The following is a 55,130-nucleotide window of genomic DNA, read 5'->3' on the forward strand; positions in this document are numbered from 1 at the left end:
CTGCTCTGGGCCAGGGACTACCCGGCGAGCCCGCCGTCGGTGGACGCGCTGCGCGGCCGGGTGCTGCCGGTGATCTCCGGCGACGGCACGACCCGCACCCAGTACAAGCGCGACGTCGGCCACAACCCGGCCATCGCGATCAACGGCCGCGGCCAGGTCGTCGAGGTGCACGACTCGGGCGCCGGCGACCTCTGGTACTGGACCGGCACGTACGGTGCCGACGGCCGCGTCACCTGGTTACGCCACGGCCGATACGACACGGGCGTCACCCCCGCCGTCGCGCTGAACGACAACGGCGACCTGGTCGAGGTGCACCAGTCCCAGAACGCGACCACGCTGTGGTACCGCGTCGGCCGTCTCGGCGCCGACGGCGAGATCACCTGGTCCTCCAGCCGCAAGTACGACGACGGCGTCCTGCCCACGATCAGGTTCACCGACGCGGCCGGCACCCGGCTCCGCGAGATCCATCGCAGCCAGGGCAACAGCCAGAACTGGAACTGGAACGGCGCCCTCGACACCGGCGCGATGACGGTCGCCTGGAGCGGCAACGCCAAGACCTCCGACGCCCGCTACGACAAGACGACCTCCTCCAGCGGTGCCTCGAGCGTACGCGTGTGGACCGGCGCCGACGGCCCGACCCCGGCCCAGACCCTGCGGATCGACACCGACAGGCACACCGGCGACCGCATCCGCTTCCAGCAGACCGCCTTCGTCGAGTTCCAGCAGGGCAACAGCGCGGAGCTGCGGCAGGGCGCGCTGTTCTACGCGGCGCCCGCGGGCGAGTCGGCGTTCATCACCGAGGCGCGGCGGGAGGGACGGCTCGTACGCGGCTGGGGCTTCGACTCGGCGGGCGACGCCACCGATCCGCTGGCCAGCTATCCGGCGACCGACCACCCGTACAACGCCTGGTACGTGAACCTCCTCACGCAGGCCGGCGCCGTGGAATGACGGCTACCGAACCGGCACCTGCAGATCGCGGAAGCTCGCGATCTTCACCTTGAGCGTGGTGGCCTCCTCGGGCACGGCGAACAGGCTCCAGAACTCCCGCTGCCGGCCCGGGCCGAACTTCTCGGTGCCCAGTCGCACACCGGACAGGCCCGAGCAGGCGCAGTAGGAGTCGAGGCCGCCGTCGTCGTCCGGGACCTGGAGGCGGGCGGGCAGATACCGGCGGCGGGCCGGCACGTCGGTCAGCGTGACGTTGTGGGCGGCCTGGTACTTGAACGACATCCAGTCCCGCGACTGGTGGAGCTCGTTGAACCAGGCTTCGCCGTCGCCCTCGTTCGTGATCCGGTAGGTCAGCAGCCCGAGGCCGCCCGGCAGCCGCCGCAGGCCGGTGACCTCCATGGCGATCGGCTGGCCGTCCGCCTTCCCGGTGCCGGTCAGGCCGGTCGCCCCGGGGGCGGCCGTCGCGGACGGCGCGACGGAGGTCGCGGCCGGCTGGGGCTTGGCGAACGACACCGTGACGCGGCGGTTGCGCCGCTTGCCCTCGTCGGTGTCATTGCTGTAGAGGGGGCGGCGGGAGCCGTAGCCCCTGGCCTGGAAACCGATGTCCCGCTTGGTGACCAGGGCGGACAACGCCCGGCGTACGGCCTGGGCGCGGCGGGCCGACAAGGGATTGTTGATGGCGTCGGTGCCGGAGGAGTCCGCGTGCCCCTCCACCTTCACGGTGGAGCCGGTCGAGGCGTCGATGAGCTTTGCGGTGCGCGCCAGGACCGCTTTCGCCCTGGGCGTGAGCGTGGCCTCGTCGACCGCGAACAGCACGTCGGAGGAGAGGCTGACGTGCAGGTCCGTGCCGTCGTCGGCGGTCTCCTCCGACTTGTCGAGCGACTCGGACGGCGTCACGACGGGGCGGATGACGGTCGTGACGGGCTCGGCGTCCGGATCGGGGATCATCATGCCGGCCGGCGCGACCGGGGGCTCGTCGCTGATCGGGACGTCGGCCATCGGCGGGCCCACAGGGGTGACCACGGTGGTGGCCGAGGGGTTGCCGGAGGGGGCGGGCATGACCGCGTACAGGGTGATCGACCGGCCCGGGTCGATGAAGTAGGGGAGGCCGTCACGGTCCTGGTCGCTGCACAGGCAGGGGAAGTCGGCCGGCTGGTAGGGCAGGATCCAGGCGCGTGCCTGGGTGTCCAGCACGCCGATGCCGGACGCCCAGCGGATCCGGCCGAGCGGGCGGGTGCCGTCGCCCATCTCGCCGGTCCACGGCAGCTTCTCGTCGGTGCCCGTGTTGGTCAGCCTGACCTGGGCGATCAGATGCTTGGCCGCGACCCGGTTCAGTGCGACGAGGTCGACCTTGAGGTGCTCGGTCATCGTGCTGCTGGTCGTCGCCAGGGCCGGGCGGGTGTCCTGCTCCGGGGCGCTCGTACCGCTGTCGGTGGGCTCCGGGGTGCCGGTGGTCGGCGCGGGCGCGCTCGGGGAGGACGCCGTCGGCGGCGCGGAACCGGGTGGCGCGGAGCCGGGCGGCGCGGCCTCTGGGACGAGTCCGCAGGCAGAGACCGCGATCAGGGTGATCAGGGGGACGGCGATCCGCGCGTTCATCCGGGAGATGATGCCGCATTCGTCCCCGATCGCCTAATCCGTTCGGGATGCGACCGCTGGGGCGGGCGGTGTCATGGGGTGGATGGGTGAACGGAGGCGGGGCGGCGGCTCATTGCTCGACCCCGTTCACGAACACCTTCCGCAGCCGCAGGCCGTCGGTGAACGCGACCTTGTCCGGCCCGGCCACGTTCGTGAACACGCACCTGTCCAGGCGCACGTCGGACAGGTGGTCGGTGTCCAGGCCGACCAGGTTGAGCACGGCGTCGGCGCCGTCGATCCGGGTCCGCTCCATCCGGATGCCGCGCACCGACACCGGCTCCGTGCCGCCCTCGCTGCTGTTGTAGGCCATGTTGACGAAGATCACCTCGCGGTCCACGTTCCGGCCGGTGAAGTCGCGTACGTGGACGCCCTCCACGTACGCGCCGCGCTTCTTGCTGGCCTTGATGTAGACGGGGTATTTCACCGGGTGGTTCCCGGGGAAGTCCGGTGAGTTGATCACACACCGCTCGGCGAAGACGTTGCGGACACCGCCCGACATCTCGCTGCCGACCGTGATGCCGCCCCAGCGGCCGGAGAACAGGCAGTCCTGGACGACGATGTTCTCGCTGGGCACGCCCACCCTGCGGCCGTCGGCGTCACGTCCCGACTTGACCGCCACGCAGTCGTCGTTGGTGTTGAAGCGGCAGTCGTGGATGTGCACGTACGACGACGCCTCGGGGTCGCAGCCGTCGGTGTTGTAGAGCGTGCTGACGACGGTGACGCCGCGTACGGTGACGTTCGTGGACAGGACCGGGTTCACGGTCCACATGGGTGGTTCGAGGATCGTGACGTCGCTGACCAGGATGTTCTGACATTTCACGAACTGGATCATGGCGGGGCGCAAGAAGTGACCGGCCCCGAACACGCGCTGCCCGACCGGTACGCCGTCGTCGCCCATCTTGCGCAGGGCCCGCTGGTCGCCGCCCTGGGGGCCGCCGCCGGCGTACCAGCTCTCCCACGGGCCCTGCCTGGCCTGGCCGTCGAGCGTGCCCTTGCCGGTGATCGCGACGTTCCGCCGGCCGTGGGCGTAGATGAAGGGGCTGTAGTTGTAGCACTCCGTGCCCTCCCACCGGGTGAACACGACCGGCAGGTACGCGTTCGGATCCGTGCTGAAGGCGATCACGCCGCCCTCGGACACGTGCAACTCGACATCGCTGAGCAGGTGGACGGCGCCGGTGAGGAAGCGGCCCGGCGGGACCACGACCCGGCCACCGCCGCGGCGATGACATTCGGCGATCGCCGCCCTGAACGCGGCGGTGCAGTCGGTCACGCCGTCCCCGACGGCGCCGAACGACGTGACATCCCACCTTCGGCGAGGGAAGCGAGGCGGCCGGATCTTCCGCAGAATGTGCGGGACCTGGTGCCATGGATCGGATGACTCGGTTCGGGCCTGCGCCGGTGCGGTTCCGGGGACGAGCGTGGTCGCCGCCAGCGCGCCGCCGGCCTTCAACACGAATCGCCGAGAGGGCATGGTCACCACCGGGGGGTGCGGAGACATCGGATCTTTTGAGCGTAAGCGCCGGCCGGATGGAATTCAAATCTTGACGAAGTTAATTGTGAGGTGATGGGTCGGCTCCCGCGCGACGCGGGTGCGGTAGCGTCCGGCGTCATGGTCGAGGATGCCTGGAACCGATTACGCGCGGCCGCCCCGCGCAGCGCCACGGCGCTGATCGCCGACGGCGCCCTGGGCGCGCTCTTCCTGACCCTGTTCCTGGTCGAACGGCTCGTGGTGGCGCCTCTGCCGGCCGCGAGCCTGCCGCTCTCCGTGGCCAGCGGGACGGGCATCGCGGTGGGCCTGGCGCTGCGCCGCCGTACGCCGCTGCTGGCGTTCGTGCTCAACGGGGCCGCCCTCATCGCGGGCGTCGTCGGCGTGACCCCCAGCGTGCTGGCGCCGTACGCGAACCAGATCGGCGTGTACTCCGTCGGGCTGCACGCGACGCGGCTGCGGGCCCGCTGGGGGCTGGTCTTCATGATCATCGCCATCGCCGGCTACTTCGCGGCCGTCCGGCCCACGCCCCGGCCGGCGTCCATCGGCGGGGTGGTGTTCGTATGGCTGCTGGCCTGGCTCGTCGGGTACGGCACGGCGCGGCGGCGCGAGGAGCAGCTCGTCGCGCGGCGGCTCATGCGGCGCCAGGCCGTCACCGAGGAGCGGGCCCGCATCGCCCGCGAACTGCACGACCTGGTCGGGCACACGGTCAACGTCATGCTGGTGCAGGCGGGGGCAGGGCGGAGGGTGATCGACCGCGACCCCGCCAAGGCGCGCGAGCTCCTGTCCGGCATCGAGCAGACCGGCCGCGCCGCGCTCGGCGAGCTGGACCGGGTGCTCGGGGTGCTGCGCCGCGACAGCCCGGAGGACGACGGCGAGGCCGACCGGCCCGGGCTCGCGGGCCTGCCCGAACTGGCCCGGCGTATGACGGAGGCCGGCATCGGGGTCAGGGTCCGGGTGGCCCCAGGGTTGTCGGAGCTGCCTCGTAGCCTGGACCTGTCGGCGTACCGGATCGTGCAGGAGGCCCTGACGAACGCGCTCAAACACGGCGACGCGACCTCCGCGACCGTCACGGTCCGCCGCGACGGCGGCTCGCTCGGCATCGACGTACGCGACGACGGCCGCGGCTCGCCTTCCGGCTACCAGCCGGGGCGCGGCCTGCTCGGCATCGGTGAACGGGTCGCCCTCTTCGGCGGCTCCCTGGAGCACGGACCGTCCGGCACGGGCGGCTTCCACCTGCACGCCGTCCTCCCCTTACCCGCCGGCGCCACCCCCACGCCCGACGACCACGCCCCGCCACCCGGCGAGGCCGCCTCCATATCGGAGTGGCGGGACTCGCCAGCCGGGAGCACGGCCCCCGCGCCGGAGGTTTCGCTGCCTGCGGGTCCTGCCTCGCCGTCGGAGGGTGGTGGTTCGTCGCCTGCGGGTCCCGTTTCTCCGTCCGAGGATGGTGGTTCGCTGCCCGCGCGTTCCGCCTTGCCGTCGGAGGGTGGTGGTTCGTTATCGGGGGGTGACAGGTCCGTGCCGGAGGGGTGCGGTTCGGTGCCTGGGGGTGGCGTCTCCAGGCCCGATGGGGGTGGCCTGCTGCCCGGTGATGGTGTTCCCGGGCGGCCGGAAGAGCCGTCGGCATGAGTGTCCGGGTGCTGCTCGCCGACGACGACGCGCTGCTGCGGGCCGGGGTCGCGGTCGTGCTCGGCACCGCCGACGGGATCGAGGTGGTCGGCGAGGCGGGCGACGGCCTGCAGGCGGTCGCCCTGTGCCGGTCCCTCGCGCCGGACGTGGTCGTGATGGACGTACGGATGCCCGGCCTGGACGGCATCGAGGCCACCCGGCGCATCGTCGCCGCCGGACTGCCGGCCCGCGTGCTCGTGCTCACCACGTTCCAGTACGACGAGTACGTGTGGGGCGCCCTCCGGGCCGGCGCCAGCGGCTTCCTGCTCAAACGCGCCTCGCCCGAGCGGCTGATCGACGCCGTGCGCACCCTGGCCGCGGGTGACGCGCTGCTGGACCCCGCGGTCACCCGCGACCTCATCGGCCGGTTCGTGGCCGGACTGCCCGACACGCCCGCCCAGCCGGCGGCCCATCGCTCGCGGCTGGCCCAGCTCACCGAACGCGAACGGCAGGTGCTGCGCCTCATCGCCGAGGGCTACTCCAACGAGGAGATCGGTGACCTGCTCGCGATCGCCGAGTCGACCGCCAAGACCCACGTGAAGCGCATCCTCGCCAAGATCGGCGCTCGTGACCGTGCGCAGGCCGTCGTCATCGCCTACCAGAGCGGCCACATGGACGAAGGCCGCCCCTGAGCCGCGCGCGAGGAGCCCCCGGCCCGCTCGGGGTCGCGTACCCCCTCGGAGGTACGGTCGCCGACCCCGGCGGGGGGACGCGGCGCGGAAGGCCGATCCGTAGCGTCAGCGGCCATGAAGAGACCCGTCAGCGCCTCCACCGCGTCGCCGGCCCGCCGCGCGGGCTGGGCGGCGATCACCGTCCTGGCCGCCGCGATCACCTTGCTGGTCGCCCCCTACCTCACGCTCGATCCGGACGTCTTCCTGGAGGAGCAGAAAGCGGTGTACCTCGCCAACCAGGGCTCCCTCTTTCTCCACGTGGCCGGCGGGGTGGTGGCGCTGGTGCTGGGGCCGGTGCAGTTCGTGAGCCGGCTGCGGCGGCGGCTTCCCGTCGTGCACCGCGTCACCGGCCGTGTGTACCTGACGGGCGCGGTGGCGGCCGGCATCGGCGGGCTGCTGCTGGCGCCGACCTCGTACACAGGTGTGGTGGCGGCCCTGGGGTTCGGCGCGCTGGCGGTGCTCATGCTGCTGACCTCCGTGGCCGCCTTCGTGACCATCCGGCGTCGCCAGGTGAACCGGCACCGGACCTGGATCACCAGGTCGTACGCCCTCATCTTCACCGCGGTCACGTTCCGGATGTGGCTCGTCTTCGTGCCCATGGCCGGGGTGTCGTTCGAGGACGCGTACATGTCGGGGGCGTGGGTGAGCTGGGTGGTCAACCTGCTGGTGGCCGAGTTGGTCATCAGGAGCCGGCCCGCCGTCGCGGGCGGCGGGGCGGCGGCCGCGTCCGCGTGAGCCGAGGGCCTGTCGTTTGACGATCTCCGGCGGGGGAAAGCAGGAATCGCGTCTGCGGCTTCACACCCCGACCCCCCGCAGGCGGGTGATCATGAGAGTCGAGTTCGAGTTGCGGTGGCCCATCAGCGCCGACCTCGCCCTGATCCGGGAGCTGATCCGCTCCCACGGCGAGCGCGGCGGGCTCACCGGCGAGAGGCTGGAGGGCCTCGTGATCGCGGTCAACGAAGCGGTCACCAACGTGCTCGACCATGGCGGCAAGGCCGGCATGGTCACCGCCCTGGACACCGGCGACGGCGTCATCGTCGACGTGCTCGACGTCGCCGGTCTGCTGACCCACGAACACCTGCGGGCCGCCCGCGTCGATCCGACCGCCTCGCACGGGTTCGGCCTGTGGGTGATCCAGCATGTGTGCGACGACGTGGTCCTCCAACGGAGCGCCCAGGGCTCCCTGCTGCGGATGCGCGTCGACCGGCCCCTGGCCGCGGCCTGCCGGTCGGCCGTCGTCGTCGGCAAGGTGATCAGGAGAGGGGAGCGGCCGGCGCACCCCTCTCGGACGAAGCCCGGGCTGTCGGTCCCACTGACGGAGGTCTAGGGTGCGTGCATGGGCGCCTTGTGGCAACCCGCTCTCCCCGCCGTCCCGGCCAGACCATCGTCCGCGATGCTCGGGCTGACCCATCAGCACCTCCCGCGGATGAGTGTGATCGCGATCGCGGGCGAGGCCGACCGCACCTCCTGTGAGCAGCTCGCCGACTACCTCGGCCGCGTCCGCCGGCCAGGCGATCACGTGGTCGTCGACATGAGCCGGCTGTCGTTCCTCGACAGCTCGGGCCTGCACGTGCTGCTGCTCTGCGCCCGTACGTGCGCCGACGACGACGCCCGCGTGCACCTCGCCGCGGCCCACGGCGCGCCGGCCCGGTTGCTCGAGATCACCGAGGTGAGCGCGCATCTGCCCGTCCACGACACGGTGGAGCAGGCCATCACGGCGATCCTGAACGGCATCCCGAGAACGTGATCCGGGGCCCCGGGTCCTCGTCACGCCCCGGGCCGGATCCCGGATCAGGGCCAAGTCACCGGTGCGGGCCCGCCGCAGGTGGCAGGGCGATTTCGGGGCTGCCCCACCCGGTACGGGCATGCGGCGGGCGTAAAGCGCGCCTGCGAGGGCAGGGGAGAGGGCGACCGAGTAAAGCGAGCCGTGCCGGGCGCGCCGGTGGCGTAGCCGGCCAGATCACCCGCGACCGACGCGGTGGCCTGGCCGGTGCCTGGTGGGAAGGTTGATCGCCCGACATCTGCACCCCCTCTGCCTGACGTGCCGCTGCTGAGCGCTCGCGCGGTACCGGGCACTCCTGTTTTCGCGATCTTCCAGCGGCGTGTGCGTTTCGGCACGCGTCCATGCCCTCGCCCGCCCGAGGCAGCGGCTCCGCTCTGCGACGACTTTGTGGAGTGCGATGAGTGAGCGAACCCGTGGGACCGCTGACGTGCTGCCCATGGTGCACCCGTTCGGGCTGCGCGTGCGCGGCGACATCGACCGCGCCGGCCGGCCCGTGCTGGCCCGCGCGCTGTCCTGGGCGGTACGTCTCGGCGCGGCGGACATCCACCTGGACCTGTCGGAGCTGACCTTCATCGATGCCGCGGGGCTGCGGCTCATCGTGACCACGGCCGCCGGCCTGCCCCCGCCACGCAGGCTGATCGTGCAGCACCCCCCGCCCGTCGTGCCCGGCCTGCTGGCCCTGCTGGGCTGGCGGCTCGGCCCCGACCAGCGAATGTATCCATCGGCGAACTGCAACGACGCGCACGGCCCCGACCCGGCATCCCCGCCATCACCCTGAGCGCGCGCTCATGGTCGCTCACCTGCCGGCGGAGCCGAGGAAGGCCAGGCCGGCGGGGGCCAGGCCGTAGGAGACGAGGAGCCTGACCGCAGCCGGCGCGGGCGGAGGTCCGGATCCGCCCGCGCCGGATGGGCGCGCTTCCAGATACGTCAGTACGCGCGGCGCGGTTCACTCGCCGCCTGCGCCGCCCTTGCGCCGCCCGGCCACCAGGACGGCCGCCCCCGCGGTCACCAGCACACCCAGGGCCACCCAGAGCCAGCCGGGCAGGCCGGAACCCTCCTCGCTCCCCGCGACGGGCGCCGCCGCCGTGGAGGTGACGGGCGGCGGCTCGGGGGCGGACCGCGGTGCGGTCTCGGCCGGCGCCGAGGCGACCGGCGCGGTCTCGGTGGAGGTCGGAGTGGGCGTGGAGGCGGGGGTGGCCGGGGGAGCGGTGACGGTGAAGGTGAGTTCGCCCTGGATCGGGTGGCCGTCGGAGGAGACCACCCGCCAGGCCATGCGATGACGGCCCGGGTCCAGCGGCTCGGTGATGCGTGCGGTGACCTTGGTCCCGTCGGCCTTCGGCTTGCCGAGCGAGACGGACTTCCCGTCCGGCCCGTCGAGCACGATGGTGGGAAGCGTCATACGGGCGGTGAACTCGAGCTCGATCGTCTCCACCTGCTTCACCTTGGCCTTGTCGGCCGGCGAGCTGGATTTGAGACGATCGTGGGCCAGCGCGGCGGGGGCGCTCGCGACGAGCAGGAGGGCGGCGCCGGCGGCCGCGAGGACGGCGCGGCGGATGTGCGGGTTCACTGAAGACTCCGAAGTCGGTGATGACCCGGCGAGCCGCCGGGGGAGACGCTGTGGCACCGGGCGAGCCGGGCGCCGGAACGAGGACGTTGGATCAGCCGCGGATCCCGGTCGCCTGGGCGCGATCACCGCTCCTCCTTGAGCCTTTCGAAGACGAGCTGGGTGCGCGGTACGGCGCGCACGCCGTACACCTGGGAGATCAGGTCGGGGGTGAGGACCTGGTCGGGTGGGCCGCCGGCGACGATGCGGCCGGCGTTCATGAGGTAGAGGCGGTCGCAGAAGGTGGCGGCCTGGTTGAGGTCGTGCAGGACGGCCACGGTGGTGATGCCCTGTTTGGTGCCCAGGTCGCGGACGAGGTGCAGGAGTTGGAGCTGGTGGCGGATGTCGAGGTGGGAGGTGGGCTCGTCGAGCAGGAGCAGGCGGGTCTGCTGGGCGAGGGCGCGGGCGAGCAGGGCGCGTTGTTTCTCGCCGCCGGACAGGGTGGCGAAGATCCGGTCGGCGGCGCCGGTCAGGCCGACGCGCTCGAGTGCCCGCGCGCACAGGTCCTCGTCCACCGAGGCGTCGGGCCGGTACGGGGTGCGGCCCATGGCGACGATCTCGGCCACGGTGAAGTCCAGGTCGGGCGGGGTGTCCTGGGCGAGGACGGCGGTGCGCCGGGCGGCCTGGCGGGCGGGCAGGCGGTGCACGTCGTCGCCGTCCACGGTGATGAGCCCGGCCGAGGGGCGTAGCGCCCGGTAGATCGTCCGGAGCAGGGTGGACTTGCCGCACCCGTTGGGCCCGACCAGGCCGACGAATTCGCCGTCGCCGGCCAGCAGGCCGGCCTCGCGCACGATCGGGTGGCCGTCGAGCGTGACGGAGACGCCGTGCAGGTCGAGCTTCACGTGACGCTCACCGCCCGGTCGACGGAGCGGCGGCGCAGCAGCCACAGGAAGAACGGCACGCCGAACAGCGCGGTGACGATGCTGAGCGCCAGTTCCTGAGGTGCGTTGACGGTACGGGCGGCGATGTCCACGAGCTGGAGGAACACGGCGCCGAGCAGGGCGGTGACGGGCAGGACGCGGCGGTGGTCGGCGCCGACGAGCAGGCGGGCGGTGTGCGGCACGATGAGACCGACGAAGGCGATCGCGCCGCTGGTGGCCACCAGCACGCCGACCAGCAGCGAGGTCAGCACGAACAGGGTCAGCCGGAAGCGGTTGACGTTGACGCCGAGCGAAATGGCGCTCTCCTCCCCGGCGGCCAGGGCGTTGAGCGGGCGGTGCTGCAGCAGCAGGTACGTCACCCCGGCGGCCAGCACGACGGCCGGCAGGGGCAGCAGGTGCCAGCGGGCCCCGCCGAGGCTGCCCATCAGCCAGAACAGCACCTGCTGCGCGGCCCGGCCGCTCTGCGCGGCTTGCAGGACGTAGCTGTAGGCGGCCTGGAACAGGTAGGCCAGCGCCACCCCGGCCAGCACCAGCCGCGACGGGGCGATCCGGCCGGACCGCTGCGCCAGCAGGTACACCAGCCCCAGAGCGAGCAGGGACCCGGCGAAGGCGGCGGCCGACAGCGACAGCCCGCCCAGCGCCGAGGCACCCAGGATCAGGATGAGCACCGCGCCGAAGGAGGCACCCGAGGAGACGCCGAGCAGGAACGGGTCGGCGAGGGGGTTGCGCACCAGCGCCTGCAGCACCGCCCCGACCACCGCCAGCCCGGCCCCGACCAGGACCGCCAGCAGCGCACGCGGCAGCCGGAACTCCCACACGATCTGCTCCTGCACCGGCGTCCAGGTGCGCGGCACCAGGCCGGGAACGAGCCGGTCGGCGACGATGCCCCAGGCCTGGGGCAGGGCGACGGGCACCGCGCCGATGCTCACCGCCAGCCAGGTCGAGGCGAGCACGGCGACGGTGAGCACGACGAGGAGCAACCCGAACCGGCCGCCGCGCCGGCGGGCCGGTCCGGCGCTCACGCGCGCGGCGGGTGCCACATCCTGCTGGATTCCGCTGGTCATCGGGTGAACGCGTCCGGGTGCAGGAAGCGGGCGATGTCGGTGACGGCCAGGATGTTGCGGTAGCCGGGGTGCTGGGCCGCCACCGGAAGGGCGAGGTAGCGCTGCTCCTTGGCGGCCGGGCTGTTCCTGGCGATGGCGAACGCCTCTGCGGCCTTGGCCGGCGAGGTCGGCATGTCCTCGCCGCGCAGGGTGGCGTAGTCGCTGATCAGGACGGCTTCGGGCTGGGCGGCGCTGACCTTCTCGGCGCTGACCTCGGTGTAGTCGCCCTTGACGTCGGCCAGCACGTTCACGCCGCCCGCCGCGGTGATCATCTGGTGGGTGATGCCGGAGCCGCCGTAGGCGTTGACCGGGCCCTTGCCGCCGTCGGCGGCCAGCACCTTGACGGGGGTACGGCCTTCGACACGCTGACGCACGTCGGCGAGCCGGCCCCGCAGTTCACCGATCAGCTTCTCGGCCCGGTCGGGGACGCCGAAGATCTTGCCGAGGTTGCGCAGGTCGGTGTAGGTGTCGTCGATGGTGAACCGCAGCACCTCCTCAGGGCTGCACCAGCCGCCCAGGATGTACGGCGGTGAGCCGGCCGCGTCGAGTTCTTCGACGGTGGCGTACCCGCCGGCGGCGTCGAAACCGGCCATCGCGTTGTCCAGGACGAAGTCGGCGCCCTGGGCGAGCATGACCTCCTTCTGCGGCGGCATGATCGTGTCGGAGATCTGGGGGATCTTGTCGTACTGCTCCTTCTGACCCGGCAGGAAGGCGCTCTCACCGAAGAAGGTGCGCCCGGCGATCCGGTCGCCCAGACCGAGGGCGAGCAGGGTCTCCAGGGCGGGCTGGTAACCGGTCACCACCTTGGACGGCGGCCTGGCGAAGGTGAGCTTGCGCCCGCAGTTCTCGATCGAGACGGGGAAACCGGCCTGGGGCCTCGGGGCGGACTCGGCGACCTCCAGCGGGGCGGGCGTCTGCGCGCAGGCGGTCAGCGTCAGGGCCGCCGCGAGGACGAGCAGCCTTCTCGTGATCGGCATGGCTCGGGTCGGACGGGGTGGGCGGCTCATGCGGTGAGTCTCCGGAAGTGAGAGGTGGTGCCAAAGAGCAGCCCATTTTGCGCATATTTCGCAATTGCTATCAAGTTGCAGCATGTTGCCAGCACGGTTCGCGCCGCAGATCCGGTCGAGTGGTGAGCAACCCACGCAGAACGGCTCGGCGCCGTGACTGCACAGGTCGGACTACTTGCCGATCGGCCGAGCCAAAATTGCGGCAAGGACGATTTCCGGTTGTTAGGCTGCCGTGAGCTGGCCTGTTGGCGGACGCCTCGCCCGTTTCTTCACCTCAAGGGGTTCGATGTCACCGCTTTCCATGCACTATGAGCACCATGTCGGCGTGACCGTGATCAAGCTGGGCGGAGAGCTCGATCTGGCCACCGCGCCGGCCCTGGGCCGGTTCATCGGTGAGGTGCGCCAGTCGTGGGCCGACCAGTTGATCTTCGACATGGCGGAGGTCGGGTTCGTCGACAGCAGCGGCCTGCGCGTGCTGCTGGACGCGTTCGCCGTCGCCCAGCGCAACGGCGGCGCCATCCACCTGACCGCGCTCTCCGGCGCGCCGGCCCGCCTCATCGAGGTCACCCGGCTCGGCGAACGCTTCCACCTGCACCCGAGCACCGAGATCGCGCTGGCGGCCATCCTGACGGAGGCGCGATCGCCCGCACCCGGCGGCGACCTGCCCCGCAGCGCCGTGGCGGACGGCGGCGGAGCTCAGGCCTCCGAAGCCCACTGACCGCCGTCACCACCCGGCCACCGCGACCGACGCCCACGGCCCACCGGCCGTGGTTCACCGCCCGCGGCTCACTGACCGCGGCTCACTGACCGCGGCTCACTGACCGCGGTCGCCGCGCATCCGCTGTACGCCGCGGTACACCAGCCACGCCCCGGCCAACGCGACGATCGGCCCGATCACCGCCCACAGGGTCGCGCCGCTCATCACGCTCCCGCCGACGATGCCGAGCCCCTGCAGCGTCCACAGCGCGCCCACGCAGACCAGCAGCACGCCGCCCACCAAAGACAGCCAGCCCATCGCGACCTCATCCCTCATCGAGTCGGTTCTCATCGTCCAGTCTGGCGTGGCGGGCGAGGGCGATGGGGCTCGGCGGGCCGCATTTCCGTCACGCTTGCCCGTGCCGTGGTCCACGTCGGGCGCCGCCCCCCTCGCCCTCCGGCAGACCTCGGGATCGGTCAGCCCGTGACGTCGAGCCGGGCGCGCACCTTCTCGAGGAGGTCCTGCGGGAGCGGGGCGTAGCCGTACAGCGAGAGGTACGACTGCCCGGCGTCGCCCGCCGTGTAGCGCAGGAAGGCCCGCACGAGGGGGTCGGTGTTCTTCGAGCAGGTGATCTCGTACGTGACCAGCACGATGGGGTAGGCGTCGCCGCCTTTGGCGAGGTAGTCGAACCTCACCACCAGATCGCCCCTGCGGCCCACGATCCGGGCGCCTTCCAGGGCCTTGGTGGCGCTCTGGGGCGAGAGGGCGACGAACTGGCCGGCGGCGTTGCGCACCTTGGCCGTGCTCAGCCGGGCGTTGCTGGCGAAGCCGTACTCCACGTAGCCGATGGAGTCCTTGGTGTGCTGGACGGCGTCGGCGACCCCGGTCGAGCCCGTGACGCCCTGCCCGGAGCCGGCCCACGTCCTGGACGGCTCGTACGGCCAGCGGCCCGCCGCCTTGAGGTAGGTGGTGAAGTTGTGGGTCGTGCCGGAGTCGTCGGCGCGGTGGATCACCCGGATCCTGGTGGCGGGCAGCCTCCTGCCGGGGTTGTCGGCGGCGATCTGCGGGGCGTCCCATCGGGTGATCCGGCCGGTGAAGACGCCGGTCAGGGTGGTGGGGGAGAGCCTGAGGTCCGGCGTGGACGGCAGGTTGTAGGCCAGGGCGATGGGGCCCACGACCATGGGCAGGTGCACGGCGCGGCTGTCGCAGCGACGGTCGGCCCGCGCCTGCTCGGCGGGGTTCATCGCGACGTCGGAGCCGGCGAACGCGGTGGTGCCCGCGATGAAGTCGCGGATGCCCGCCCCGGAGCCGTTGGCCTGGTAGTCGACGCGCAACTCGGGGTGGATCCGCTGGAACTCGGCGCGCCAGGCGTCCATCGCGCCCTTCTGGGCGCTCGAACCGGAGCCGGAGATCGACTCGATGATCGGGCGGCTTCGCGGCTCGTCCTCGCGGGTCAGGATCTCGGCTCCGCTCAGTCCGGCGACGCAGGCGGCCACGGTCAGGGCGACGGTCAGCGCCATCCATGTCAGCTTTGCCATATCAGGCAGAGGCTATGAAGTGCTCATGTCCACCGGGTTAATCGCCCGTCAAGCCTCCTGCTCGAAAGGGTCATTTCCTCGTCAAAACCGTGCTTCAGGGTGGCCGTTCGGTCAGCGGAGCGCCTTCTCCGACATGGGGTCGGCGGCGATGAGGGCCTCCAGGGGCAGCAGCGCCGAGCCCGTGGTGACGGAGGCCCCGCCGAACGTCGCGACCCGCAACGTGAACTGGCCGCCCGGCCTGGACAGGCTGTGCCGCCTGATCGCCTCCGCGATGCGCTCGCCGAGCGACTCCATGAGCCGCAGGCCCACCCAGCCCCCGACGACGACGCGTTCCGGGTTCGTCAGGTTGACCAGCCCGCCCAGCGCGGCCCCGAGGCAGTCGACGACCTCCTCGACGATCCGGGCCGCGGCCGGGTCGCCCTCGTGCGCGGCGCCGATGAGCTGGCCCATGGCCCGCCAGCCGGTGCCCTCGAAGACGCCTCCGGCGGCCTTCCACTCCGCGAGCATCGCGTCGGAGCCGATGTACGCCTCGACGCACCCCCGGTTGCCGCACCGGCACTCCCGGCCGCCGCGCTCGATCACCATGTGCCCCCACTCGCCCGCGCTGGAGTGGGCTCCGTAGAGCAGTTGGCCGCCGGTGACGATGCCCAGCCCGACGCCCCGGCCGAGGAGCGCGATGACGGCGTGGTCGGCGCCGCGGGCGCTGCCGAACCACGACTCCGCCCGGGCCTGCATCTTGGCGCCGTTCTCCGCGAGCACGGGGATGGTGCCGGCGTCGCACAGGGACGCGACGGGGACGGGGGGCCAGCCGAGGCTCTGGGCGTAGAGGGTCTGCCGCCCGTCGGCGTCGGTCTCGACCATGCCCGGCAGGCCGAGGCCGATGCCGAGCAGGGTGGGCCACCGGCCGGCGTTGCGGTCGCGCAGCGCCACCAGGGCCTCCTGGAGGTCGGCGCCGATCCGTTCCGGCTCCTCCTCCTTGGCGCCGCCGCGGAACTCCTGGTCGATGCGGTTCATCGCGAGGTCGAACATCTCGACGGCGACGCCGCGTTCGCCGATGTCGGCGCCTATCGTGATCGCGCTCTCGGCGCGCGGACCGATCAGGGTGATGGGACGCCCGCCGCGCGAGGACACCGACCCGCGCTCCTCGACGAGGCCGGCCGTGAGCAGATCGGCCACGAGGTTGGCCGCGGAGGCGGTGGACAGGCCGCTGTCCTTCGCGATGGCGGCCCGCGTGGTCTCCTGCGCCAGGATCACGTGCTTGAGAACAAGCGCCCGGTTGCGTTGCCGCAGGGTGGTGACCGTGGACACCTCGGGAAGGGTGAGAACGGGCCGACCGCCGGGTTCGACGCTCATGAGAGTGGGATCCTATCAGTGGGCGGCGGTCAGGATGAGGGCACGCAGGTGCGCCGTCCGAGTCGCACGGGCGACCAGGCGGTCCCGCCGCCAGGTGATGTCGAACGCCTCCGGCTCGTCGGCGTCGGCCCGCCAGCCGGCCGGCCGGCTCTCGAGCGGGAAGTGCAGCTCCTGCCCGGCCTGGACGGTCACCGGCAGCTCGGTGGCCGCGTTCGTGTCCGTGTCCGTGTCCGCGTACGGCGGTCCGGCGGCGTGGTGCCAGCCGTCGCAGTCCCGCCGCCCGGCGAACCGGTCGCGGTAGGTGGGGGAGTCGTCCACGAACCCCCAGCCGGGAATCCGCAGCGGGGCGCGCCCGAACGCGGCGTTGACGATCTCCGGGCGTTCCTGGCAGGCGCCCAGCTCGACGCGGGCGAGCATGTCCTGGAGGATCTCCCAGGCCCGGCCGGGATCGACGGCCGCGTCCGGGTCGGCGATCAGCTCCCATCCGTCGGGAGGGGTGGCCGAGACCGGGGAGGTGAGGGTGTCGAGCTTCTTCCACGGCCAGAGGTTCCAGCCGATGTCGTGCTGCTCGTACAGGCGGTGGGCGGTGTAGATCCAGTCGGGGGTGTTCTCGCCGCCCTCACCCATGTAGATGGGCAGGCCGAGCCGGTCGCGTACGTCGAGGTACTGCTGGATGCTGGACCGGTCGGGCGGGCACCAGTAGCGGTGGAACTGCAGCGCGGAGTTGGCGTCGAGGACCTCGGTGAAGATGGACCAGTTCGTCGCCCAGTGCGTGCCCTCGTAGATGATCAGATGGTTCTGGTCGATGGCGCGGATCGCCGTGGTCAGGTCCCGGTAGAGGGCGACGAGCTCGTCGGGGTAGACGTGCTGCCACTCGTTGGGCAGGGGCTCATTCAGCAGGTCGTAGCCGAGGACGACGGTGCTGTCCCGGTAGCGCCGGGCGATCTCCTCCCACAGGTGCACGGTCAGCCACCGGTTGCGCGCGTCCATGAACAACTCGGGCCGGCCGGCGGGGGAGTCGTCGATGTTGGTCCCGGTCTGCCCGCCGGGCGCTCCGTGCAGGTCGAGCAGCACCCACAGGCCGTGGCCGCCGCACCAGCGCAGCAGGTCGTCGACGCGGGCGAAGCCGTCGAGGAAGCGGCCGTCCTCGTCGACGAGGCCGCGGGCGTTGAGCGGCAGCCTGACGTGGTCGAAGCCCAGGCGGGCGATGGCGGCGACGTCGTCCTCGGTGATGAAGCCGCCGCGGAACCCGGCCCAGAACGCGGCGGCCCGCTCCGGCCCGACCAGGGACTCGACCCGCCGCTCGATCTGGCGGGGCGAGCTCATCTCGTCACCGAACCTCCACATGTAGCCCTCGGGGAGCAGCCAGTTGCCGAGGCCGACGCCGCGGAGCAGCAGCGGGGCGCCGGAGCCGTCGGACAACCGGGCCCCGCAGGCGTGAACGAAGCCGGTGAAACGATTGATCATGGAGCTTTCCCTTGGTCACTTGAGCCCGGACAGGGTGAATCCCCGCACGATGGAGCGCTGGAAGACGACGAAGACGATCAGGACGGGCACGACCATGAGGGTCGCTCCGGCCATCTGGAGTGAGGGATTGGTCGCGATCTGCCGGTTGAGCAGCGACACCCCGACCGAGAGCGTGTAATACCGCTGGTCGGTGGCGATGATCAGGGGCCAGAGGAAGCTGTTCCACGACCCGATGAAGGTCAGGATGATCTGCACGGCCATGATCGGCCGGCACAGGGGCAGGACGATGTGCCAGAAGACGCGGACCTCTCCGGCCCCGTCGATGCGGGCGGCCTCGATCGTCTCGGTGGGCACGGTGGAGATGAACTGCCGGAACAGGAACACGCTGAACCCCGACACCAGCCCCGGCAGCGCGACCCCGGCGAGGGTGTCGGTCAGCCGCACGCCGTCGAGCAGCAGGTAGGTGGGGATCATGGTGACCTGCACCGGGACCATCATGGTGGCGAGCACCAGGAAGAACAGCGGCCCGCGTCCCCGGAAGCGGAACTTCGCGAACCCGTATCCGGCCATCGCCATGAGCACCACCCCGGTCATGCTGATCAGCACCACCGCGACCGTGTTGACCAGGTAACGGCCGAAGTCCATCTCCTCGAACAGTTGCGTGAAGTACTGCGGGGTGGGTTCCCGCGGCAGTATGCGCGGCGGGTGGCCGACCGACTCCGAGCGCGGCTTGACCGACCCGGACACCATCCAGACAAAGGGGAACGCCGTGATCAGGGCGCCCACGCCCAGCACGGCTCCGATGACCGCGGTCGTGCCGCGGGAGTCAGTGATCCGCATCGAACCTCCGCGCGCGCATCTGGACGAGGGTCGCTCCGGCGATGACCAGGAACAGCACGAGGGTCCCCGCGCCCGCGTAGCCGAACCGGCCGGCGGCGAAGCCCTCCTGGTAGAGGAACAGGGAGATGCTCGTCGACCGGCCGAGCGGCCCGCCCTTGGTGAGGACGTACGGCTCGTCGAAGAGCTGGAGCCAGGCGATGACCGTGGTGACGGTGACGAAGAGGATCGCGAACCGCAGCAGCGGCAGGACGATCGAGGTGATCTTGCGGAGTTCGGAGGCGCCGTCGAGCGCGGCCGCCTCCAGATATTCGCGGGGGATGCCCTTCAGCGCGGCGAGGAAGATGATGATGTTCAGCCCGGTGCCGCGCCACACGGCCACGAGCGCGACCGAGAACTTCACCAGGACGGAGTCGCCGAGCCACTGCGCGGGCGGCAGCCCGACGAGCGACAGCAGGTGGTTGAGCAGCCCGAACCGGGTGTTGTAGAGGTAGCCCCAGACGAGGGAGACCGCGACGATCGCGGTCACGGCCGGCACGAAGTAGAAGGCCCGCAGCGCGCGGAAGAAGCGGTTCTCGCTCCGGTTGAGCAGCAGCGCCACGGCCAGCGAGGCCACCACCACGGCCGGGACCCCGAACACCGCGTAGATCCCCGTGTTGGCCAGGGCCTGCCAGAAACCGTGGTCGGCGAGCAGCTCGCGGTAGTTCTCCAGGCCGACGAACCCGACGTTCGCCCAGTCGGCCAGTCCTGCCAGGTCCAGGTCGGTGACGCTGACCAGCAGGGCGACCACGACCGGCAGGACGCCGAAGGCGAGCAGCAGGAGCAGCGCCGGAGCGATGAAGGCGTAGGGGGCGATGGGGGGTTTCATGGCGGCTCCCTGCGCTGCTCAGCGGGCCGGTGTGCCGTCGGTCGCCGCGTACAGGCCGCGCAGGGCCGTGTCGCGGTTCGCGCCGGTCAGGACGATGGCGTTCAGGGTGTCGAGCAGCGCTTTGCCGGTCTCTCCGTCCCAGTTGGGGACCTGCGGCAGCGGCCTGGCGTCGTCGAGCTGCTTCGAGTACACCTTGGCCGCCGGGTCCGGGGAGCGCCGGACCTCGCCGAGCGCGGACCTCGCGGCGGGGAGCTGGCCGTCGAGCCGGTACCAGGTGAGCTGCGTACGCGGGTCCGCCAGGTAGTCGAGCAGGCGCAGCGCGCCGTCCCGGTCGTCGGTGGTGCCCCACACGCCCAGGTTGGAGCCGGCCAGCAGGGACGTGCGCGTGACGTCGCCGGGGGTCAGCGCGATCGCCCACTTCCCCGCGAGCTCCGGCGCGGCCGAGGCGATCGCGCCCGCCAGGTAGGGGCCGGAGACCAGCATGGGCGTGACGCCGGAGACGAAGCCCTGGACCTGGTCGAAGTCGGTGTCGGCGGGCACGCTCCGGTCGGCGTACATGCCGGTGTAGAGGTCGACGGCCTTGCGGAACGCCGGGGTGTCGAACGCGATCTCGCCGTCGGCGTTCACGATGTGGCCGCCCATGGCCCAGGTCATGATGACGGGCAGGGCGCTGTCCCATTGCGGGATGAAGTAGCCGAACGCGCCCGCGCCCCGGGAGGCCAGCAGCCTGGCGTCGGCGCGGACCTGGTCCCAGGTCTCCGGCGGCCTGGTGATGCCCTTCGCGGCCAGGACGTCGGTGCGGTAGAACAGCACGCGGGTGTCGCTGACCCACGGGACGCTCACCGCCTTCCCGCCCGCCTTCCCATCGGCGGCGGGAAGGCCGCCGAGGAAGTTCCGGGCGGTCAGGTTCGCGTGACCCTTCAGCGTCTCCTCGTCGAGCTCCAGCAGCGCGCCGGAGCCGGCGATGACCCGCGCCTTCGACAGGCCGATCTGCAGGACGTCGGGCCCCCTGCCGGAGGCGACGGCCGTGGTGAGCTTCTGATCGGCGGAGTCCCACGGGATGGCCACGGTGTCGACGCCGATGCCGGTCCTGTCGGTGAAGGGCCTGACCAGCTCCTGGAAATGGGCCGAGCTGTCGCCCATGATCCAGACGGTCAGCTCCCGGTCGGCTCCCCCTCCGGACTCCGAGCAGGCCGCGAGCATGATGAGGCTCACGGCGAGGATGGGGGCGACGGGTGCGGGGCGAAGTCTTCTCATCGGACGTTCCCTCTCAGGCGGCGGGAACGGCGTCCAGATCCTGGACGCCGCCGTGCGCGACGATGAGGTCGCGGTACCAGTGCGCGCTGAGCCGGGGGATGCGTTGCTGAGTGCGGTGATCGACGTGGACGACGCCCAAGCGCTTGCTGTACCCCTCGGCCCATTCGAAATTGTCCATGAAGGACCACACGAAGTAACCGCGCAGATCGACGCCGTCGGACAGGGCGCGGGCGGCGGCGGTGAAGGAGCCGCTGAGGTGGTGGACGCGATCGAGGTCGCGGATCTGGCCCGAGGGGGCGGCGCCGGCGGGGTGGCCGGTGCCGGTCTCGGTGACGTAGAGGGGCAGTGCGGTGAAGTCGGAGGCGACGCGTGTCAGGACCCGGTGCAGGTGGGCGGGTGCGAGGGCGGGGCGTTCGCGTACCCCGAAGGGGGCCGCCGGGTCGTGGCCGGCGATCACCGGGCGGCCGTGGCTGATCCCGGCGAAGTCGGTGGGCGTACTGATGATCTCCAGGTCGCCGGTCCGCAGGTGGGCCCACAGGCCCATCGGGTCCACGCAGTCCAGCGTGAGCGGGTCGTGGCGGCCCCGGTAGATCGGGTCGAGGAACAGGCGGTTCGTGATGGCGTCCAGCCGGTCGGCCGCGGCGCGGTCCGCCGCTGAGTCGCCCGCCGCGGTGACGTGGGTGACGGTGTTCGTGATCCCGACCTCGGCGGACGGGGCCGCCTCGCGGATGGCGAGGGTGGCCAGGCCGTGGGCGAGGGCCAGGTGGTGCGCGGCGGCGACGGCGGCGGTCAGGTCGGTCCGGCCGGGGGCGTGCTTGCCGTATCCGTAGCCGAGCAAGGCCGAGGACCACGGCTCGTTGAGGGTGATCCAGCGGGTCGCGAGGTCGCCGAGCGCCGTCACCGTCAGCCTGGCGTACTCGGCGAAGCGCCGGGCGGTCTCCCGCTCCGCCCACCCGCCCCCGGCCTCCAGCGCGGCCGGCAGGTCCCAGTGGTAGAGGGTGACGAACGGCTCGATGCCGCGGGCCCGCAGCCCGGCCAGCACCTTCCGGTAGAAGGCCACCGCCTCCGGGTTCAGCTCGCCCCGGCCGTCCGGCTGCAGCCGGCTCCAGGACACGGACAACCGGTAGCCGCCGACCTTCAGGGAGGCGAGCAGGTCGAGGTCGGCCTCCCACCGGTGGTAGTGGTCGCACGCCACGTCGCCGGTGTCCCCGCCGCGGATCGCGCCGCGCCTGCGGGAGAAGGCGTCCCAGATGGACCTCCCACGGCCGCCCTGGTCGACCGCGCCCTCGATCGGGTACGCCGCCGAGGACAGCCCCCAGGCGAACCCGTCGGGAAAGGCGCGTACGTCGAGGCGGTCCTTCGTCCCGGGCTTCGCGTACATGACGGCATCCTCCGCGCTTTCATTTGATGCGGCTTAGGCTAAGCCGTGGACAAAGTCCGCGCAAGGGTGGAGCATCGCAACTGTCACCGATCCAGGAGGGGAAAATGGATCATCGTTGGCAGGCCGCCGCACTGGCCGCCGTGCTCACCGCCGCCACCCTCGTGACGACCGCGCAGCCCGCGGCCGCCTTCGACAGCACCGACTTTCTCAAGGTCAGCGGCTCGGTGCTGAAGAAGGACGCCGGCACGGGAGCCACGGTCGGGCTCCGGGGCACCAACCTCGGCGGCTGGCTCGCCGCCGAGGACTGGATGTCCCCGCTAGGGGAGTTCGCGCTCGACAGGACCGGCTGGGCGGCCACCGCCTCGGCGGGTGACGCCGCGCTCGCCATCGACGGCGACGACACCACCCGCTGGACGACGAGCGCCCCGCAGAGCGGCGGCGAGTGGCTGCGCGTGGACCTGGGCGCCGTGTCACGCTTCGACCGGATCGCCGTCAACCACACCGACTTCGCGGCCGGTGACGTCGCCCGCGCCTTCACGGTCGAGGTCTCCTCGAACGGCACGACGTGGACGGGCGTCCCCATCAGTGCGCGGAACGGCGCGAGCCAGGTCACCACGGCCACCTTCGCCCCCGTGACCGCCCGCCACATCCGTGTCACGCAGACCGGCAGCAGCGCCGTGGACTGGTGGTCGGTCGGCGAGTTCAACGTGTTCAACGACGCGGCCTCGTTCAACCCCGCGCAGTGGACCGCGACGGCGTCCGGCGGCACGGCCGCCGCCGCCATGATCGACGGAAACCTGGCCTCCCGCTGGACCACCAACGCCGACCAGGCGTCCGGCGAGTGGGTCCGGCTCGACCTGGGCGCCCGGATGACGATCAACCACGTCGCGCTCGACACGCAGAAGAACACCACCTCGGAGAACGACTTCCCGCGCGCCTACACCGTCCGGCTCTCCGACGACGGCTCCACCTGGAGGCAGGTCGCCACCGGCACCGGGACCGTCAAGGCGACGAACATCAGCTTCCCGGCCGCCGCCGGCCGCTACATCCGGATCGACCAGACGGGCACGGGCGACAAGTGGTGGTCGATCGGTGAGATGTCGGTGGCGCTCAACAACGACGACTACGGCCTCCAGCTCACCCTCGACCAGCGCTTCGGCGCCGCCGGCGCGCAGGAGATCCGCGACGCGCACCAGGACGCCTGGATCACCGAGACCGACTTCGACCGCATCGCCGCCCTGGGCGTGAACTACGTCCGCCTGCCGATCGGCTGGATGACGCTGCTCGACACCGACGGCACCTGGAAGGCGGACCCCTGGACCAGGATCGACTGGGCGGTGGACCGGCTCGCGGACCGTGGCATCTACACCCTGCTCGACCTGCACACCGTCCCCGGCGGCGGCTGCCCGTGGGCCAGTTGCGGGCGCATCGGCATCGATCCCAACGGCTTCTGGGGCAGCGCGACGTACCAGGACTGGGTGCAGGACATCTGGGAGGCGATCGCCACCCGGTACGAGGGCGATCCCGCCGTCGCCGGCTACGACCTGATCAACGAGCCGCTGCTCTACTCCAGGTCAGAGGAGGCCGAGGACGCCGACGACGTCGCCGTGAAGAGCGCCTACTACGACCGCCTCTACGACGCCGTCCGCGCCATCGACCCCGACCACGTGATCGTGATGGGCGCCTTCTTCGGGTACGACCGCATCGCCCCGCCCTCGACGTACGGCTGGACCAACGTCGTCTACGAGCTCCACCCGTACGACATGCCGAACGCCAAGGACTGGGCCGCGCAGAACCAGCTCGTCACCAACCACCTCGCCGGCCTGCCCGGCCTGCTGGCCTCGCCCGGCGTCCCCGTCCTGTACGGCGAGTACGCCCTGTACTCCTACGACGACGTGTGGGCCCGCTGGATGGCCGGCATCAACGCGCGGCAGCAGTCCTGGTCGAGCTGGACCTACAAGGTCAGGGGCAGCGACGCCGACGGCCAGCGCTACTGGGGCGTCTACTACGACCGGCCCGCCCCGGTCCCGGTGATCAACAGCGACGGCTCCGCCACGTTCACCGAGAAGCTCCAGCGCTTCGACACCGGCACCTTCACCAGGAACGACCGGCTGGCGGCGACCATCACCAAGTACGCCGGCGGCCTGTCCACCTTCACCCCCGTCGCCGTCGGCAGGGCCGGCTGGACGGCCACCGCGTCCTCGACCGGCGGCAGCGGGACGCCGGCCGGCGGCATCGACGGGAACGGCTCGACCCGCTGGAACAGCGGCGCCGACCAGGTCCCCGGCCAGTGGTATCGGATCGACATGGGCTCCCCGCGCACGATCGCGATGGTGATCCTGCAGACCCCGGTGGCCATCAAGGACGACTATCCGCGCGGCTACGAGCTGCAGTTCTCCCTGGACGGCAACGCGTGGACGACGGTGGACGCGGGGCTCGGCTTCGGCTGGAAGCAGACGATCAGCGTGTCCCCGCAGACCGCCCGCTACGTGAGGTTCACGCAGACCGGCACGGGCGACAAGTGGTGGTCGATCGACGAGATCACCATGTACTCCTCGTACTGACCGCCGGGCCCTGGAGACGGCCGGCGAGCTGTCCCCGCGCGGTCACGCCGAGCTTGCGGAACATTCCCGACAAGTAGGAGCCGACCGTGCGGGGCGACAGATGGATCCGCGCGGCGATCTCCCGGTTCGACAGCCCCGCCGCGGCGAGCTCCGCGATGCGCAGCTCCCGCGGCGAGAGGACGTCCTCGGCCTGGCTGCGCCCGCCCTCGCCCCCGGCCGTCCCGTCGCGCTCGACGTCGGCCCAGAAGGGAGCCCCGAGCGGGCGCAGCGTCTCACGGGCCGCGTCCCGCGCGGCCCGTGACTCGGCGAAACGGCGGTGGCGCCGCAGCCACGCCGCGTACGCCAGCCGGGTCGTCGCCTCCACCAGCGGCCAGCGGGCCAGGTCCAGGCTCAGCGCCGCCCGGAACAGCTCCTCGGCCTCGGCGTCCCCGGCCAGCACGGCCCGCGCGTACGGGAGCTGCACGTGCAGCAGCTCGGCGGGCGCGATACGGGCGACGTCCTCCAGGTTGTCCAGCGCCGAACGGGCCTCGTCCAGGAGGCCGACGCCCACGGCCGCGGTGACATAGGGGATCACGGCGGCGAACGCCTCCCGGCCCAGGCCCGAGATCGGCTTGGCGAACAGCGGCCGCAGCTCCTCATGGGCCAGGTCGTGGCGTCGCGCGGCCAGCCAGCCGAGCCCTCTGGCCAGCCGGACGCCCGCCACCAGGTCGAAGCGGCGCGTCCCGTCGGCCCTGGCCGCCAGCTTCAGCGCGCGCTCGGTGTCGCCGCGCAGCCCGGCGGCCACGGCCTCCGCGGCCATGAGCGCGTCGGCCCAGCCGGGCTGCCGCGTCTCGGCCAGCACCCGGTGCGCCTCCTCGGCCACCCGCGTGGCCCGCTCCCAGCCGCCGAGCAGGCACAGGTTCGTCATCCGCAGGACGAGGGCCTGCGCCAGCGGCCCGGCGCGGCCCTGGTCGCGCAGCGTGGGCTCGGCCCTGACGAGCAGGGTCCCCGCCCTGACCGGGTCGCCGATCGCGTGCGCGGCCACGCCGAGCAGCCGCAGGCCCTCCGCGTCGGGCAGATCCGCCACGGCGGCGGTGGCGGGCAGCCGCTCGGCCACCGCCTGGTTCCTGAGCACGGGCTCGGCCAGCGCGAGCGCCGCGATGTGCCGGGGGTCGGCCGTGCTCCCCGGGACGGCGGCGGCCAGCGCGTCGGCGGTCGCGGCCACGATGGCCTGGGCGGCCGGGCCGGGAGCGGTCCGCTGGATGCGGAGCGCGGCCCCCAGCAGCAGGTCGAGCGCCACCCCGGGGTCGGTGGCGGCGGCCCGCCTGGCGATGGCGCACAGCCGGGTGACGCGCGCCGGGTCGGGCCGGGTGTCCTCGTCGCAGACGTCGCGGAGCCACTCCATCCTGGTCTGGTCGGCCACCGTGAGCCCCGCGTGCGCGGCGGCGTCGAGGAGGTCGTGGACGAGGTGCGGCCGGCCGAGCCCGTACGCGTACTGGGCGGCGGCGAGCAGCCTGCGGGCCCGTACGACGCGGTCGGTGGTGAGGCGGGCCGCCAGCTCCAGCGCCCAGACGACGGGGGCGACGCCACGACGGTTCGGCGTGGCGGGACGCACGTCGGCCAACTGGCCGGCCAGCTCGTCCGCCCGATCGGCGGGCAGGCCGGCGGGCGCGCCCTCTGGTCCTGTGACGGACTGGGCGTGGTGCCAGATGCGCCGGTGCGGTTCCGTGGTGAGGACGCGTGCCAGGGCGTCGTGGGCGGCGCGCAGCCGGGCGGGGGGCTCCGCGCCCAGGACGGCGGCGCGTACCACGGGGTGCGGGAAGCGGAGCGCGGTGCCCTCCAGGTGGACGAGGCCGGCCGCCGCTGCGGTGTCGAGGTCGGTCATGACCTCGCGGCCGGCCAGGTGTGCGGCGGCGGCCAGGATCTCCGGCAGGTCGCCGACGTAGTCCACGGCCGCGACCAGCAGCGCGTCTCTGGCGGGGGACGGGAGCGCGGCGAGCCCGCCGGCGAACGCCTCCGTCAGCCGGGGCGTCACCGGCGGGGACGTCCACGAGGCCGCCGGGCCGCGCTCCCGCCAGGCGAGGGGGAGCTGGGTCAGGGCGAGCGGGTTGCCGCGCGCCACGCGCAGGACGCGTTCGCGGGCGGTGACCGTGAGGGCGGGCGCCTGGCGTTCGAGCAGCACACGCGAGGTGCCGTCGTCCAGCGGCCGGATCTCCAGCGCGTGGGGCGGCTCGGTGCCGGCGCGTGTGGTGGCGGCCGATGTGCGCGCGGTGGCGACCAGGACGACGGGGTCGTGGCCCAGGCGGCGGGCGACGAAGCGCAGCGCCTCCCACGAGGGCCGGTCGAGCAGGTGCGCGTCGTCCACCGCGAGCAGCAGCGGGCGCTCCGGCGCGCACGCCGTCAACAGGGTGAGCGCCGCCACGGCCACGGCGGGCGGCTCCGGCGCCGATTCCGGGGCTCCGTGCAGCGCCGCCCCGAGCAACGCCCGCTGCGACTCCGGCAACCCCCGCGCCTCACCGATCACCGGGCCGAGGAGCTCGCGAAGCCCCGCGTACGGCGGCGCGCCGCCGCTCACCCCGGTGACGTGCAGGACCTGCGCCCGTGCCACGCGGGCGCGGGCGGTCGCGGCCCGCAGCAGCGACGTCCTGCCGATGCCCGGCTCGCCCAGCAGCGTGATCGCCCCGCCGCCCCTCGGCAACCGGCCGACCAGCTCGTCCAGGATCGCCAGCTCACCGTCCCGTCCCAGGAGTTGCGGGTTGCGCATGCGGCCCCCTGTCATCCGAGCTCTGCCGCGATGGTACGCATGACGGCCGCGCCGACCTAGCGTCAAATGACTGCCGGGAAGGTCATTCTCCGGGCGGATCGGCGGCGAGCCGTTCCAGACGGGAGGCGAGCTGGGCCCGGGTGGTGATGCCGAGCTTGGGGAAGATCCGGTACAGGTGGCTGCCGATCGTCCGGGGCGACAGGTGCAGCCGCTCGCCGATCTCCCTGTTCGACAGGCCGTCGGCGGCGAGCCTGGCGATCTGCAGCTCCTGCGCCGAGAGCGTGCCGAGCACGGCGGGCCCCGGCTCGGCCGCCCGCTCGCCCGCCGAGCGCAGCTCCGCACGCGCCTGGTCGGCCCACGCCGTCGCGCCCATGAGGTCGAAGGCGGTCTGGGCCGAGCGCAACGGCATGCGGGACTCGGCGTCGCGCCGGCGCGGGTGCCGGCGCAGCCAGCCCCCGTAGGCCAGCTTCAGCCTGGCGCGGACGAGCGGCCAGCGGCTCAGGTCCTGGCGCAGCGCCGCGTCGTACAGCTTCTCCGCGTCGGAGTCGTCGGCGAGGACGGCGCGGGCGTACAGGAGCTGGGTGCGCAGCAGCGGCGCGGGGGTGACGAGCGCCGTCCGTTCGAGCTCGGCGAGCACCCGGCGGGCGTCGGGGAGCCGGCCGCCGTGCAGGGCGGCCTCGGCGAGGAACATGACGCCGCCGAACGACTCGCGCGGGTGGTGGCTCGGGTCGGCCGGATCGTACGGCCTGCGCAGCTCCTGGTACGCCTGCTCGTACTCCCCGGCCACCAGCCGGGCCACGCCCTTCGCCAGCCGGGCGCAGCACAGCAGGTCGCCGGCCCCGTCGCGCCCCGCCGCGGCCTCGGCCACGCCGGCCAGCTCCAGGGCCCGCCCGGTCTCGCCGCGCACCGCGTACCACAGGGCGGTCTGGGCCGTGGCGGCCGTCTCCCAGAGCGGCTGCCCGGTCTCGGCGGCCAGGTGGCGGGCCTCTTCGGCGGACGTGCCCGCGCGGTCCCAGTCGCCGGTGTACAGGTGGCCCGCGCTGCGCAGAGTGAGCACCTGTGCCAGCAGCCCGAGCCGGCCCTCCTCGCGCAGGCGCGGCTCCGACCTGCTGAGGATGTCGGTCGCGCGGGGCAGGTCGCCGATGGCGTGGGCGGCCTGGCCGAGCAGGTGCAGGGCGACCGCGTCGAGGGCGCCGGCCGGCAGCGCGGCCGAGAGCAGGTCGTGGACGGCCGCGCCGCGCCGGATCGGCTCGGCGAGCGCGACGGCGGCGACGCGGCGGGCGTCGGTCCGGGGCAGGGGGAGGGCGTCGGCGGCGTCGGCGACCGTCGCGCGGCCCCGGGGTCCGGCACCGGTCCACCAGCAGCGCATGGCCGCCCCGTAGAGCAGGCCGAGCGCCAGGTCCCGGTCGCCCGAGCCGGCCGAACGGGCGGCGGTCGCGCACAGTTCGGCGACACGGTCCTCGTCGCCCGGAGTGCCGTCGCTGAAGATCTCCTTCAGCCATTCGAGCCGGGCCCGGTCCTGCTCGGGCAGCTCGTTGCGGGCCGCCTCGGTGACCAGCCGCTCCACCAGCTCGGGGCGGCCGAGGGTGAAGGCGTGCCCGGCGGCGAGCAGCAGCCGCCGTCCTCTGCCGGCGGGGTCGGTCGTGAGCTGTGCCGCGCGCTCCAGCGCCCAGACGGCCGCGGTGACCGACCCCTGTCGCAGTGAGGCGGTGTGGCCGGCCTCCAGCTCGTCGGCCACGTGGTCGTCGGGGCCGAGCGTGGACTGGGCGCGGTGCCAGGCGCGCCGGAGCGGGTCGCCCGCCAGGGCCCGCGCCAGGGCGGCGTTGGCCGCCAGCCTGCGGGTCAGCGGCTCCAGCCCCAGCACGGCGGAGCGTACGAGGGGATGCTGGAAACGCACCCGGGGGCCGTCGAGGCGCAGCAGCCGGGCCCTGACGGCGGGATCGAACACGGTCGTGGTCAGCGGTCGCCCGGCCAGCGTGGTGGCGGCGGCGAGGATCTCCGGCAGCTCGTCGCCGTAGTCGACGGCCGCGGCGAGCACGGCGTCCCTGGTGGCCGGCGGCAGGACGGCGATCCGGCCGGCGAACGCGCGTTCCAGCCGTGCGGTCAGGGGCGGCCGGGGCGTGGCGCTGTCCGGCCCCGGGCCGCCGCGTGCCTGCCAGGCGTCGGCGAGCTCCAGCAGCGCGAGCGGGTTGCCCTGCGACGCGCGGACGATCCGGTCCCGGTGCGCGGTGCCGAGACCGGGGGCGCAGGCGAGCAGGAGTTCTCCGGCCGCCGCGTCGCCCAGCCCGGCGAGCGGGAGCTCCGGCAAACCGGCGGAGACGAAGGGGCTCACGTGGCCGTCCCGCACCGTCGCGACGATCAGCACGGGGTCGCGGTCCACGCGGTGGGCGACAAAGGCCAGCGCCTCCTGCGTCTCCTGGTCGAGCCAGTGCAGGTCGTCGAGCGCCACGACGACCGGGCGATCCTCCGCCAGCCCCAGCAGCAGGTTCAGCACCGCCAGGGCCACCGTGAACGCCTCCGGCGGCGGCCCGTCGCACAGGCCCAGGGCCGACAGCAGAGCCTCGCGCTGCGGCTCCGGCAGCGGGCGCGCCGTCCGGATCACCGGCCACAGGAGCTGGTGCAGCCCGGCGAACGGCAGCACGGACTCCGACTCCACCCCCGCCGCCTCCAGGACGCCGTGGCCGGCCGCGGCGGCCGGCTCCACCGCCGCCCGCAGCAGCGACGACTTGCCGCTGCCCGCGTCGCCGCGGATCAGCAGGGCTCCGCCCCGGCCGGGCAGGCCCCCGACCAGCCTGCCCAGCGTCTCCAGCTCGGCGTCCCTGCCCACCAGCGTGGCGTCCATCGGCATCGAGGCTCCTTCGGATTCGCCCCAGATGGTCATACCTTAAGAGCGGGGCCGGGTGAACTCCTCGACACGACTTCGGCGGTGGGATGTGATCGTTGGCCGTGAACGCGAGTCCGCGCTCATCGAGGAGTTCCTGCGGCCGCGCGACTCCGGCGGGCCCGCGGCACTCGTCGTCCGCGGCGACGCGGGGCTGGGCAAGACCGCCCTCATCGACGACGCCGTACGCCGGTCGCGGCCCGGCGGCGGCGTGCTCAGGGCACACGGCTACCAGGGGGCGGCCGGGCTGCCGTTCGCCGCGCTGCACCAGCTCCTGCGCCCCGCGCTCGGCGGCGTGGACGCTCTGCCGGGGCGGGAGCGGTCGGTGCTGCGTGCCGCGTTCGCCATGGAGAGCGCGGGGACGCCGCCCGGTCCGGCAGCGGTGGCGGGGGCGACGCTGGCGCTGCTGTCCGGCCTCGGCGAGTCCGTCCTGCTCGTGGTCGACGACGTCCAGTGGTGCGACCGCGCCTCGCTCGACGTGATCGGCTCCGCCGCCCGGCAGGCGACCGGCCGGCGGCTCACCGTCCTGTCCGGCACCCGCGGCCCCACGCCCTTCGGCGGGAGCGCGGGCGAGCCGCGGTTCGGCTCGTCGTCCGGTGCGGGTGTGCTCGGGTCGTTGCCGTCCGACGCGGATGTGGCCGAGCTGTGGCTCGGGCCGCTGCCGTCCGACGCGGCGGAGCTGTTGCTGAGCCTGCAGCCGGGGGCTCCCGAGGGGACGTCCGCCCGGCGGCTGCTGCGTGAGGCGGGTGGGAATCCTCTCGCGATCATCGAGCTGGCCAGGGCGGCCGGGTCCTGGACGGGTGCCGTGGCGTACCGGCCGGATGAGCCGCTCCCGCTCACCGAACGCCTGGAGAAGCTCTACGCCGCCCAGCTCGCGGACCTGCCACCCGAGGCGCGAGACCTGCTGGTCACCATGTCGGCGGCCGACGACGGCGAGCGGTCGGCCGTGCTGAACGCGCCCCCGCCCGGCCCGGCGCAGGCTCTGGCCGTGGCGGTGGATGCCGGGCTGGTCACGCTCGCGGACGACGGTCCCGCCTTCCGGTATCCGCTGATCCGGTCCGCGGTCTACCGGTCGGTCTCCTTCGAGGAGCGCCGGCGGGCGCACCTGAGCCTGGCCGGCGCGCTGAAGGACGACCCCGACCGGCGAGCCCGGCACCTGGCGGCCGCCGCGGACGGCGCGGACGAGGAGATCGCCGCGCTCCTGGAGGCCGCGGCCGACAGGGCGGAACGGAGGGGCGCGCCCGCCGAGGCCCTCGCCGCCATGGAACGCGCCGCCCAGCTCACCCCCGGCGGACGGGCGCGCGCCGCGCGGCTGGTCAAGGCCGCCCAGTTCGCCCTCTACCTCGAACGGGCGGACAAGGTCGAAGAGCTCGCCGCCACCGTGACCGCGCTGACCGACGATCCCGGGGTGCTCGCCCAGGTGCCGCCGCTGGTGGGCTGGGCCGTCTCCCACAGCGGGCGCCAGGACGCGGCCATGGCCCTGCTCCTCCCCGCCGCCGAGGCCGCCGCCGCCGCCGAGGTCGGCCACACCCCGTCCGCCGCGCTGGCCACGCTGGGGATCGCGGGCCGCGTGGCGCTCTATTCGGGCCGCCGCACGCACGGCGAGCAGATCCGGCGCGTGCTCTCGCTGATCACCAAGCTGCACGGGCCGGACGACCCGATCACGCCGTGCGGGCCGGACGATCCGATCGTGTTCTGGGTGTCGGCCTGCACCGACCTGCCGGCGGCGCGCGAGGCCGTACGGGCGGCGCTCGCACGCGACCGGGCCGCTCCACGCCAGGACTTCTCCGGCCACCTGCTGCTGGGCATGATGGCGGCCTTCGGCGACTTCCCCGCCGCCGCCGTCGAGGTGCTCGGCCCCCTGCTCGACCCCGAGATCGAGGCCGCCCCGCTGGCCGTCAACGGCTCGTTCCTGACGATGTACGGCTTCGCCTGCCTGGACGCGGGCCGCTGGGACAAGGCCGAATCGGTGGCCGGACACGCCCTGCGGATCGCCGCCGAGACGCCCCCGCCCCCGTCCCCGCCCCCGTCCCCGCCCCCGGCGCAGGCGCTGAAGGCCACGCTGGCCGCCCTGCGCGGGCAGAGCGAGGAGGCGCGCGCGCTGGCTCATCAGACCCTGGCCGGCACCGACGTACAGAATCGCCTGGTCACCGTGCGCTGCGAGCGGGCGCTCGGCCTCGCCGCCACCGCCGTCGGCGGTCACGAGGCGGCGTACAACCACTTCAGGCACCTGTTCACCAGCACCGGCGAGCCCGTGCACGACCACCACTCCTACTACGCGCTGGCCGACCTCGCCGGGGCCGCGGCGCTCACCGGGCACGTCGAGGACGCCGGTCACGTGCTCGAGGCGGCGACCGCCGACCTGTCCGGACGTCCCACGGAGCGGTTCGGCCTGCTGATCGGCATGGCGCGCGGCCTGCTGGCCGACTCCGACGAGGACGCGACCCGCCACTTCGAGACCGCACTGGAGCAGCCCCTGGACGGCCAGTGGCCGTTCGAACGAGCGCGTGCCCACCTCGAGTACGGCCAGCGGCTGCGCCGCGGACGCCATACCCAGCGAGCCAGGGCGGAGCTGTCCACCGCGCTCGACGTCTTCGAGCGCCTGGGCGCGCGGCCATGGGCGGAGCGCGCCCGGATCGAGCTGCGCGCGGCGGGCGTACGGCCGGACGGCCCGGCAGGGTCGCGCCTGGCCCTGCTCACGGCGCAGGAGCTGCAGATCGTCCGGCTCGCCGGCCAGGGGCTGACGAACAAGGAGATCGGGGAGCGGCTGTTCCTGTCGCACCGGACGGTCAGCAGCCACCTCTACCGGATCTTCCCGAAGCTGGGCATCTCCACCCGCGCCCAGTTGCACGCCTTCGTGGCCGACGACGGTGAAGCAGTCGATTAACTGAAGAGCGGCGTCCGCTCGGGCTCCTAGTCTGCGTGAAGCAGGAGAGACCCCGAAGCGGAGGGCAGAACCGATGCGCATGACGCAGAAGCGGCGACCGCGCCCGAAGAGCCGCCGGGGCGCGCTCGACCTGCGGACGCCGTCCGGCAAGTCCCTCCCCTACTGAGGACGCTGGACGCCCTTCGCAGCCAGACATTCGCCCACCCGTCCCCGGAGGACCCCGTGGACCCGCGCAAGGTTCAGAACGATCGTCTGCAAGCGCTGATCAAGAAGGCGGCCTGGAGCGGCCAGGGCCTCGCGGAGGCGGTGAACGCCGTCGGCAGGGAGGCCAATCTGCCGCTCGGCTACACCCGCTCCTCGGCCGGGCAATGGCTCGCGGGCATGACCCCCCGGAGGCCCGTGCCCCACATCGTGGCCGAGGCGCTCTCCCGGCGGCTGGGCCGCCCGGTCACGCCCGCCGAGGCGGGCTTCGACGAGAGCGGCCCCGAGGACGGCGAGAGCCCGCTCGACCGGCTGATCGCGCTGGCCGTGGCGGCCGATCCCGTCAACGTGGGCACGTCCCCCTACCGCGTCTACCACCTGTCCGGGTGCCCGCGGGACGCGCTGCCGCCGGTGTCCGCGCCGCCGGACGCGCTGGGAGGCTCCGTACGCGTCGGGCGCAAGGACGTCGAGTCGGCCGAGGTGATGCTCCGGCTGTTCACCGACGCCGACGCGGCGGGCGGCGCGGGCCACGTCCGTGTCGGGCTCAGCCTCTACCTGGCCAACACCATCGCCCCGATGCTGGCCGCGGCCCCGGAGGAGGTCCGCGCGGAGCTGTTCTCCGTGGCGGCCCGGCTGGGCTACCTGTGCGGCGTGATGTGCTACTACGACGAACTGCAGGGCTTCGCCCAGCAGTACTTCCTGGTCGCGCTGCGGCTCGCCGCCGAGGCGGCGGAGAGCGGCGTCCAGGCCCGGGTGCTGTGCGCCATGAGCGTGCAGGCGGGGGCGCTGGGCCACCACGACCACGCGCTCGGCCTGTCCCGCGCCGCCGTGGACACCGCGGCCGGCGGCCTGCCTCCGCAGGAGTTCGCGAGGGTGCTCAGCCAGCGCGCGGTGGCGCGCGCCGCGGCCGGGGAGACCAACGGCGCCCTGGCCGACATGGCGGCGGCGCAGGCGCAGCTCAAACGGGCCGGCGGCGGCACGGGCACACCCGCGGCGACGCTGGCCTACCAGCGGGGCCTGATGCTGGCGCTGCTCGGCGACACGTCGAAGGCCATCGCGCAGATGGAGATCTCCGTACACCACCGCCCCGCCACCGAACGCCACTTCCGCGCCATCACGCTGTCCCGCATCGCCGGCCTCCAGCTACGCCACGGTCATCTGGAGGAGGCCGTCGCGACCTGGCACCGCTTCCTCGACGACTACCCGGCCATCAACTCCGGCCGCGCCCGCGCCGCGCTCGCCGTCCTGCAGTCCGGGGTGCGGCCCTACCGGGGCATCCCGTCGGCCAGGGCGCTGCTGGCCAGAGCCCTGTCCCTGCAGCAGCGGCTGCCGCACCTGACGGCGGGCCCGCGGACGGCCCCCGCCTTCCCGTCACGGGTCACCGACGTCCGGGTAGGATTCCCCGGATCCCCCCAACCCGCCTAGAAATCACGCGAACCGTGAACCTGATCGGCCTCCCGACCGACTGAGCGGGGTGACGGGAGGGCGAGATGACCGACGAACTGCTGGTGGTGCGCGCCCAGTTGGGCGAGCAGCCGGCGATGACCGAACTGGTGGCCCGCTGGCGGGTGCCGGTGTGGACGTACGTGCGGCGCATGCTGGACGCCGAGCGGGCCGACGACGTCAGTCAGGAGATCTGGCTGGCCGTGGTCCGTGGCCTGCCCCGGCTGCGGGAGCCCGACCGGTTCGCGCCCTGGCTGTTCATGATCGCCCGGCGCTCGGTGATCGACCGCCTGCGCGGCCAGTACGCCCGCGAACGACGGGAGTTCGCCGCGGGCGACGTGGTGACCGATGACCCGGTCGAGGCCATGATGGACCGCGCCGAGCTGATCAGCGCCCTGTCGGCCCTGCCGTTGCTGGAGCGGGAGGTCCTCGTCCTGTTCTACCTGGAGGACATGCCGGTGGAGGACTGCGCGCAGATCTGCCAGGTCCCGGCCGGCACGGTCAAGTCCCGGCTGGCCCGGGCCCGTCGGCTGTTGCGTGCGCATCTGGAGGAGAAGGGATTCCGGCGATGAACGAGGAGGAGCCGCGGCTGTCGGCGGCGGAGCTGATCGAGCGGCTGGAGCCGTCGCTGGCGCCGCGCAGGCGCGTCCGCGCGGTGGCCGCGCTGCTGGCCGGGCTGGCCGGCACGGTGTTCCTGGCCGCGCTGTGGGGGAGCGAGCCCGGCCCGCTGCCGGGCCGAACCAACCTGGCGTTCGCGCTGTTCACCGCGTTCTGCCTGGCCTGGGCGGGCTACGGCGGGTGGCTGCTGGGGCGCCGGGTGCCGCTGTTCGCGACCGACCGGGTGATCGCCGCCTGGATCGCGCTGGCCGCCTCCGTCACCACCACCGCGATCGTGGCCGTCGTGGCCGCTCAGCGCGGCAGTGGCCTGGGCGTGGCGCTGTCCACCGGAGGGCTGTTCGTCGCGGTGTCGGCCGCGCTGGCCGTGCGCGCCCACGCCCGGAGGGCCGCGCTGCTGCGCCGCAAGCGGGAGCTGACCGGCGGAGCCGAGTCGTGAACACCCAGGAGGGGTGGCTCCCGGCGGGTGTCACCCGGCGAGGACCCTGCTGAGGGCCTCCTGTACGGCGGTGCCGACCGTGGCGGGGTCGTCGAGGTCGAAGCCGACCACGAGCCCGTCCCTGAGCAGGAGCAGGATGTCGGCCGTCCGCTCCGCGTCGGGGTGGCCGTCGCCGGCCAGCAGGTCGCGGTAGAGGTCGCGGGTCCAGCGGCGGTGCTCGGCGATCGCCTGGCGTACGGGATGGGCCGGATCGGGATATTCGGCCGCCGTGTTGACGAACGGGCAGCCCCGGTAGGCCGGACCCGCGCCGAACTCCGTCATGAAGGCGAAGATCGCCATCAGCCGCTCGCGAGGTGAGCCCTCGGGCATGGCGGCGACCGCCGCGCGCTGCAACGCCCCCTGCTCGGTCACGTACGCCCGGACGAGGTCGTCCTTGCTCGGGAAGTGGTGGTAGAAGGTCGCCTTGGCGACGCCCGCCTCCGCGATGATCCGGTCGATCCCGACCGTGTGCACGCCTTCGCGGTAGAACAGGCGCGCCGCGGTCTGCAGCACCCGGTCGCGTGCCGGGCTCGACCGGCGCTCTTTCAGCGTTTCTCCGCTCACCGCTTGACGATACCAGACAGACCTGTCTACTCTCTTGGCATGAAGGCAGACAGACAGGTCTGTCTACAAGAGGGAGAAGTCATGAGCATCTACACCGCCATCGCCACCTCCGCCGGCCGCGACGCCCGCGCGGTCTCCTCCGACGGCCGGCTCGACGTCAAGCTGGCCCTGCAGAAGGAGCTGGGCGGCGACGGCGAGGGCACCAACCCCGAGCAGCTCTTCGCCGCCGGCTACGCCGCCTGCTTCGCCTCGGCCATGCAACTCGTCGCCGCCCAGAAGAAGATCGACGTCTCCGACGCCTCGGTCACGGCCGAGATCGGGCTCTCGCCCAACGGCAAGGGCGGCTTCCAGCTCGGCGCCACGCTGCGGGTGGAGCTGTCCGACGCCATCGCGCCGGAGACGGCCCGCGAGCTCGTCGAGGCCACCGACCAGGTGTGCCCCTACTCCAACGCCACCCGCGGCAACATCGCGGTCGAGCTGGTCATCGAGTAGACGGCCGGTGCCCCGCTCCGGTGCCCGTTCCGATGGCCCATCCGGCACCGGGACGGTCAGGGCGGGCCCCGACCGTCCCGGGTCACGGCGTTGCTCAGACGATCCCGCTGCCCTGGATGCCGGCGGACGCGGCGGTGGCCGCAGCCACCACCGTGATCAACGCGACGGACAGGGCCAGGACGACTCGACGCCACCTGGTCATGACATACCCCTTCCCGATCGATGGATGATCCGCTCCGTATTCGCCGTACGAGCCCCGGCGGATCACCGGCGCGGCCGGAGCATGGACTTCTGGCGCGGGGCGGCGCGTTCCCGGCCTGGCGCGCGGGGGTAGGGGTCGTCGGGGGAGTGGCCATCGGGGGAGGTCACGATGGATGGAATCCGCGATCGCGGAGGCAGCGGGCTGGCGTTCGAGGTGCTCGATCCCGCGCCGGTGGGCGTCGCGGTGACGCGGGGCCCGGAGCACCGGCTGGTCTACACGAACGCCATGTACCGGTCGCAGTTCGGCGGCCGGCAGATCGGGGCCTCGCTCAGGGAGGCGTTCCCCGACTTCGTGCAGCGCCACTACGGCCTGCTGTTCGACCAGGTCCACGAGACGGGCGAGCCGGTCGTGCTGACCGCGGCGCCGGCGAGCACCACCGGCCAGGACGGCGCGGAGCGGTTCTTCACCGCCAGCCTGTCGCGGATCGTCTTCGAGCCGGGCGAGTACGGCGTGCTGGTGGTGGCGATGGAGGTCACCGAGCAGATCACCGCGGCACAGCGCGTCCAGACCATCGCCGACGAGCGCAGCCGCATCCTGCGGCGCTATCAGAGCCTCATGCGCGTCAGCGCGCAGATCGTCTGGGTGGCGGGCCCCGGCGGCGAGGTGACCGAGCCGAGCCCGAGCTGGGAGCGGGTGACCGGGCAGCCGTGGGAGGAGTTCCGCGGCCAGGGCTGGCTGCAGATGGTGCACCCCGATGACCGCGCGGCCACCTTGGCGTCGTGGGCCGCCGCGGTGCGCGACGTGACCGACGTCTGGGAGCACGTCTACCGGCTGCGCACCGCCGACGGCTCCTACCGGCACTTCGAGGAGCGGGCCGTGCCGATCCGCGAGAACGGCGTGGTGGTGGAGTGGGTGGGGTCCTCCAGCGACATCGAGGAACGGTGGCAGGAGCAGCGGTGCCAGCGGTTGCTCGACCGCGCCGCCGTGGCGATCGCGGACCTGACGAGCCTGGAGCAGATGCTCGGCGCGCTGGCCGCGGTGATCGTGCCGGAGCTGGCCGACGGCTGCGGCGTGCATCTGATCACCGATCTCACCGGCGCGGCGGACGGCGGGACCCCGTTCGTCGTCGAGCGCGTGGCCACCGCCACGGCTCCCGGCCTGCCCCGGCTGCCGCCGTACAGCGAGGAGCACCTGATGCCGGAGAACGCGTTCGTGAGCGCGGCCCGGCGGCGGCGCCCGATCGTGCGGAAGTTCCCCGCCGGCCGGCCTCCACCCGATCTGGCCCCGTCGGGGTCGCAGGCGTGGATGGCGGCGAACGGCGCCAACAGCGTCCTGCTCCTCCCGGTGGTCGTGGACGGCGCGGTGCCCGCGATGGTCACCGTGGTCGCCTGCGGGGACCGCCCGCCCATCGGCCAGGCCGACATCACGCTGCTGAGCCAGATGTTCGACCACGCGCACGACGCCCTGACCAGCGCCATCCGGTTCCAGCGCACGCAGCAGATCGCCCTCGCCCTGCAGCACAGCCTGCTCGCCGACCCGCCGCACCTGCCCGACGTGCGGATCGTCGCCCGCTACCGGGCGAGCCCGGCCGCGGCCGAGGTGGGCGGCGACTGGTACGACTCCTTCGTCCTGCCCGACGGCGCCACCGCGGTGGCCATCGGCGACGTGGCCGGCCACGACCTGGGCGCCGCCGTGGCCATGAGCCAGCTACGCAACATGCTGCGAGCGCTGGCCATCGACCGGCGCGAGCCGCCGGGGGAGATCCTCACCCGCCTCAACGTCGCCATGGAGTCGCTGTCGAAGGACGTCACGGCGACCTGCGTGCTGGCCCGCGTCGAGACGTGCCCCACCGGTTACCGGCTCAAGTACGCGGTGGCCGGGCATCCGCCGCCGCTGCTGGTCACCCCTGAGGGAACAGGGCGTTTCCTGGAGGGCGCGGCCAACCCGCTGCTCGGGTTCCCCCACGACCAGGCCTGCGTCTCCGCGATGGAGTTCCTGCCGCCGGGCGGCACCCTGCTGCTCTACACGGACGGGCTCGTCGAGCGCGCGGGCGAGCATCTCGACCGGGGGCTGGATCGGCTCAGGGAGCTGGCGGAGTCGCTCGCGGGCGAGCCGGTGGAGCGGTTCTGCGATCACCTGCTCAGCGGGCTGCCGGTGACCGGACTGGACGACATCGCGGTGATAGCCGTACGACTCCCTATTAACCAAAATAAATGATCTTAAATTTACGTGTCCGCCGCAGTTGACGACTGACATGTTTCTAGTTTATTTTCTTTTCAGGTGTATCAACTCATGTGAATGGGGAGATCTGGTGAGGACATTGCTCGCAGCGGCGGCCACCGCCGCACTCATGGTCACAAGCGTCACCATGGCGGCGTTACCGGCGGCGGCCGGGACGCAGGGGCGGAGCGCCGTCTCCATGGGCTGCCAGACGTCACGGGCGGTCCTGAACTTCCGGGACAACACGGTCGGCCGCTACTACTGCAGCGGCGTGCACGCGGTGGGCAAACGGGCCGACTACTTCACCGCCAACGGCTGGTCCGGCTGGCTGGACACCACCGAAGGCGACATCTACTTCTGCGACGGCGATCGCTTCCCCGTGCTCGGCGTCCACGTCTACAACCTCGTCCTCAACGCGACGAAGCCGGTGGGGTGCTGATGAGCCGGCTCGATGGCGTACGGACCGCCCATGACCGGCGGGCGGGGGCCCGCGCGGAAAGCCCGCGGACGGCACGGCCCTCGTGGGCGCGCCACGTCATCCTGCTGGCCGCCGCGGCTGCGGCGTTCGGCTCCCCGACACTCCTCGCGGTGGAGTCAGCCGCCGCGGCGACCCCGGCGAGCGGCAGACTCGTCCTCTACCGCAACACCGACTTCACCGGGTCCGCTCTGGCGCACACCTACACCGGCTGCGGGGGAGTCGTCGCGCTGACCGGTTCCGTCGGCTCGTTCGACAACCGGCCCCTGGCGGGCTGCAGTGTCAGCCTGCAGACCCGGGCCGGCGCGAGCCTGGTGCTGTGCGCCGGCCGCGGTGTCGTGCCCGCCGCCTTCCGGCAGGCCGGGCGCGTGCTGTTCAGGCCGGGCGCCTCGGCGCCGTGCGTGATCGCCGCGGCGGCCCCGGCGTAGGGGCGGGCTTCTTCAGAGTCCGGCGTCCTTGATCACCCGGCAGGTGTTCACGAGCTCACCCACCCCCACCGACGTGAGCGAGCAGAGCGGTGGCCGCGCCGAGTGCTGCCGCACGGCCGGCGGCGGTGGGGTGATGAGCGGGCCGGCGAGCACCGTGGCGATGACTACTGAGAGCAATTTCATCGTGACATTATGCATCCACTGCTGGTGCGACCTCCTCTTGAACTTTGTTCAAATTCGCCTTATGGTGTTATTTGTACTTAGTTCAAGTGCTGGGAAGGGCCACCACGATGACACAGCAGCAGTTGTCCGATTTCGTCACGGCGACGGCCGGAGAGTTCGGCCTTCCCGGAGCCGCCGTCGGCGTGCTGGCCGGCGGCCGGGAGTTGCCCGCCTTCCACGGCGTGACCAGCCTCGGCAACCCCCTGCCGATCGATGACAAGACGCTCTTCCCCCTGGCCTCGGTGACCAAGACCTTCACGGCGACCGCCCTGATGCGCCTGGTCGCCGAGGGAAGGGTGGAGCTGGACGCGCCGGTGCGCCGCTACGTCCCCGAACTCGCGCTCCCCGACGAGCGGGCCGCGGCGCGGATCACCGTGCTCAACCTGCTCAACCACACCGCGGGGCTGGACTGGAACCTCATCGACACCGACGACGGCGACGGCTCCCTGGCGGCGTTCGTGGCCAAGCTGGCCGGGCTGGAGCTGATCGCGCCGCCCGGCGCCCGCGCCTCCTACAGCCAGGCCGGCTACAACCTGGCCGGGCGGGTCATCGAGAAGGTCACCGGCCTGACCTTCGAGAAGGCCGTGACCACGCTGGTCCTGGAGCCGGTGGGGCTGTCGAACACCTTCTTCGGGGTCGACGACGTCATGGTCCGGCGGTTCGCCGTCGGCCACAACCGCGACCAGGACGGCACCCTCCGGGTCGCGCGGCCATGGGCGTCCTGGCGGGCCGGCACGCACGGCAACAACCCCGGCGGCGGCATCGCGTCCTCGGTGGGAGACCTGCTGCGCTGGGCCCGGTTCCATCTCGGCGCCGGAGAGGGCGTGCTGCCCGCCGAGACGCTGCACCGCATGAAGGAGCCGACGGTCGAGCTGCGCGCCAGCACGCTCGGCGACGCCATCGGCGTCTGCTGGTTCCTGCGCGACGTGGACGGTGTCCGCACCGTCGGGCACGGCGGGTCGGGCAACGGCCAGTTCGCCGAGTTGCTGATCGCGCCCGGCCACGACTTCGCCGTGGTCTCCCTCGCCAACGCCGGCCCGGACGGCCACCCCTTCAACCAGGCCGTCACGCGGTGGGCGCTGGAGCACTACCTCGGCGTCGTCGAACGGGCCCCCGAGCCCCTGCCGTACGACGCGGCGCGGGCACGGGAGGTCGCCGGCCGCTACGAGATCGACGCCATGAACCTCGACCTCGCCACCGACGGACTCCGGCTCACCCTCGAGGTGGGGATCAAGCCGGAGATCCGCCGGGCGTCGGAGACCGAGATGCCCCCGGACCACCCGCCGGCCGCCATCGGCTTCCTGCCCGGCGCGGGGGAGGAGTACGTCATCACCGAGGGCGGCCTGAAGGGGCAGCGCGGCTTCTTCAGCCGGGACGGCGGCGGCGCGGTGGCGGGCGTCGACCTGGCCGGCCGGCTCTTCCGCCGAGCCCGACCGGCCTCCTGACCCTCCGGCCGGCTTCCTGACCCTCCGCGTGGCCCCGGCTTCCCGCGCGGTCTCCTGACCCCCGCGTGGCCCCGGCTCCCCGCGCGGTCTCCTGACCCCCGCGCGGCCGCCGGCTCCGCGCGCGGCCTCTCTGACCCCCGCGCGGCCTCCTGGTCCGCCGGCCGGAGGCGGTCCTCGCCTAGTCCCGGCCCTCTTCCGGCAGCCCGTTGTCGAACTGCTCAGGCAGGACGTGCTCGCGCGGCTTGCCCTGCTCCGCCCTGGCCAGGGCGGCGGTGTCGGGGTAGTCGGTGACGAAGGCGTCCACGCCCAGGTCAAGATGCGCGCGGTACTCCGCCAGCGCGTCACCGTGGTCGGTCGGGACCTGGCCGCGGCGCAGTTGCAGGGGCAGGTACTGGTTCTCGCTGCGGAAGGTGTACACGCCGATCTTCAGCCCCGCCTTGTGCGCGTCCGACACCAGCGTGGTCGGGGCGCCCGAGCTGCCGTCAGGGTTGAGCGGAATCGCGGAGGACTTGTCCGGCCCGATCCACTTCGCGTACCGCGCGATCTTCGCCAGCCCCTCGGGCTTCATCATGTCCGCGTAGGTCGTCGGGTCCCCGGCCGCCGTCAGGTCGTACGGCTGGCCGGTGGTGCCGAGGGCCTGCCACAGCGGCACGCGCAGCTCCTTGGCCACCCGCTTGAGGCTGGACGGCTCGAACGACTGCAACACCACCGGGCTGTTCGGCCGGTTGAGGCCGCCGCGCCTGACGGTCTCGATCAGCGGCTCCTCCAGCGGCAGCCCGATCGACCTGAAGTAGGTCGGGTGCTTGGTCTCGGGGAAGACGCCGACCTGCTTGCCGTACTGGCGGGAGAGCCGCTTGGCCAGGTCGAGCACCTCCTGGAAGGTGAGCACCTGGTAGTAGCCGTTGTAGACGGTGTTGCGCTGGCGGATCGCGGGCAGCCGCTCGACGGCGCGCAGGGTTTTCAGCTCGGTCAGCGTGAAGTCCTCGGTGAACCAGCCGGTCACGTTGCGGCCGTCGATGACCTTGGTGGTCTTGCGCGCGGCGAACTCGGGACGCAGCGACACGTCGGTGGTGCCGGAGATCTCGTTCTCGTGCCGGACGACCAGTACGTGGTCCTTGGTCGGCACCAGGTCGGGCTCGATCCAGTCGGCCCCCATGGCCACGGCCAGCTCGTAGCTGCCCTGCGTGTGCTCGGGGCGATGCCCCGCCGAGCCACGGTGGCCGACGATGACGACCTGGGACCGGTCGGGTGCGGGCTCGGCCGCGGCCGAAGCCGCGCCGGCTCCGGTGAGGGGGGTGAGGATGGCGAGGGTGGTGGCTGCGATCTTCCGCACGTGAAACTCCCTGCGGTAGCTGCACCGGAGACTCTCACCGGTGATCACCGCGGCAATTATGGTAAAGACCGAAATCCAGTTATGGGCCAATAATGGCGAAATTTCCGGTGACAAGCAGCATCTGCCGGGCGGAGGGCGCGTTAGAGGTCTCGCCTGCGGATCGAGGGCCGGGGGTGGGATGGGTCCTTCACTTAAGCTGATATGTGGGGATTCGGGGGGAGGGGTCGCATGCTGCCTGAAGTGCAGGGATGGTTGCGGCGCCGTACGTCGTCCGCAGGCGACTGGCCGCTGCGGGACCTGATGGCCGCCAAGGGGGCCACCACGGTCAGCGTGGTGCTTCCGGCCCGCGACGAGCGGGAGACCGTGGGGGAGATCGTCGGGGTGATCCGGCGCGAGCTGGACGGCCTCGTGGACGAGGTCGTCGTCATCGACTCCCGCTCCGCCGACGACACGGCGATCGTGGCCGCGCGGGCCGGGGCCAGGGTGCACGCCCAGGACGAGATTCTGCCCCAGCTCAAGCCGCTCGACGGCAAGGGCGAGGCGCTGTGGAAGTCGCTGGCCGTCACGTCGGGGGACGTGGTGGTGTTCGCCGACGCCGATATCCGGAAATTTCACGCTTCCCTGGTCTTCGGGCTGCTCGGGCCCCTGCTGGCCGACCCCACCGTGGTCTACGCCAAGGGCTGCTACGACCGTCCGCTGGGCGGCGTGCCCAACGGCGGCGGCCGGGTCACGGAGCTGGTGGCCCGCCCGCTCATCAACCTGCACTGGCCGGAACTGGCCGGGTTCATGCAGCCGCTGGCCGGGGAGTACGCGGGCCGCCGCTCCGCCCTCGAACGCGTACCGTTCCTGACCGGTTACGGGGTGGAGCTCGGGCTGCTGATCGACCTGCTCGACCTGGCCGGGCTGGACGCGTTCGCCCAGGTGGATCTGGGGTCGCGCGAGCACGCGCCGCAGTCGACGGAGGCGCTCGGGGGCATGGCCGCCCAGATCATGCTCGCCGCCTGGTCCCGCCTCGAACGGCAGGGCAAGATCCGGCCCCTGCACGAGCCGTCACCACGGCTGGCCCAGTTCCGCCGGAGGGTGGACGGGCACGACGTCATGGTGCGCGACATCGGCATCGCCGAACGCCCCCCCATGCTCACCATCGCCGCCTGAACCCCACCCACCCGTCCGTCTCACCCGCCACATGCCACCCATCCACCCCACCCCGGCGCCGCCGAAGGTGATGCGGCCACGTCGGGGCCTGGGGCCGGGAGGGAGCCCAGGATGCATGCGCCGGCCATGGACGGGCACGCGGAGGCGGCCCGGGTTTTCGGCGGGCGGCCTGTGGTCAAGCGGTGTTACTTGAGGGCGGTGGCGACGAAGGCGGCGATCTGGTCGCGCATCGCCTCGTGGTCGTCGGCCGCGTCGCCCAGGATGATGCGCCCGAGCTGCGGCATCATCGACGGGAACAGCGCCAGCCCCGTCAGCGTGAACAACGTCCGCGCCGTCTCGGAGGACGGCTCCTCACCCCGCCCCGCCGCCAGTGAGGCCGTCTTGCGCCCGCAGCGCTCCACCCGGGTCTCCTGGCCGGGCAGCAGCTCCTGCCCCCGGTAGTTGAGCGCCTCCCACATCAGCAGCCGCACCAGGTCGGGATGGGTGCGGTAGTAGTCGGTCAGCTTGGCCACGTAGTCCACCGGGTCGGCGCCCGGCAGCGCGATCTGCGCCGTCAGGTCGTCGAGCGCCTCGGTGATGACCGCGTCGAACAGCTTCTCCTTGCTGCCGAAGTGACCGTAGATGCGTTCCTTGTTGACGCCGGCCCGCTCGGCGATGCGATCCACGCGGGCGCCCGCCACGCCGTACGCGGCGAACTCCTCGCGCGCGGCCTCCAGCAGGGCGGCCCGGGTGGCGGCGGTCGAGACCTTGGGTGCCATGGGGCCATCATAGCCGCTACCAACCGGTTGGTTGCAAACCAACCATCCGGTTGACATCCAACCAGTTGGTTGGCTAGCGTCCGAGCCCATGACGCTCACCCTTGAAGCCACCGAGGCCCCACCCCGCCCCGCCCCCTTCGGCCGCACCCTCACGGCCTTCACCCTCACCGCGATCCTGGTCAGCGGCCAGCTCTACGTCGTGATCCCCCTTTTGCACGACATGGCGACCGGCTGGGCCGCCTCGCCCGGCGGCCTGACCTGGCTGGTGACCGCGTTCGGCATCGGCTATGGCGCCGGTTTCCTGCTCTTCGGCCCCCTTTCCGACTGCTACGGCCGCCGCAGACTGCTCATGATTGGCCTGCCGCTGGCCGCCCTCACCACGGCCATGGTCGCGTTGAGCCCCTCGCCCGAGGTGGCGTTCGGCCTGCGGGCGGCGCAGGGGGTGGCGGTGGCGATGTTCCCGCCCGCGGGCATGGCGTACCTGGCCGAGCGGATCGAGCCGCGCCGCCGCGTGGTGGCCATCGCCGCGGTGACCGGCGCGTTCCTCGCCTCGGCCGTGGTGTTGCAGGTCGCCGCCCAGCTCCTGGTGGACGTGATCGGCTGGCGCGGCCTGTTCCTGCTCTCGGCCGCCGGATTCGTGGCGGCCACCCTCGGCGTGCGCGCCGTCATGCTGCCCGACCTGCCCCGTGAGAGCGCCGGATCCCTGCTGTCGGCCTACCGTCCGGTGCCCCGCCTGCTGTTCGACCGTGTGCTCTCGCTCCGCTACCTCGCCACGATCATGCTGATGGCCGGGTTCGTGGCCGTCTACACGGGTTTGCAGATCTACGGCGTCGCCTCGCCGGACGAACTCCTCGCGCTGCGCGCGGCCGGGCTGCCGTCGATCGTGCTGGTCCCGCTCGTCATGCCGTGGCTGGCCAGGATCCCCACCACGACCAGGGTGGTGGCGTTCCTGACGGTCGGCGGTCTCGCCCTGGCCACCGTCGGCCTCACCGGCACCGCCGTACTCGTCGGGCTGCTCGCCCTCTATGTCGCCGCCATCACCGGCGGCCTGCCCAGCATGAACGAGTCCATCTCCGCCGGTGCCGGCCACGCCCGGGGGACGGCGCTGGCCCTGTTCTCGTTCGCGCTCGCGGTCGGCGGCAGCGCCGGCCCGCAACTGGCCGCCGCGTTCGGCGGTTTCACCCCACTCATGTACGGCCTGGCCGTCGGCATGGCGGCCGCGGCCCTGGCCGTCCTGCTGTCGGCCCTACCGTCGACGGGGCGGCGGTAGCAGCCCACCGAGCGTGACATCGGGGGCCGACGAGCGGCGCCACCTCGCCCGCCCCACTGGGTCCAGGCCCCTTGAACAGGGCCTCGCAGCCGCCGTCCACGGAGTGGGCGAGGGAGCACACCACCTGGCCAGGCCGTCGGTCTGCCCGTTGAGATTCAGCCTGGCGCGGAACGTGCGATCTTGCCCCGCTTGCCGTCCACCAAGGCCGCGACCCGCGTCAGCATGCCCGACAGGCTCCCGAACAGGGCTTTCAACTCCGCATGCTCGCCGTTGAGCTGCCTGGACACGCTCACCAGGTCCTCCATGAACGCCCGGATCGCGGCGTCGCCCCATCACGGTGGCGAGGTCGCGTACCGTCTGCGCCCCGTCGTCCCCGGCGGCGCCCAGCACGGAGGCGGCGTCGTACGGCCCGCGCACCATTCCCCCCCACGCTCTCGCCCCTCTACACGGGCGGCAGCCGGGACGGCACCCCGCCCGGGCCGAACGCCGCCACGATCACCGCCTGCGCGGACGCCAGGACCTTGCGGGCTGCGTCATATCCGAACTCGACCCGCACCCGCTCGCCCACCGGCGCCCGGCCCACCCTGGCCCGGGATGGATGCTCACAACCCGGTCGAAGTACGCCGTCGCGCAGACCGCGGTCGCCGGCCGGACCAGTAGGTAGGCGAGGGCCGTCAGGATCGCGGCGAGCCGGCGGGTAAAACGGCCTTCTCCCAAGGCAGGCGATCCGAGAGTGACCACCACATTCCCCACGGTTGGCGACGGAGCAGGCCGGGCGTGTGACCAATCCGCCACCCGCCCGGCATTCCTGGCGCGGCTACCGGCCGGTAAGGTGTTACCACCGGTAACGCTTGAGATCGAGGAGTGCGCACATGACGGGGTTCTGCCCGGAGCTCAGTGCCGACGTGGTCGAGGTGCGTGACTGGGTGCACGCCTTCGCCCGCGACGTGATCCGCCCGGCGGGCGCCGAATGGGACGAGCGCGAGGAGACCCCCTGGCCCGTCATCCAGGAGGCGGCCAAGATCGGCCTGTACTCCCTCGACTTCTTCGCCACCCAGTGGTTCGAGGAGAGCGGACTGGCGCTGCCCGTGGCGTTCGAAGAGATCTTCTGGGGCGACGCGGGCATCGGCCTGTCCATCGTCGGCACCGGCCTGGCCGCCGCCGCCCTGGCCGCCAACGGCACCCCGGAGCAGATCGGGGAGTGGCTGCCGCAGATGTTCGGCTCGGAGAACGACGTCAAGCTGGGCGCCTTCTGCGCCTCCGAACCGGACGCGGGCTCCGACATCGGCGCGATCCGTACGCGTGCGGTGCCCGACGGCGGCGACTGGATCCTGAACGGCGTCAAGACCTGGGCCACGAACGGCGGCATCGCCGACGTCCACGTGGTGGTGGCCTCCGCCGACCCCGCACTCGGCACCCGCGGCCAGGCGACCTTCGTCATCCCGCCGGGCACGCCGGGGCTGTCGATGGGCCAGAAGTTCCGCAAGCACGGCATCCGCGCCTCCCACACGGCCGAGGTGGTCCTGCGGGACGTACGGGTGCCCGGCACGTGCCTGCTCGGCGGCAAGGAGAAGCTGGACGCGCGGCTGGCCCGCGTACGGAAGGGGGAGCGGGCCGGGGAGCAGGCGGCGATGCGCACGTTCGAGACCACCCGCCCGTCGGTCGCCGCGATGGCCGTGGGGATCGCCAGGGCGGGCTTCGAGTACGCCAGGGACTACGCCCGCGAACGCGAGCAGTTCGGCCGCAAGATCGGCGAGAACCAGGCGATCGCCTTCCTCCTCGCCGAGATGGCCACCCGCGTGGACGTGGCACGGCTGCTGACCTGGCGGGCCGCCTGGATGGCCCGCAACGGCCGGCGGTTCGAGCAGGCGGAGGGCTCGATGTCGAAGCTGGTGGCAGGGGAGACGGCGGTGTGGGTGACCGAGCAGGCGATCCAGATCCTGGGGGGCGCCGGGTACACCCGGGAGCACCCGGTGGAGCGGTTCCACCGGGACGCCAAGATCTACACCATCTTCGAGGGCACGTCGGAGATCCAACGGCTGATCATCGGCCGCGCCGTCACCGGCCTCCAGGTCCGCTGAGAACTTCGCACGTCAGCAGGCGTGAGGTGACGCGGTAGAGTCGCCGCAGCACATCACCCTGCCTGATGCCTTGCCGATGGAACAGACCTCAGTTCTGTCTTACCGGCTTCGAGTTGCCCGAGTTGCCGATCGATGGCTTCGCGGACTCGATTGTGCGACGAAGGCAGCATGTGAGCGTAAGCGCCGGATCGGAGCGCCCCAGGTACTCGGACAAGTCCTTGATTGTCACGCCACCCGCCAGAGTGACGCTGGCGAAGTGGTGGCGAAGCCGGTGTGCGCCCTCCTGGCGATTGGTGAGGTACTGACGCCGGCCTCGTGCGTCCCTGACCGGCTCAGGAAGGACCCCGGCCGCGACGGGCGCGGGCTAGTGCGAAGACGAAGTCGCTCCTCAGCTTCTTGACCTGGCGCCGCACGTGAATGGTCATCTCCTCGCAATCCACGTCCTCGAGAGCGAGCCCGAACCACTCACCTGCCCGCATGCCACACCCCGCCCCGAGGACGGGCATCGCCCGTAGGTGCTCGGGATGGGCGGCGATGACCGCGAGAACCACCAGGTCCGCCCAGGGAACCACCTTCTTGTGGGCGTGCGCAGGTGCTTTGACGATCTTGGCGCAGCAGATCGCCGACGCCCGTATCCGCGCCGGGATCGAGGAGCACTGGATCAAGCCCTTCATCACGCCCGCAGGTGGCACCTGGAACGACGGGCCGCGGGGAGTGGACGAGCCGATTACCGCGCTCACCACGTGGACGACGCCGGTAACGCGGGCCGCGACCGCGGCGTGCAGCGCCCGCAGGTTCTCCGGTGTCTTCAGCTTGCCCAGGTCGGGTACGTGCCACATCGGCTCACCGCGGTGGGTCTTGACCTTGGTGCCTCCCGAGCGCTTCTTGATGATCGCGGCCGCACAGCCGGTCATCGAGGTGCGCATCGCCTCCTTCAACGTGGCGATGAACCCGGCCGCGTCCAGGGGCTGGCGCAGGTTCTCGTAGTGCACGTCGCGGTTGTCCTCGAAATCGGCCGGTAGGTCCTCTTCGGGGTTGCGCCAGCGGGCGGCGCCCTCGACAGGAAGCTCCGCCGGACGCGCCTTGGCCTCGGCCTGGTCGAAGAACGCGTCGATCCAGGCCTTCATGGCCGCCGCCCACTGCGGCCGGGACAGCGCGTCGGGGTTGCCCTCGAGCGCGATGAGGGCCAGGTTGACCGCCCGGCCGTCGTCCTGCCCGAGCCGCGCCAGACCCGCGGCGAGGGCGCCGCTCGGGACGGCAGATGTGTTCACGGCGTGTGTCACGGGTTGCTCCTCTCCTACCCGCACCGAGCGGGATCGGAGAGGAGGACCGACCCGGGACCGCAGACAATACGTGCCGTCTTTCCGACGGAGTTTCCGTTGGGGGCAGAAGATCAGCAGGTGGTGCAGAGCTCGCGCCGGACGCGCCAGGTGAAGGTGGTGCTTGCCTGGCCGCCGCCGACGGCGGTGACCGTGACGTTGTAGCTTCCTACCGTGTGGGGCTGGCCGGTGATCCAGCCGGTCGTGCCGATGGTCAGCCCGGGCGGCAGACCGGTCGCCGACCAGGTGTAGGACCCGCTCCCGCCGGTGGCCTGCATCTGCAGCATCACGCTGTCCGGGAGGAGCGTGATCTGGGTGCCCGGGTTGACGACCGTCATCGCCGGCGGGGGCGTGGGGATATCCGGCGGCGGGCAGTCGAGCAATACCGGATCAGACCCCGTCGATCCGGTGATGAACTCCGGAGACCCCGACAGGTATTGGACCGTGGCGGTCGCCCGGCCCGAGTAATAGCCGGACGCGCAGAACGCGCCCGGGCTGGGGGCGCCGATGCCGAACACGGGGGTCAGGGTGGTGTTCTGCCAAACATCGGTGCGGCCGCTCACGGTTACGCCGGGGCCGTTGTTCAGCCCGTGGTAGAGCAGTTCCACGGTGAGGTCGATGCGGCGCACTGGACCGTCGCACTGGACCGTCGCACTGTAGTTGACGGTCTTGGCGTCGGTCTTGCTCGGTGGGCTGCCCGGCGCGACGTACCAGCAGTTGTGGCCGTCGGGATCGGCGGCGGATGCCGGGGTGGCGTCGATGCGTCGCACTGGACCGTCGCACTGGACCGTCGCACTGGAGTTGACGGTCTTGCTCGGTGGGCTGCCCGGCGCGACGTACCAGCAGTTGTGGCCGTCGGGAACGGCGGCGGATGCCGGGGTGGCCAGGCCCAGGGATGCGATGGAGAGGGCGGCTGCGACCAGGGCCAGGAGGAGGCGGGATAAACTGCGATGCCACAGATTCACGCGCATCGATGGATGATCTCACGGGACATCGGCGTCGACAATGGGTGAGCCCGGACCGGGAGGTGGGCCGGGGCGTGCACGCGAAGACAACCTGCTCACGCCCAACTGCGGCGGGGTGTGCGTCCGGGCCGGCCGGGAGCAGTGACTGCTGACCCTTGTGACGTTCCGTGGTCGGTACGCCGAAGCCGAACGTGAGGAGCAGCGTTCCGCGAGGAGCACGGCAAGGATGTTACGAAGCCGGGCTCATCACCCGCCGCAGGAGAGCGAAACAGCCCGCGCTGTTCACCGCGGCGGGCTGCTGATGCTGTACCTCGCGCCGCCCAGCACCGACCGGATCCGCGAGAAACATCCACGCACGCCGGCACGGGGACATCCCGGTCGTCGGCCTCGATCTGGAGGCCACGACGTTCGGCCTGACGTTCAAGGTCACGTCGGCCACCCCTTCGGGGGCGGATGGCGGCTACGAGCAGATGGGAAGGAACCTGGAGGCGTTGAGCGCGCTCCGCGGTACGCGGCATCGGCTGATGAAGCTGCGCTATCAGGCAGCAACCTCGTCCGCGCCGCCGACGTGACGATCACCGCTGCGAGCGACCCGGAAGTCAACACCGGCGCTGCGACCGCCCGTATCGCGGCTGTGGTTGAGGTGCCGAGCGCGCTGTGGCGAGACGAAGCCGCATCCACCTGGGCGGGCGCGCCCAACCAGCTTGCCCAGGCGGTGACCACGCTTGCGAGCTCGACCGGGCCCATCGTTGACGCGCTGCTGCGCTTCACCGGCCCGGCCGTGCAGCCGTCCATCGGGGACGTCGCCACGGGCGGCTGGGTGCTCCGTGCGGGCGGGCTGCTGGCGGGGCAGAGGTTGCTGATCTGCTGCGGCCACATGCAGGCCGCGGTCCGTCACCTCGGACACATGGGACCTGGCCGCCGGAGACGACGTGACGGGGGAGATCGAGGCAATTGGCCCCGGGTCACAGTTCCGGCGGTTGCACCTGACCCCGTCCGTCGCGGTCGCCGATCCGTTCTCCCGGGCGGTTCTGGTCTCCACCTCTGCGACCGGCACGGATGACTTATCGCGGATAGAGACTCGGGCGAGGCGCGCATATCTCTAACTGAATTCGGAGCCTGTCGCCCAAATCCACGTGCTACTGAAGTGATCCTAATCCCGATAGACCTTTACGGTGAAAGTCCAGGCACCCGACTTCCCGACCTGATCTGATCGCAGGTTCATGAGGAAGGCAAGCCGGACATCCGTGCCGCCAGTGTATCGCGTGCAAGCCATCAGGCGATCGTAAGGAAAGGGATCGCCGATCCAGCCTGTGGGATTGTTGTTGTAACGCAGAATCGCACTGTACTGAGGGGCGCCAGGCACGAACCAGCCACGAGGTGCGGCGATTCCATTTCCGCCGGGCCCCACCCGCTTCTGCAGCCCATCAAAATAGATCGACCCGGAGGCTTCGGCGATACGGATGACATCGCCGTCGCGAATGCCGTTCGGCGCTTGGTCGCCGTAGGGCACAGGCGGGAAGACGGCGTCCCTGCGGCCTCCGGCGAAGGTCGCCGTGTCCTGCACGTCGGCCCTCAGACCCTTGCTACAACGGTCCATCGCCGCCGTTACCTGCTGAGTTGGTGTGGAGACGCGAGTAGCAGGGGGCTCCTCGCCCGAGCCGACCTTTTGCGCTACCGCAAGCGCGGCTGACCCTAGAAGAACTACGAATAGTCCTAGCGCGACGCCCTTCCTGCTCCATGGCTTGACGTTGTGCTGGATCATGCCGGCCAATAGGTTGGAGAGCAGGCCGACGGTCGCCAAGGCAAGGGCGATCAAGCCCACCAGCCACAAATTGTGCATGTCGACACTGTAGCTCTGATGACCCGTCGCGACCGCTGCCTCCAGAATCACGAATAGCTTTCGCGTATTGATGAGGTAAACAGGCGCGCCGGGTGGCATTGGTTACGTGCGGCCGGCTATGCCCTCCAGGCATTATCGGACCTCCGCAATCAGATGGCCGGGACGAGGAAGATCCGGCCATGTCGAATCACTTGAACGTTCATCGGGGGCCTTTGGCTGGGAGCGATCGCAACGCTCCATATTGTTCAGCAGGAGGCCAACCTGTGTCCTTCGATCTGCGGCTCGTGGCCTACAGCCCATTCGGCTATCGGCTCAGTGTTCTCCCGCATCCACTGTCGATAGAGAGACCAGGGGCAGCACGCCGAGGTCGTCGCGACATCGGTAATCAGATGGGGCCCGTCATCATCGCAGGTCTCGGTGAGGTGGACCTTGAAGCCGTCCCACTGGGTCTCGCGCTTCACACCGACGCGCGCGTCCTCGTCGTAGGGGGAGACCAGACGCACGGATGAGGCCGGCTGCTCCTGAGAGGTGCGCCACCGGACCTGACCTTCCTCGTCACGGAACTCCTGAAGCCAGATCCGCCGCAGCATCTCCACGGCGGGGACCTCCCTGAGCCACGGCGGGGCTGAGTCGGAATAGACGGCGAGCAGCAACCGGGTTCCGTCCGCTCCGATCTGGTTGGCGAGTTCGACCCTGGTCGCCATCTGCTTGGGCATCCGGAACTCTTCGGTATGGGCGTCGTAGCGATCCCACCAGGCCGACTCGGCCACCGTGACCAGCTCAGAACCCACCGGACGCAATGACACCGAGGACCTCGTTCCCACGCAGAACACAACAAGAGCGGCCCCATGATCACCGATGTGATCATGGGGCCGCTTCGTTTGATCAATTCGCCAACAGTGTCCCCTCGTGGAGGAGCGGGGCGCTTTTCGTGTTTGCGCAGCTAGTCCTGACCATGTTCGACCGGTGGCCCGGAGGCAAGGTGGCGCAACCGGTCAAGGTCCGCAACCTCACGGACCAAGAAGGACGGAAGCTGCAGCGGAGGTCACTCGCCCCTCCACGCGGTACATTGGTTGCTCCCCCCTGAAGGCCGCCAACAGTACCTGACATCGGTGGGGTTGGCCCTTAGGGAGTGGGGGTAACACAAGCCGCTGATTGTGGGCGCGTCATAACGGATGATAGTGCCGCCGCTGTACCTAACCGAGCCCCAGACGTCTGAATCGGGCCAGCTCCCGAGCACCCTGCATACAGTCAGGGTCGTGTGGTTGGAGTTGATCTCTGCGAAGCCCCACTCGTTTCCCACTCTGAACGAGTGTGCTTCCGCAGGTGCGGTCATAGCTATGGCCGTCGCGGCGGTAGCGATGGCCACTTGCCCAAACCGCATGATTTTCGTACGCATGGTCGTCTCCTTCTTCTGATCTAACAGCGCAGACTCATGTCCGCTTCTGCTGACCCGAAGGCCGGGGTGACTCAAGTTTCACCTCCGGCAAGGACCCGGACGAGGGCAGCAACCGGGCATCTACCGGACATTTGGCCGCAACGGTGGTGGCGCTGTGGTGGGCGTGGACGATCGATACGTAGGAGCCCGGTCGCTCCTGGCCGGATGCCGCTCCTCAAACCGCCTGGATCATCCCAGGTGGATCGCCGGGTGGAGCGGATACCCGGTCATCAGGTCGGCTGCCTCCTCGCTGACCTGGTCGCGGACCTTGGCGTCCAAGGTGTATTTGGCCGGCGAGGCTTTGCCGTCAGGCGTGGTGGCGGGCTGGGTGCTGGCCAGCACCGTGTGGATCAGGTGGGCGATGCGGTCCATGTCGGCCTGGTTGAGGCCTCGGGTGGTCAGGGCGGGAGTGCCGAGACGGATACCGGAGGTGTACCAGGCGCCGTCGCGTGGGCTGCGGAGGGTCTTGTGGGTCGTGGTCGTGACGATGTGGGCGTGCGGGATGGGGTCGAAGTCGCCGGTGAAGACTTTCCCGGCGACCAGGCCGGCGAAGTGGGCCATGTCCACCATGAGGGTGGTGCCGACCTCTGAGGGGCCACGGTGAATCCGGACAGCCGTGTTATGGGCGCAGCCTATGCCGCTGTCTGGGCTGAAAGGGCCTCGTTGAGAACCTCCAGGGGCGGCCGGTAGCCCAGCGCGGAGTGCAGGTGCCGGCGGTTGTAGAACTCTTCGATGTAGCGGATGACCTGGCTTTTCGCCTTGGCTCGGGTGGTGAAGACGACGCGGTGCAGCCACTCGTTCTTGAGCGCGGGGAAGAACGACTCGGCCATGGCGTTATCTCGATCCGTCAACTCCTCAGGTTCACGACTCTGAAGATGGTCTGGTGAGGGTCACTCATCCGTTCCATCCGCTGGCCGGGCAGGTG

The 55,130-nt window shown here is 72.0% G+C and carries 48 protein-coding genes and 2 pseudogenes (1 of these 50 cut by a window edge); 22 read left to right on the forward strand and 28 right to left on the reverse strand.

The annotated features are described in order from the left end of the window. On the forward strand, positions 1–948 hold the 3' portion of the coding sequence (locus AB0I15_RS44770) for a hypothetical protein (RefSeq protein ID WP_358110659.1). 447 nt of this gene lie to the left of the window's left edge; only the last 948 of its 1,395 coding nucleotides appear in the window; its start codon lies off the left edge, out of view; the stop codon is at positions 946–948. 3 nt (positions 949–951) lie between these two features. Here the strand turns inward: AB0I15_RS44770 and AB0I15_RS44775 are convergent, their stop codons facing one another. Beyond that, positions 952–2,313, reverse strand: a complete 1,362-nt coding sequence (locus AB0I15_RS44775) for an OmpA family protein (RefSeq protein ID WP_358110662.1) — start codon at positions 2,311–2,313, stop codon at positions 952–954. A gap of 1 nt (position 2,314) precedes the next feature. Between AB0I15_RS44775 and AB0I15_RS44780 the strand changes: the two genes are divergently transcribed. Beyond that, on the forward strand, positions 2,315–2,578 hold the full coding sequence (locus AB0I15_RS44780; RefSeq protein WP_358110665.1) for a hypothetical protein: 264 nt from the start codon (positions 2,315–2,317) through the stop codon (positions 2,576–2,578). Between the two features lie 72 nt (positions 2,579–2,650). Here AB0I15_RS44780 and AB0I15_RS44785 read toward each other — a convergent pair whose 3' ends face one another. Beyond that, positions 2,651–4,078: a glycosyl hydrolase family 28 protein gene (locus tag AB0I15_RS44785; protein WP_358110668.1), complete on the reverse strand. Its 1,428-nt coding sequence runs from the start codon at positions 4,076–4,078 to the stop codon at positions 2,651–2,653. A 111-nt stretch (positions 4,079–4,189) separates the two neighbouring features. Between AB0I15_RS44785 and AB0I15_RS44790 the strand changes: the two genes are divergently transcribed. From AB0I15_RS44790 to AB0I15_RS44815, 6 genes are all read left to right on the forward strand, one after another. Then, positions 4,190–5,698: a histidine kinase gene (locus AB0I15_RS44790; protein ID WP_358110671.1), complete on the forward strand. Its 1,509-nt coding sequence runs from the start codon at positions 4,190–4,192 to the stop codon at positions 5,696–5,698. After that, positions 5,695–6,369 carry a response regulator transcription factor gene (locus tag AB0I15_RS44795; RefSeq protein WP_358110674.1) on the forward strand — a complete coding sequence of 225 codons (675 nt, stop codon included), beginning with the start codon at positions 5,695–5,697 and terminating at the stop codon, positions 6,367–6,369. The genes AB0I15_RS44790 and AB0I15_RS44795 overlap by 4 nt, the downstream gene beginning before the upstream one ends. A gap of 114 nt (positions 6,370–6,483) precedes the next feature. Then, positions 6,484–7,143: a DUF2306 domain-containing protein gene (locus AB0I15_RS44800; RefSeq protein ID WP_358110677.1), complete on the forward strand. Its 660-nt coding sequence runs from the start codon at positions 6,484–6,486 to the stop codon at positions 7,141–7,143. 91 nt (positions 7,144–7,234) lie between these two features. After that, positions 7,235–7,735, forward strand: coding sequence for an ATP-binding protein (locus AB0I15_RS44805; RefSeq protein WP_358110680.1), 501 nt, complete (start codon positions 7,235–7,237; stop codon positions 7,733–7,735). 66 nt (positions 7,736–7,801) lie between these two features. Beyond that, complete coding sequence (locus tag AB0I15_RS44810) at positions 7,802–8,155, forward strand: STAS domain-containing protein (protein ID WP_358110683.1); 354 nt, start codon at positions 7,802–7,804, stop codon at positions 8,153–8,155. A gap of 433 nt (positions 8,156–8,588) precedes the next feature. Further along, entirely contained in the window at positions 8,589–8,969 is a 381-nt protein-coding gene (locus AB0I15_RS44815) for an STAS domain-containing protein (RefSeq protein ID WP_358110686.1), read from the forward strand. A gap of 168 nt (positions 8,970–9,137) precedes the next feature. Here the strand turns inward: AB0I15_RS44815 and AB0I15_RS44820 are convergent, their stop codons facing one another. The 4 genes from AB0I15_RS44820 to AB0I15_RS44835 form a co-directional block, all read right to left on the reverse strand. Beyond that, positions 9,138–9,758, reverse strand: coding sequence for a copper resistance protein CopC (locus AB0I15_RS44820; protein WP_358110690.1), 621 nt, complete (start codon positions 9,756–9,758; stop codon positions 9,138–9,140). 122 nt (positions 9,759–9,880) lie between these two features. Further along, complete coding sequence (locus AB0I15_RS44825; protein WP_358110693.1) at positions 9,881–10,636, reverse strand: ABC transporter ATP-binding protein; 756 nt, start codon at positions 10,634–10,636, stop codon at positions 9,881–9,883. Continuing rightward, entirely contained in the window at positions 10,633–11,739 is a 1,107-nt protein-coding gene (locus AB0I15_RS44830) for an iron ABC transporter permease (RefSeq protein ID WP_358110696.1), read from the reverse strand. The genes AB0I15_RS44825 and AB0I15_RS44830 overlap by 4 nt, the downstream gene beginning before the upstream one ends. After that, positions 11,736–12,755, reverse strand: coding sequence for an ABC transporter substrate-binding protein (locus tag AB0I15_RS44835; RefSeq protein ID WP_358110699.1), 1,020 nt, complete (start codon positions 12,753–12,755; stop codon positions 11,736–11,738). Before AB0I15_RS44835 ends, AB0I15_RS44830 begins: the two co-directional genes overlap by 4 nt. A 331-nt stretch (positions 12,756–13,086) precedes the next feature. Here AB0I15_RS44835 and AB0I15_RS44840 point away from each other — a divergent pair, with 331 nt between their 5' ends. Then, complete coding sequence (locus AB0I15_RS44840; protein WP_358110810.1) at positions 13,087–13,503, forward strand: STAS domain-containing protein; 417 nt, start codon at positions 13,087–13,089, stop codon at positions 13,501–13,503. 96 nt (positions 13,504–13,599) lie between these two features. Here AB0I15_RS44840 and AB0I15_RS44845 read toward each other — a convergent pair whose 3' ends face one another. The 8 genes from AB0I15_RS44845 to AB0I15_RS44880 all read right to left on the reverse strand — a co-directional run bounded on the left by AB0I15_RS44845 (position 13,600) and on the right by AB0I15_RS44880 (position 22,183). Continuing rightward, positions 13,600–13,818 (reverse strand): hypothetical protein, encoded by a 219-nt coding sequence (locus tag AB0I15_RS44845; RefSeq protein ID WP_358110702.1) that lies wholly within the window; start codon positions 13,816–13,818, stop codon positions 13,600–13,602. A gap of 140 nt (positions 13,819–13,958) precedes the next feature. Continuing rightward, on the reverse strand, positions 13,959–15,020 hold the full coding sequence (gene pstS / locus AB0I15_RS44850) for a phosphate ABC transporter substrate-binding protein PstS (RefSeq protein WP_358110705.1): 1,062 nt from the start codon (positions 15,018–15,020) through the stop codon (positions 13,959–13,961). Positions 15,021–15,131: 111 nt separating this feature from the next. After that, positions 15,132–16,373 (reverse strand): ROK family protein, encoded by a 1,242-nt coding sequence (locus AB0I15_RS44855; RefSeq protein ID WP_358110708.1) that lies wholly within the window; start codon positions 16,371–16,373, stop codon positions 15,132–15,134. Between the two features lie 15 nt (positions 16,374–16,388). Further along, positions 16,389–17,840, reverse strand: coding sequence for a cellulase family glycosylhydrolase (locus AB0I15_RS44860; protein WP_358110711.1), 1,452 nt, complete (start codon positions 17,838–17,840; stop codon positions 16,389–16,391). 15 nt (positions 17,841–17,855) lie between these two features. After that, positions 17,856–18,680: a carbohydrate ABC transporter permease gene (locus AB0I15_RS44865; protein WP_358110714.1), complete on the reverse strand. Its 825-nt coding sequence runs from the start codon at positions 18,678–18,680 to the stop codon at positions 17,856–17,858. Beyond that, positions 18,667–19,545 (reverse strand): sugar ABC transporter permease, encoded by an 879-nt coding sequence (locus tag AB0I15_RS44870; protein ID WP_358110717.1) that lies wholly within the window; start codon positions 19,543–19,545, stop codon positions 18,667–18,669. The genes AB0I15_RS44865 and AB0I15_RS44870 overlap by 14 nt, the downstream gene beginning before the upstream one ends. A gap of 18 nt (positions 19,546–19,563) precedes the next feature. Continuing rightward, entirely contained in the window at positions 19,564–20,802 is a 1,239-nt protein-coding gene (locus AB0I15_RS44875) for an extracellular solute-binding protein (protein WP_358110720.1), read from the reverse strand. Positions 20,803–20,815: 13 nt separating this feature from the next. After that, positions 20,816–22,183: a GH1 family beta-glucosidase gene (locus AB0I15_RS44880; protein ID WP_358110723.1), complete on the reverse strand. Its 1,368-nt coding sequence runs from the start codon at positions 22,181–22,183 to the stop codon at positions 20,816–20,818. 104 nt (positions 22,184–22,287) lie between these two features. Between AB0I15_RS44880 and AB0I15_RS44885 the strand changes: the two genes are divergently transcribed. After that, positions 22,288–24,747, forward strand: coding sequence for a discoidin domain-containing protein (locus AB0I15_RS44885; RefSeq protein WP_358110726.1), 2,460 nt, complete (start codon positions 22,288–22,290; stop codon positions 24,745–24,747). On the opposite strand, the gene AB0I15_RS44890 is transcribed toward AB0I15_RS44885, so the two are convergent. After that, positions 24,725–27,490: an AAA family ATPase gene (locus tag AB0I15_RS44890; protein ID WP_358110729.1), complete on the reverse strand. Its 2,766-nt coding sequence runs from the start codon at positions 27,488–27,490 to the stop codon at positions 24,725–24,727. The two genes, AB0I15_RS44885 and AB0I15_RS44890, sit on opposite strands and share 23 nt — an antisense overlap. Before the next feature lie 82 nt (positions 27,491–27,572). Continuing rightward, complete coding sequence (locus tag AB0I15_RS44895; protein ID WP_358110732.1) at positions 27,573–30,338, reverse strand: AAA family ATPase; 2,766 nt, start codon at positions 30,336–30,338, stop codon at positions 27,573–27,575. Positions 30,339–30,423: 85 nt separating this feature from the next. Between AB0I15_RS44895 and AB0I15_RS44900 the strand changes: the two genes are divergently transcribed. The 4 genes from AB0I15_RS44900 to AB0I15_RS44915 all read left to right on the forward strand — a co-directional run bounded on the left by AB0I15_RS44900 (position 30,424) and on the right by AB0I15_RS44915 (position 35,956). Further along, positions 30,424–33,258 (forward strand): AAA family ATPase, encoded by a 2,835-nt coding sequence (locus AB0I15_RS44900; protein ID WP_358110735.1) that lies wholly within the window; start codon positions 30,424–30,426, stop codon positions 33,256–33,258. 222 nt (positions 33,259–33,480) lie between these two features. Continuing rightward, the gene (locus tag AB0I15_RS44905) at positions 33,481–34,884 is read left to right on the forward strand and encodes a hypothetical protein (protein ID WP_358110738.1); all 1,404 of its coding nucleotides are present in this window, start codon (positions 33,481–33,483) and stop codon (positions 34,882–34,884) included. A 65-nt stretch (positions 34,885–34,949) separates the two neighbouring features. Then, positions 34,950–35,474, forward strand: a complete 525-nt coding sequence (locus AB0I15_RS44910) for a sigma-70 family RNA polymerase sigma factor (protein ID WP_358110741.1) — start codon at positions 34,950–34,952, stop codon at positions 35,472–35,474. Continuing rightward, positions 35,471–35,956, forward strand: a complete 486-nt coding sequence (locus AB0I15_RS44915; protein ID WP_358110744.1) for a hypothetical protein — start codon at positions 35,471–35,473, stop codon at positions 35,954–35,956. The genes AB0I15_RS44910 and AB0I15_RS44915 overlap by 4 nt, the downstream gene beginning before the upstream one ends. Positions 35,957–35,986: 30 nt before the next feature. Here the strand turns inward: AB0I15_RS44915 and AB0I15_RS44920 are convergent, their stop codons facing one another. Further along, positions 35,987–36,559 carry a TetR/AcrR family transcriptional regulator gene (locus tag AB0I15_RS44920; protein WP_358110747.1) on the reverse strand — a complete coding sequence of 191 codons (573 nt, stop codon included), beginning with the start codon at positions 36,557–36,559 and terminating at the stop codon, positions 35,987–35,989. An 81-nt stretch (positions 36,560–36,640) separates the two neighbouring features. On the opposite strand from AB0I15_RS44920, the gene AB0I15_RS44925 reads away from it, so the two are divergent. The 4 genes from AB0I15_RS44925 to AB0I15_RS44940 all read left to right on the forward strand — a co-directional run bounded on the left by AB0I15_RS44925 (position 36,641) and on the right by AB0I15_RS44940 (position 40,376). Next, positions 36,641–37,051, forward strand: a complete 411-nt coding sequence (locus tag AB0I15_RS44925; RefSeq protein ID WP_358110750.1) for an organic hydroperoxide resistance protein — start codon at positions 36,641–36,643, stop codon at positions 37,049–37,051. 370 nt (positions 37,052–37,421) lie between these two features. Further along, positions 37,422–39,470, forward strand: coding sequence for a SpoIIE family protein phosphatase (locus tag AB0I15_RS44930; protein WP_358110753.1), 2,049 nt, complete (start codon positions 37,422–37,424; stop codon positions 39,468–39,470). Positions 39,471–39,564: 94 nt separating this feature from the next. Continuing rightward, positions 39,565–39,912 (forward strand): hypothetical protein, encoded by a 348-nt coding sequence (locus tag AB0I15_RS44935; RefSeq protein WP_358110755.1) that lies wholly within the window; start codon positions 39,565–39,567, stop codon positions 39,910–39,912. Next, positions 39,912–40,376 (forward strand): hypothetical protein, encoded by a 465-nt coding sequence (locus AB0I15_RS44940; RefSeq protein ID WP_358110758.1) that lies wholly within the window; start codon positions 39,912–39,914, stop codon positions 40,374–40,376. Before AB0I15_RS44935 ends, AB0I15_RS44940 begins: the two co-directional genes overlap by 1 nt. Before the next feature lie 12 nt (positions 40,377–40,388). On the opposite strand, the gene AB0I15_RS44945 is transcribed toward AB0I15_RS44940, so the two are convergent. Continuing rightward, positions 40,389–40,559 (reverse strand): hypothetical protein, encoded by a 171-nt coding sequence (locus tag AB0I15_RS44945; protein ID WP_358110761.1) that lies wholly within the window; start codon positions 40,557–40,559, stop codon positions 40,389–40,391. A gap of 107 nt (positions 40,560–40,666) precedes the next feature. Here AB0I15_RS44945 and AB0I15_RS44950 point away from each other — a divergent pair, with 107 nt between their 5' ends. Next, positions 40,667–42,043: a serine hydrolase domain-containing protein gene (locus AB0I15_RS44950; protein WP_358110764.1), complete on the forward strand. Its 1,377-nt coding sequence runs from the start codon at positions 40,667–40,669 to the stop codon at positions 42,041–42,043. 178 nt (positions 42,044–42,221) lie between these two features. On the opposite strand, the gene AB0I15_RS44955 is transcribed toward AB0I15_RS44950, so the two are convergent. Next, positions 42,222–43,376: a glycerophosphodiester phosphodiesterase gene (locus AB0I15_RS44955; protein WP_358110767.1), complete on the reverse strand. Its 1,155-nt coding sequence runs from the start codon at positions 43,374–43,376 to the stop codon at positions 42,222–42,224. Between the two features lie 228 nt (positions 43,377–43,604). On the opposite strand from AB0I15_RS44955, the gene AB0I15_RS44960 reads away from it, so the two are divergent. Continuing rightward, on the forward strand, positions 43,605–44,531 hold the full coding sequence (locus AB0I15_RS44960; protein WP_358110770.1) for a glucosyl-3-phosphoglycerate synthase: 927 nt from the start codon (positions 43,605–43,607) through the stop codon (positions 44,529–44,531). A gap of 185 nt (positions 44,532–44,716) precedes the next feature. Here AB0I15_RS44960 and AB0I15_RS44965 read toward each other — a convergent pair whose 3' ends face one another. Continuing rightward, on the reverse strand, positions 44,717–45,289 hold the full coding sequence (locus AB0I15_RS44965) for a TetR/AcrR family transcriptional regulator (RefSeq protein ID WP_358110773.1): 573 nt from the start codon (positions 45,287–45,289) through the stop codon (positions 44,717–44,719). Positions 45,290–45,377: 88 nt separating this feature from the next. Here AB0I15_RS44965 and AB0I15_RS44970 point away from each other — a divergent pair, with 88 nt between their 5' ends. Then, the gene (locus AB0I15_RS44970) at positions 45,378–46,559 is read left to right on the forward strand and encodes an MFS transporter (RefSeq protein ID WP_358110776.1); all 1,182 of its coding nucleotides are present in this window, start codon (positions 45,378–45,380) and stop codon (positions 46,557–46,559) included. Between the two features lie 155 nt (positions 46,560–46,714). Here the strand turns inward: AB0I15_RS44970 and AB0I15_RS44975 are convergent, their stop codons facing one another. After that, on the reverse strand, positions 46,715–46,852 hold the full coding sequence (locus AB0I15_RS44975; RefSeq protein ID WP_358110779.1) for a hypothetical protein: 138 nt from the start codon (positions 46,850–46,852) through the stop codon (positions 46,715–46,717). Between the two features lie 149 nt (positions 46,853–47,001). Next, positions 47,002–47,142: a hypothetical protein gene (locus AB0I15_RS44980; RefSeq protein WP_358110782.1), complete on the reverse strand. Its 141-nt coding sequence runs from the start codon at positions 47,140–47,142 to the stop codon at positions 47,002–47,004. Between the two features lie 289 nt (positions 47,143–47,431). Between AB0I15_RS44980 and AB0I15_RS44985 the strand changes: the two genes are divergently transcribed. Then, the gene (locus tag AB0I15_RS44985; protein WP_358110785.1) at positions 47,432–48,640 is read left to right on the forward strand and encodes an acyl-CoA dehydrogenase family protein; all 1,209 of its coding nucleotides are present in this window, start codon (positions 47,432–47,434) and stop codon (positions 48,638–48,640) included. Between the two features lie 332 nt (positions 48,641–48,972). Here AB0I15_RS44985 and AB0I15_RS44990 read toward each other — a convergent pair whose 3' ends face one another. The 6 genes and pseudogenes from AB0I15_RS44990 to AB0I15_RS45015 all read right to left on the reverse strand — a co-directional run. Beyond that, positions 48,973–49,923 (reverse strand): hypothetical protein, encoded by a 951-nt coding sequence (locus AB0I15_RS44990; protein WP_358110788.1) that lies wholly within the window; start codon positions 49,921–49,923, stop codon positions 48,973–48,975. A 110-nt stretch (positions 49,924–50,033) separates the two neighbouring features. Further along, positions 50,034–50,930, reverse strand: coding sequence for an Ig domain-containing protein (locus AB0I15_RS44995; RefSeq protein ID WP_358110791.1), 897 nt, complete (start codon positions 50,928–50,930; stop codon positions 50,034–50,036). A 1,147-nt stretch (positions 50,931–52,077) separates the two neighbouring features. After that, on the reverse strand, positions 52,078–52,767 hold the full coding sequence (locus AB0I15_RS45000; protein WP_358110794.1) for a hypothetical protein: 690 nt from the start codon (positions 52,765–52,767) through the stop codon (positions 52,078–52,080). A 245-nt stretch (positions 52,768–53,012) separates the two neighbouring features. Continuing rightward, on the reverse strand, positions 53,013–53,558 hold the full coding sequence (locus AB0I15_RS45005) for a hypothetical protein (protein ID WP_358110797.1): 546 nt from the start codon (positions 53,556–53,558) through the stop codon (positions 53,013–53,015). 1,094 nt (positions 53,559–54,652) lie between these two features. Further along, positions 54,653–54,790 (reverse strand): annotated as a pseudogene (locus AB0I15_RS45010) (serine hydroxymethyltransferase); the annotation flags it as partial. 47 nt (positions 54,791–54,837) lie between these two features. After that, positions 54,838–55,044: pseudogene (locus AB0I15_RS45015) on the reverse strand (integrase core domain-containing protein); the annotation flags it as partial. Between the last annotated feature and the right edge of the window lie 86 nt (positions 55,045–55,130).

Origin of the sequence: Nonomuraea sp. NPDC050643 (assembly GCF_040654715.1) — a bacterium.
GTDB lineage: Bacteria > Actinomycetota > Actinomycetes > Streptosporangiales > Streptosporangiaceae > Nonomuraea.

What these genes read in the sequence shown, in the direction of transcription:
- AB0I15_RS44830 (WP_358110696.1), bottom strand. Translation starts at nt 11,739, where the DNA reads ATGACCAGCGGAATCCAGCAGGATGTGGCACCCGCCGCGCGCGTGAGC.
- AB0I15_RS44785 (WP_358110668.1), bottom strand. Translation starts at nt 4,078, where the DNA reads ATGTCTCCGCACCCCCCGGTGGTGACCATGCCCTCTCGGCGATTCGTG.
- AB0I15_RS44775 (WP_358110662.1), bottom strand. Translation starts at nt 2,313, where the DNA reads ATGACCGAGCACCTCAAGGTCGACCTCGTCGCACTGAACCGGGTCGCG.
- AB0I15_RS44895 (WP_358110732.1), bottom strand. Translation starts at nt 30,338, where the DNA reads ATGCCGATGGACGCCACGCTGGTGGGCAGGGACGCCGAGCTGGAGACG.
- AB0I15_RS44800 (WP_358110677.1), top strand. Translation starts at nt 6,484, where the DNA reads ATGAAGAGACCCGTCAGCGCCTCCACCGCGTCGCCGGCCCGCCGCGCG.
- AB0I15_RS44985 (WP_358110785.1), top strand. Translation starts at nt 47,432, where the DNA reads ATGACGGGGTTCTGCCCGGAGCTCAGTGCCGACGTGGTCGAGGTGCGT.
- AB0I15_RS44875 (WP_358110720.1), bottom strand. Translation starts at nt 20,802, where the DNA reads ATGAGAAGACTTCGCCCCGCACCCGTCGCCCCCATCCTCGCCGTGAGC.
- AB0I15_RS44845 (WP_358110702.1), bottom strand. Translation starts at nt 13,818, where the DNA reads ATGAGGGATGAGGTCGCGATGGGCTGGCTGTCTTTGGTGGGCGGCGTG.
- AB0I15_RS44810 (WP_358110683.1), top strand. Translation starts at nt 7,802, where the DNA reads ATGCTCGGGCTGACCCATCAGCACCTCCCGCGGATGAGTGTGATCGCG.
- AB0I15_RS44805 (WP_358110680.1), top strand. Translation starts at nt 7,235, where the DNA reads ATGAGAGTCGAGTTCGAGTTGCGGTGGCCCATCAGCGCCGACCTCGCC.
- AB0I15_RS44960 (WP_358110770.1), top strand. Translation starts at nt 43,605, where the DNA reads ATGCTGCCTGAAGTGCAGGGATGGTTGCGGCGCCGTACGTCGTCCGCA.
- AB0I15_RS44965 (WP_358110773.1), bottom strand. Translation starts at nt 45,289, where the DNA reads ATGGCACCCAAGGTCTCGACCGCCGCCACCCGGGCCGCCCTGCTGGAG.
- AB0I15_RS44885 (WP_358110726.1), top strand. Translation starts at nt 22,288, where the DNA reads ATGGATCATCGTTGGCAGGCCGCCGCACTGGCCGCCGTGCTCACCGCC.
- AB0I15_RS44865 (WP_358110714.1), bottom strand. Translation starts at nt 18,680, where the DNA reads ATGCGGATCACTGACTCCCGCGGCACGACCGCGGTCATCGGAGCCGTG.
- AB0I15_RS44970 (WP_358110776.1), top strand. Translation starts at nt 45,378, where the DNA reads ATGACGCTCACCCTTGAAGCCACCGAGGCCCCACCCCGCCCCGCCCCC.
- AB0I15_RS44915 (WP_358110744.1), top strand. Translation starts at nt 35,471, where the DNA reads ATGAACGAGGAGGAGCCGCGGCTGTCGGCGGCGGAGCTGATCGAGCGG.
- AB0I15_RS45000 (WP_358110794.1), bottom strand. Translation starts at nt 52,767, where the DNA reads ATGCACAATTTGTGGCTGGTGGGCTTGATCGCCCTTGCCTTGGCGACC.
- AB0I15_RS44950 (WP_358110764.1), top strand. Translation starts at nt 40,667, where the DNA reads ATGACACAGCAGCAGTTGTCCGATTTCGTCACGGCGACGGCCGGAGAG.
- AB0I15_RS44815 (WP_358110686.1), top strand. Translation starts at nt 8,589, where the DNA reads ATGAGTGAGCGAACCCGTGGGACCGCTGACGTGCTGCCCATGGTGCAC.
- AB0I15_RS44840 (WP_358110810.1), top strand. Translation starts at nt 13,087, where the DNA reads ATGCACTATGAGCACCATGTCGGCGTGACCGTGATCAAGCTGGGCGGA.
- pstS (WP_358110705.1), bottom strand. Translation starts at nt 15,020, where the DNA reads ATGGCAAAGCTGACATGGATGGCGCTGACCGTCGCCCTGACCGTGGCC.
- AB0I15_RS44945 (WP_358110761.1), bottom strand. Translation starts at nt 40,559, where the DNA reads ATGAAATTGCTCTCAGTAGTCATCGCCACGGTGCTCGCCGGCCCGCTC.
- AB0I15_RS44940 (WP_358110758.1), top strand. Translation starts at nt 39,912, where the DNA reads ATGAGCCGGCTCGATGGCGTACGGACCGCCCATGACCGGCGGGCGGGG.
- AB0I15_RS44795 (WP_358110674.1), top strand. Translation starts at nt 5,695, where the DNA reads ATGAGTGTCCGGGTGCTGCTCGCCGACGACGACGCGCTGCTGCGGGCC.
- AB0I15_RS44995 (WP_358110791.1), bottom strand. Translation starts at nt 50,930, where the DNA reads ATGCGCGTGAATCTGTGGCATCGCAGTTTATCCCGCCTCCTCCTGGCC.
- AB0I15_RS44880 (WP_358110723.1), bottom strand. Translation starts at nt 22,183, where the DNA reads ATGTACGCGAAGCCCGGGACGAAGGACCGCCTCGACGTACGCGCCTTT.
- AB0I15_RS44790 (WP_358110671.1), top strand. Translation starts at nt 4,190, where the DNA reads ATGGTCGAGGATGCCTGGAACCGATTACGCGCGGCCGCCCCGCGCAGC.
- AB0I15_RS44870 (WP_358110717.1), bottom strand. Translation starts at nt 19,545, where the DNA reads ATGAAACCCCCCATCGCCCCCTACGCCTTCATCGCTCCGGCGCTGCTC.
- AB0I15_RS44855 (WP_358110708.1), bottom strand. Translation starts at nt 16,373, where the DNA reads ATGAGCGTCGAACCCGGCGGTCGGCCCGTTCTCACCCTTCCCGAGGTG.
- AB0I15_RS44930 (WP_358110753.1), top strand. Translation starts at nt 37,422, where the DNA reads ATGGATGGAATCCGCGATCGCGGAGGCAGCGGGCTGGCGTTCGAGGTG.
- AB0I15_RS44835 (WP_358110699.1), bottom strand. Translation starts at nt 12,755, where the DNA reads ATGCCGATCACGAGAAGGCTGCTCGTCCTCGCGGCGGCCCTGACGCTG.
- AB0I15_RS44910 (WP_358110741.1), top strand. Translation starts at nt 34,950, where the DNA reads ATGACCGACGAACTGCTGGTGGTGCGCGCCCAGTTGGGCGAGCAGCCG.
- AB0I15_RS44860 (WP_358110711.1), bottom strand. Translation starts at nt 17,840, where the DNA reads ATGATCAATCGTTTCACCGGCTTCGTTCACGCCTGCGGGGCCCGGTTG.
- AB0I15_RS44925 (WP_358110750.1), top strand. Translation starts at nt 36,641, where the DNA reads ATGAGCATCTACACCGCCATCGCCACCTCCGCCGGCCGCGACGCCCGC.
- AB0I15_RS44890 (WP_358110729.1), bottom strand. Translation starts at nt 27,490, where the DNA reads ATGCGCAACCCGCAACTCCTGGGACGGGACGGTGAGCTGGCGATCCTG.